Here is a 46,809-nt window from a genome sequence, read left to right as displayed (position 1 = left end):
CCACCGCGGGGGCGGGGGGTCCCCCAGATGTTTCTCCACCCCCCCCCCCGGGCCAAAAACCCGTTTTTATCTGGGGGGGCCCCCCCCGGGGGGGGGGGCCCCCCCCCCCCCCGGGGGGCCCGCCCCCACCAACCGGTCACGCGGCCGTGTAGGCCTTCGTGAGCTGGAAGGCGATCTTCCTGCCGTTGCCCTGCCCCTCCCACCAGAACCGGATGCCCTTGTGGGCGGACCAGTCATGGGCCGGCTGGTCGGCCGCGAAGTCGTGGGTGAAGCCGCCGTAGCCGCTGATGTCGTACGTACCGGAGAGGACCTTGGCGCCCTCGGGTGCGTCGGAGCGGTCGGCGAGTCGCAGGGTGGGCGGATCGTCGCTGTCGCCGCCCCAGGTGAAGATGCCCTCGGCGGGCTGTGCGGCGAAGGGCACCTCGCCCTCGAAGCGGTCGATGGACACGGGGGCGGGGACCGGGTCGTCGGCCGCGTGCGCCGACGCGAACGGGATCAGGGCGGCGAGCAGGCCGGCGGAGACGAGCAGGACGGTTCTTCGCATGGACGGGCCTTCCCCCGGCTCTGGGACTTCCCTGGACTCGTGATTCACTCACGACTTAGATCACGCCTTGAGTGAACTAGCGTCAACCCGCTGCCGTCAAGACTTCACGCCGGACCAGGGACGGTCCCAACTCACAGCCGAACGCGGGCAGTTGTTGCTTCGGCTCCTGAACGCGCATCCTCTTGACTCGGCCCCGAAGCCGTCATTTACTCACCGCTCGCACGCCCCTGTCCCCCACCTCACGAAGGGCGGCACCCGATGCACCCCTTTCCCGACAGACGCGGTTTTCCCGGCAGGCGCGGTCGCGCGCTGCGGCTGCTGCTCGCCGGACTACTGTCCACGGCGGGCCTGACGGCCCTGGGCGCCCCGGCCGCGCAGGCGGCGGGCGAGCCCGTCACCGCCTGGCTGACCACGACCGACGACTCCGGCGGGCGCCACGTGGTGCGCGGCCTCGAAGCGCAGACGCCGTTCGCCTTCCAGTCCGGCACCGGAGGCGGCGGTGAGAACATCACCGTCGACGAGAACACCCGCTACCAGACCTTCACCGGCGGCGGCGCCTCCTTCACCGACACCGCGGCCTGGCTGATGAACAGCAGCGGCGCGCTGTCGCAGGCGACCCGGGACGCGACCATGCGGAAGCTGTTCTCGCCCACGGACGGGATCGGGCTCTCCTTCCTGCGCAACCCGATGGGCGCCTCCGACCTGGCGCGCAACGGCTACACCTACGACGACGTGCCGGCCGGGCAGAGCGACCCGTCGCTCGCGAAGTTCTCCATCGCCCACGATCTGGCCGACGTGGTGCCGCTGACCCGGCAGGCGCTCCAGCTCAACCCGGCGCTCACGGTCATGGCCTCGCCCTGGACCGCGCCCGCCTGGATGAAGGACAGCGGGCAGCTCAACGGCGGCTGGCTGAAGGCGGAGGACTACGGGGCGTACGCCGCGTACTTCGTGAAGTACCTCCAGGCCTACCGGGACCAGGGCGTCCCGGTCGCCTACGTGACCGCGCAGAACGAGCCCACCTGCTGCTCCGGCTACCCCTCGATGAGCTGGAACGCCAGCGGCCTGGCCTACTTCACCAAGAGCGAGCTGCTGCCCAAGCTCCAGTCCGCGGGCCTGTCCACCAAGGTGCTGGCGCACGACTGGAACTGGGACACCTACGACTCCTACGCCGCCCGGACTGTGGACGACGCGGCCGTCCGCGCGCACCCGAACTTCGGCGGTATCGCCTGGCACGGCTACGGCGGCAACGTCGCCCAGCAGACCACCGTGCACAACCGGTATCCGCAGCTGGACGCCTTCGGCACCGAGCACTCGGGCGGTACCTGGATCGGCCACCAGCAGCGCGAGGACATGCTCAACGTCGTGGACTACACCCGGAACTGGGCGAAGTCGGTGACCAAGTGGTCGCTGGCGGTGGACCAGAACATGGGGCCGCACAACGGCGGTTGCGGTACCTGCACCGGGCTGGTCACGGTGCACAACGGCGACGGCCGGTCGGGGCAGGTCGACTACACGGTCGAGTACTACGACATGGGGCACCTGACGAAGTTCGTACGGCCGGGCGCGCAGCGGATCGCGTCCACCGCCTCCTCGGCGGTGCCCAACGTGGCCTGGCGCAACCCGGACGGCGGCAAAGCCCTGATCGCCTACAACGACGCCACCACAGCGAAGACCGTCACGATCAACTGGGGTTCGCAGCACGCCACATACTCGCTGCCGGGCCGGACGTCGGCGACCTTCACCTGGTCCGGGAAGCAGTCGGGCGGCGGGAGCCGGTCCGGCGCGTTCGTCGGGCTCGCGGGCAAGTGCCTGGACGTGGCGGGTGGTTCGACGGCGAACGGCACGGCGGTACAGCTCTACGACTGCAACTCCAGCGCGGCCCAGCAGTGGACGGTCCAGCCGGACGGGTCGGTGCGGGCGCTGGGCAAGTGCCTGGACGTGGCGTCGGCGTCGACCGCCAACGGGGCGAAGGTGCAGCTCTACGACTGCAACGGCACCGAGGCACAGCAGTGGTCGTACAACGCCTCGACCGGTGACGTGGTGAACCTCGCCGCCGACAAGTGCCTGGACGTGACCGACAACTCCTCGGCCAACGGGGCTCGGGCGCAGATCTGGTCGTGCACGGGTGCGGCCAACCAGAAGTGGCGGTTGCAGTAGGACCGCCCGGCCGGCCGGACACCGGTCGCGGCACCGGGCCGACGGCTCCCCGCGGACGTATCGTCGGGGGTTGTGAACTGCTGGCGGTTGATGCTGGTTGGGCGTGTTCTGGTGTGCATGAGTGAGCGTCGCGGCGGCGGTGTACGGCGTGGGACAGCAGTAGACGTAAGGCGACGGGAGTTCTGGTTTCGAATGCGTGACCTTTGGCCGGGGGTGGTCGTTGGGTGCGGTGAGGGGTTCTTCGGCATAGGGCGGGGTGGGCATTGGGCGGGCTGCGTGAGGTCGTGGCGTCGTTCGTGGTGCCCGGCCCGTCCGGGGTGGCGATCCGCTCGGGTCTCAAGGGCCTGACCGGGCAGGACGAGGTAGTCCTGCGCCAGGTCGGCGATCTGCTCGGCTCGCTGGCCTCCCGCGACCTGCAGGCCCGCTGCGCGGCGGGGTCGGCTCACGACAGCGCGGCGGAAGCGGGCGTTGACCGGGACCTCGTCCTCGCGGTGGGCGGGCAGTATCACCAAGGCCACGCACGATCAGTGGGCGTTGGCCCGGCGCGGGCAGCTCGCTCACCTCCAGAATCTCCGGGCAGGCGTCGAGACGATCACGCACCGGCTCGCACAGCCCGTCGGGGCCAAGGGCGCCAAGGGGGCGCCGGGCGGTTACCGCTCCGAGCGGGAGTGGTTTGCCAAGTCCCGGCGGCTGCACGTGCTTGAGGACCGGCTGGAGCAGGTACGGGCTGACTGGGAGACCGGGCGGGTGCGGGTGGTGCGCGGCGGCAAGAAGCTGCTCCGGACCCGGCACCACCTGAAGGCCGCCGGACTTTCGGAGGAGCAGTGGCGGCTGCGGTGGGAGGCCGAGAGGTGGTTCCTGCAGGCCGATGGCGAGTCCGGCAAGCGGTACGGCAACGAGACGATCCGCATCACCCCCGGCGGTGAGGTGAGCATCAAGCTTCCGGCGCCACTGGCCGGGCTGGCCAACGCGCCCCATGGCCGGTATGTGCTCGCCTGCCGGGTCGTATTCCGGCACCGCGGTGAGCGGTGGGCCGACCGCGTCGCCGTGAACCGGGCGGTGGCCTACCGCATGCACTACGACACCGGCCGAAGCCGCTGGTACGTGACCGCCTCCTGGCAGAACCCTCCGGTCAGGGCCGTGCCGCTGCGGGCGGCTCGTGCGGGTGGGCTGGTCGGGGTGGACATGAACGCCGGCCACCTGGCCGCCTGGCGCCTGGACGGGCACGGCAACCCCGTCGGCGAGCCCCGCCACTTCGACTACACCCTCACCGGCGGCGCACAGCACCGCGACGCACAGGTCCGGCACGCTCTGATCCGCCCCCTGCACTGGACCGCCCGGCACGGCCTGGCCCTCGCGATCGAGGGCCTGGACTTCGCCGCGGAGAAGACCCGGGAGAAACACGGACGCCGCAAACGGTTCCGCAAGCTGATCTCCGGGATGCCCACCGCCCACCTGCGGGCGCGGCTGGTGTCGATGGCGGCCGAGCTGTGCGTCACGGTCGTCGCCGTCGACCCGGCCTACACCAGCCGCTGCGGCGCCCAGCACTGGCAAAAGCCCCTGACCACCAAGGCGCGCAAGACCACGCGGCACGACGCTGCCGCCGTGGCGATCGGAAGGCGCGCCCTGGGACACCCGATCCGGCGACGGACGGCACCGCCCCCACACGACCGGAGCGATCGTATGGGGCATCGGACCGTCCAGGCCCGACCGGGCGTCCTGGGGCGTGAGGGACCCCGCCCCCGCATTCCCGGACCACGGACACGATCCGCCGGCGCCGGACGCGGAGCGAAAGCGGGCGACCAGTGTGCCCACAACCGTTCGGGGCACACGGCTGAGCACGAGCCCTGGCACCAGGACTCACTCCCGCTCAGTCTTTAGGAACGGTGTCCCCGTGCCCGACATGACCCCGACCAGGAGCGCCGGCATGACCACACCTCGGGACCTGTTGATCGTCAGCATGGACGTCCCGTCCGAGCGCCCCGTCGAGCAGGGCGATCTGTCGCTCGCGCTGGCGGGCGCCGAACTGGCCGACCTTCTCGCCGCCGGGGCCGCCGGCCTGGACGGCGACCGCGTCGTGCCGCTCCCCCGGCGGGACACCGGTGACCGCCTCCTGGACCAGGCGGCGGCGTCGCTCGACGACCGGCCGCCGTACGAGTCCGTCGCGGACTGGCTGTGGCGCCGCGGCGAGGGCCTGGCCGCGGCCTACATCGACGCCCTGGACGCGGAGGGGCAGCTCACCGGGCGGCGGCACCGCTGGATGCCGGCGCGCGGCGACCGGAAGGCGTCCGCCGACACACCGGCGCGGCGCGCGGCGGCCGAGCGCTGGTCCTCCCACGACCCGGTCATCGCCGGGCTCGCGGCCGCCGTGGGCATCGAGACCGAGCCGGGCGCCCCCCTCACCGCCCCGGACGACGACGCCCTGGTCACCGTGCTGGCCACCGTCAACGACGCGGTGACGGAGCTGGAGGCCGTACGGCAGCGGCGGCGCATCGAGCACGCGGCCTTCGACAACATCTGGCGCGCTCCCTGATACCCGCGCTCCCTGATACCGGGGGCAGGCCGGTCACCGCGTCGGCCGGCCGATGCCCAGCAGGTTCCCCTCGCTGTCCCGGAACCAGGCTCCGCGGTCCCCGCGCGCGCCCTTGCTCGGGTAGTTCCCCTCGACCTCGGCGATGCCGTCCCGGGTGCGGAACCCGGGCCTGTCGACCTCCTCGAAGACGACGCCGCGCCGCCGCAGCTCCGACACGGCCGCCTCGATGTTGTCGACCTCCCACGCCATCCGGGTGAACGTGCCGGGCGAGGCCCCGGTGGAGAGGAAGAGCACGAAGTACTTCTCCCCGCACCGGTACAGCCGTTCCTCGACGGGCCGCAGCCCCAGCTTGTCGGCGTAGAAGCACCGGGCCCGGTCCAGGTCCCGGGCCGGGAGCCGGGTCGTCGCACGTCCCCCCGCCAGAGAGCCGCCGTCCGGAGAGCCGATGCCGTCCGCGTCCATGTCTCCACTGTGCCGCAGCGGGCGGCGGGACGGGGTCCGTTCGGCTACTTCGCCGGTTCCACGCCCGCGCGCAGCAGGCCGTAGGTGTACGCGTCCTCCAGGGCCTGCCAGGAGGCCGCGATCACGTTGTCGGCCACGCCCACCGTGGACCACTCGCCCTGGCCGTCCGAGGTGGAGATCAGCACGCGGGTGGTGGAGGAGGTGCCGTGCTTGCCCTCCAGGATGCGGACCTTGTAGTCGACCAGGCCGAGGGAGGCGAGCTCGGGGTAGATCTTCTCCAGGGCCACGCGCAGGGCACGGTCGAGGGCGTTGACCGGGCCGTTGCCCTCGGCGGTGGCGACGATGCGCTCGCTCTTGGCCCACAGCTTCACCGTGGCCTCGTTGGCGTGGGTGCCGTCGGGGCGGTCCTCGACGATGGCCCGCCAGGACTCGACGTCGAAGTACGTCAGCGGCCTGCCCTCGGCCTCGGCGCGCAGCAGCAGTTCGAAGCTCGCGTCGGCCGCCTCGTAGGTGTAGCCCTTGAGCTCGCGCTCCTTGACCCGCTCGACCACGCGGCCGACCAGCTCGCGGTCGTCGCCGAGGTCGATGCCGAGTTCCTTGCCCTTGAGCTCGATGGAGGCGCGGCCGGCCATGTCGGAGACCAGCATGCGCATGGTGTTGCCGACCTGCTCGGGGTCGATGTGCTGGTAGAGGTCCGGGTCGATCTTGATGGCTGAGGCGTGCAGGCCGGCCTTGTGGGCGAAGGCGGAAACACCCACATAGGGCTGGTGGGTGGAGGGCGTGAGGTTGACGACCTCGGCGATGGCGTGCGAGATGCGGGTCATCTCGCGCAGCCGGCCCTCGGGCAGCACCCGCTTGCCGTACTTCAGCTCCAGGGCCGCGACCACCGGGAAGAGGTTGGCGTTGCCGACCCGCTCGCCGTAGCCGTTGGCCGTGCACTGCACGTGGGTGGCGCCGGCGTCGACGGCCGCGAGGGTGTTGGCGACCGCGCAGCCGGTGTCGTCCTGGGCGTGGATGCCGAGGCGGGCGCCGGTGTCCGCGAGGACGGTCGAGACGACCGCCTGGACCTGGGCGGGCAGCATGCCGCCGTTGGTGTCGCAGAGGATCACCACGTCCGCGCCGGCCTCCGCGGCGGTGCGGACGACGGCCTTGGCGTACTGAGGGTTGGCGCGGTAGCCGTCGAAGAAGTGCTCGCAGTCGACGAAGAGCCTGCGGCCCTCGGCACGCAGGTGGGAGACGGTGTCGCGGACCATCTCCAGGTTCTCCTCCAAGGTGGTGCGCAGCGCCAGCTCCACATGCCGGTCGTGCGACTTGGCGACCAGGGTGATCACCTCGGCGCCGGACTCCAGCAGCGCCCTGACCTGGGGGTCGTCCGCCGCCTTGGCGCCGGCCCGGCGGGTCGCCCCGAAGGCGACGAGCTTGGCGTGCCGGAAGTCGACCTCCTGCTTGGCGCGGGCGAAGAACTCGGTGTCCCGCGGGTTCGCGCCGGGCCAGCCACCCTCGATGAAGCCCACGCCGAAGTCGTCCAGGTGCCGAGCGATGGCCAGCTTGTCGGCGACCGTGAGGTTGATCCCCTCACGCTGGGCACCATCGCGCAGGGTGGTGTCGAAGACGTGGAACGAATCGTCGAGCTGGCTGGATGCGGTCATGGTCTCAAGGCTCCTGTTTGCAATCTCGGTCTTGCCGTCAATGACCGGCTCCACCGTCCCCCCAATAGTCCCTCGCGCAGCGGTCCCGGCTGTGGGTGGGCCAGGAAAACGAAAGACCCCTCGCGGGTGCGAGAGGTCTGCGCGCGGGTCGAGGACGACGATGGCCGCCCGTACCTGGTCGTACGTGGCGGTCACTGCGGACCGGCGCGCCTGCTGCCAATAATCATGGCGTACGAGAGCACGGACGCAGTTTGGCACAGTCCCGCGCCCTTCGGACATCGCGTCTCAGGATGCGGGCGTCAGCCTGGACGCCTCCGCGGCCTCCACCCGCGTCAGATCCAGGTCCCTGGTCTCCCGCATGGCGATGTAGACCACGAGCGAGACGGCCGCGCAGGCCGCCACGTACCAGAAGAATCCGGACTCCGCGCCAGCGCTCTTGAACCACAGGGCGACGTATTCCGCGGTGCCGCCGAAGAGGGCGTTGGCGAGGGCGTAGGGCAGGGCCACGCCGAGCGCGCGCACGCCCGTGGGGAACAGTTCCGCCTTCACGCACGCGTTGATCGAGGTGTAGCCGGTGACCACGACCAGGGCGAGCAGGGACAGTCCGAGCGCCGGCCAGAAGCCGTCCGCGCGCCGCAGCAGGGTCATGATCGGCACGGTCAGGACCGTCGAGCCGACCGCGAAGGTGATCAGCAGCGGTCGGCGGCCGATCCGGTCGGACAGTCGCCCGGCGAGGGGCTGGAGGCAGGCGAAGACGATCAGCGCGGTGAAGGAGACGAGGGTCGCGGTCTGCTTGGGCAGGCCCGCGGAGTTGGCCAGGTACTTCGTCAGGTACGTGGTGTACGTGTAGTACGCCACGGTGCCGCCCATCGTCAGGGCGATCACCAGGAACGCCTCCCGCTTGTGCCGCCACAGCGCGCGCAGCGTGCCGCGCTCCTCGCCGCCGGTGGCGTCGGCCTCGTACACCTCGGTCTCCAGCATGCTGCGGCGCAGGTAGAAGACCACGGCCGCGCCGAGCGCGCCGACCACGAACGGGATGCGCCACCCGTAGCTGTGCAGGGCCTCGTCGGACATGGTGCGCTGGAGCAGGATCTGCAGGCCCAGGCCGAGGATCTGGCCGGCGGTCATGGACACGTACTGGAAGCTGGAGGCGAAGCCGCGGTGGCGCGGGGCGGAGGCCTCGGTGAGGTAGGTGGCGCTGGCCGCGTACTCACCGCCCACGGACAGTCCTTGGAGCAGGCGTGCGGCGAGCAGGACCACGGCGCCGCCGTAGCCGGCGACGGCGTAGGTCGGTGCCACGGCGATGAGGACGGCGGACGCCGACATGAGGGTGACGGTCAGGGTCAGGGCCGCCTTGCGGCCCCTGCGGTCGCCGACCCTGCCGAGCAGCCAGCCGCCGACCGGGCGCATGAAGAAGCCGACGGCGAAGATGCCCGCGGTGTTCATGAGCTGGGCGGTCGGGTTCCCGTCCGGGAAGAAGGCCCCGGCGAAGTAGGTGGCGAAGCTGGCGTAGACGAACCAGTCGTACCACTCCACCATGTTTCCGGCCGAGCCGATCCAGATCTTCTTCCAGTGCTGTCGTCCCATGAGCCGTCACTGCCCCGGCCGGGCGGTGGGAACGCGCCGGAATCGGCCAAACGGAGCGGTCAGTTCAGGCGTCGTACGAAGACGTCCGGGACGCCGTTGGTGTCGTGCGGCACCAGGTCGGCGGCCGGGGAGGAGTAGACGACGGCGTGGCCGTTGCGGTCGACCGCGCGGGGAAGGGCGGTGGCGCCCGCCGGGGCCACCGGGTGCCGCCTGCCGGACGGCAGGGCGAGCAGGTCGAGTCCGCCGTCGCCGGACAGCAGCACGTGCCGCAGCGAGCCGTCGGCGGCGACCGCCGCGGTGCCGGCCACCTGCCGGACGCGTCCGGTGCGCAGGTCCTGGAGGTACGCGGTGGTCGTCCCCTCGGCCGCCGCGGCGTTGAACAGGGCGCGGCGGCCGTCGTCGGAGAGCCGGACGAGCGTGGCCGAGAAGCCGCTGCCGATGTCGGACGCGTGTCCGTCGCGGACGACGTGGATCCGTCCCTCGGTGCCCTGGCCCGTGCGGGCCGCCACGCTGTAGGCGACCGTGCGGCCGTCGGCGCTGAGCCAGGCGTCGCGGATCAGGCCCTCGGGCGGCAGGGGCGAGATCTGCCGGTCGGTTCCGGTGTCCAGGTCGCGGACGTGGAGCACGCGTGCGTAGTCGTCGCCGTGACGGTTGCCGAGGGTGTACGCCACGTGGCGGCCGTCGGCGCTGATCGCGACGGCGGTGCCCAGCTCGTAGGAGGTGTCCTGCGGCGGCTCCTCGGGCCACAGCAGCTCCGTACGTCCCGTGACCCGGTCGTACACGTACGGCTTGGGGTAACGGTTGCCGTTGGAGTAGGCGACGTAGCGGCCGTCACCGCTGAGCATCGGTCCCGTGGTGTGGACGAGGTCCTCCGGGACCTGGGTAAGCGCGCCGGTGCGCAGGTCCTTGAGGTACAGGCGGGTGTCGATGCCGCCCTCGGGGTCCGCCGAGGAGAAGACGGCGTACCGGCCGTCGCCGCTGATGACGCCGCCGCCCGACGCCGCGGTCAGCTCGCTCCCGTCGGTGGCGGTGCTGATCCGCTCGACGCGCGGCGCGGGGGGCGCGGCGACGGCGGCCGGGCCGAGCGCGAGCAGCAGGGCCGCCGCCGATACGGTGCCGGAGACTCTGCGGACGTGTGCGGCCATCGCCATGGTTCCCCCCGAACCCGGTCCCCCGGTCCCGCACCGAGGACTCCCCCGGAGTCAAACGCACCGGCCGGTCCGCGGCAATGCGCCGGTTTACGTACAACCCCTGCGGTTGGTCAGGCGTCCGCGAGCCCCGGCCGGTTCAGCGCGTCGTCGAGGAAGTCCCTTACATGGCACATGACTTGGGACCGGTCGGTGCCGCGCAGCCCGATCGCCACGTGGATGGAGAAGCCGTCGAGGAGGGCCCGCAGCCGGGCCGCGAAGCGGTCCGCGTCGACCGGCTGGAACTCGCCGCGCGAGACGCCCTCGGCGACCAGCGCGGCCAGGTCCCGGTGCCAGGCGCCCTCGATGGCGGCCTGCCGGTCGCGGGCGTCCTCGCCGGCGTTCAGCGAGCGGTTCCAGACCTCCAGCCACAGCGTCCAGTGCGGGTCGCGGTGACCGTCCGGCACGTACAGGTCGACGTAGGCGTCGAGGCGTTCGCGGACCGGGGCGGCACGGGTGAGCAGCCGGCCTCGCTCGGCCCCGAGCCGGCTCTCGCTCCACTCCAGCGTCTGCAGCAGCAGTTCGTCCTTGGAGCGGAAGTAGTACAGCAGATGGCCGCTGCTCATCCCGACCTCGCGGCCGAGCGCCGCCATGGTGAGCTGCTCCAGACCGCGGTCGGCGATCATCTCCATGGCGGCGGCGAGGACCTCCTCGCGCGGCGGCGCGGGGGTACGCCTGCGGGGCGCCGGGGCGGTGCTCATGCCGGGACCGTCCGTACGGCGCCGGGCAGGAAGTGGGTCTCGTAGGGGCCGTAGCACTCGCCGAACAGCGTCGCCACCACCACTCCGCACCCGCCGCACATCTGGTTCGGGCCCTCCTGGCCGGTGGCCCCGCAGCACCCGTGCTCCTGGCGGGCGGGGTTGTACGACAGGAAACCGGCCGTGTCCTCGGGGCCGACCACCAGGGTGTCGCGCGGCCCGGCCGACATCAAGCGCCCCGGGCCGTCGGGGTCCCCCACGCACACGCCGGGGACGGCGGCTCCCGCCCACTCCGGGTCCGGGTGCGGCACGAACGGCGCCCCGCACGGCTCGGGATCCACGGCGTACGTGCCCGGCGGCACGGTCGGCGGGGCGTGCCGCGAGCCGTCCGGGTTCTTCCGGCCGTCGTACTCCGGGCGGGGCGGCAGTTCGGGCAGCGGACGCAGCGGTTGGGTGAGGTGTCGGGCGCAGGCCGCGCAGACCAGTACGTTCACTCGTACGTTCTACCTGACTGCCCGCCGACTGACGACCGACTTCGGCTGCTGCTGGGTGATGCAGTGGATGCCACCGCCGCCGGCGAAGATGGCGCGGGCGTCGACCGGGGTCACCGTGCGGTCGGGGAAGAGCCGGCGGAAGATGCCGGCCGCCTGCTCGTCGCGCGGGTCGTCGAAGGCGCACAGGACGACGCCGCCGTTGCAGAGGTAGTGGTTGATGTAGGAGTAGTCGGCCCAGTGCCCGTCCGCCTCCAGGACGGTGGGGGCGGGGACTTCGACGACCTCCAGGGGGCGGCCGTCGGCGTCGGTGGCCGACTTCAGGATGCCGATGACCTCCTTGGTGACCTCGTGGTCGGGGTGGGCCGGGTCCGGCTGGTGGTGGGCGACGACGACGCCGGGGCGGGCGAAGGCGGCCACGATGTCGACGTGGCCGAGGGTGCCGTAGCCGTAGGGAGGGTAGTCGCCGGTCAGGCCGCGCGGCAGCCAGATCGCCTTGCGGGTGCCGAGGTGGGCGTGGATCTCCGCCTCGACCTGCTCCTTCGTCCAGTGCGGGTTGCGCTCGGGGCCGAGCTGCACGGTCTCGGTCAGCAGGACCGTGCCCTCGCCGTCGACGTGGATCCCGCCGCCCTCGTTGACGAGCGGGGAGGCGTACGTCTTCGCGCCCGCGAGGTCCGAGACATACGCGGCGATCTTCGCGTCGTGCTCCCAGCGTGCCCAGTCCTGGGCCCCCCAGCCGTTGAACGTCCAGTCGACGGCGGCGAGTCGACCCGTGCCGTCGGTCAGGAAGGTGGGGCCGATGTCGCGCATCCAGGCGTCGTCCAGATCGCGTTCGACGGTGTCGACGCCGTCGCCCAGGAGGGTGCGGGCCGCGGCCGACTGGCCGGGGCCGCAGACCACCGTCACCGGCTCGAAGCGGCGCACGGCACGGGCCACCGAGGCCCAGGCGGCGCGGGAGGCGGCGACGTCGTCGGGGGTGTCGAAGGTCGGGTTGGGACCCGGCCACGCCATCCAGGTGCGCTCGTGCGGCGCCCACTCGGCGGGCATGCGGAAGCCGTCGACGGCGGGGGTGTTCATGTCGGGGGTCCTCGCAGAGGTCACGGAGGTCACAGGAAGTACAGGCGGTTGAGGGAGACCGAGTCGGCGGGCTCGGAGCGGATCGGCTCGCCGTCCAGGGTGACCACGCCGGTGCGCTGGTCGACGTCGACGGATCCGGTACGGGAGTTCAGGCGCAGGTCGGCGGGGCCGATACCGCGGGTGCCGCGCACGGCGACCCGGCGCCGCCGGGTGGGCATCGTGTCGTGGCCCTGGTCCACGGCGGCCTGGGCGACGAACGCGACCGAGATCTCGGCCGGGGTGGCGCCGTGCGCACCGAACTGCGGGCCCAGTACGAGGGGTTCGCAGGTGTCGGTGGCGGCGTTGGGATCGCCCACCACGCCGTACGCGGGAAAGCCAGACTTCAGGACGAGTTGCGGCTTGGCGCCGAAGAACTCGGGGCGCCACAGCACGATGTCGGCCAGCTTCCCGGTCTCGATCGAGCCGACCTCGTGGGAGAGGCCGTGCGCGATGGACGGGTTGATCGTCAGCTTGGCGATGTAGCGCAGGACGCGCGCGTTGTCGTCGTCCGGGCCGTCCCCGTCGACCGGGCCCAGTTCGGCCTTCATCTTCCCGGCCATGGCGAAGGTGCGGCGCACGGTCTCGCCGGCCCGGCCCATGCCCTGGGCGTCGGAGGAGGTGATGCCGATCGCGCCCAGGTCGTGCAGCACGTCCTCGGCGCCCATGGTCCCGGCGCGGATGCGGTCGCGGGCCATGGCGGCGTCGCCGGGCAGGTCGGTCTTGAGGTCGTGGACGGAGACGATCATCCCGTAGTGCTCGGCTACCGCGTCCCGGCCGAAGGGCAGGGTGGGGTTGGTGGAGGAGCCGATGACGTTCGGGACCCCGGCCATCTTCAGCACGTTGGGGACGTGTCCGCCGCCGCAGCCCTCGATGTGGAAGGCGTGGATCGTGCGGCCCTCCAGGACGCTCAGCGTGTCCTCGACCGACAGGCACTCGTTCAGTCCGTCGCTGTGCAGGGCGACTTGTACGTCGTGCTCCTCGGCGACCCGCAGGGCGGTGTCGAGGGCGCGGGTGTGGGCGCCCATGTCCTCGTGCACCTTGAAGCCCAGGGCGCCGCCCTCGGCCAGCGCCTCGACCAGCGGGGGCGGGTGCGAGGACGAACCGCGGCCCAGGAAGCCGATGTTGACCGGCCAGGCGTCGAAGGCGCCGAACGCGTGCCGCAGCGCCCACGGCGAGTTGACGCCGACGCCCCACACCGGCCCGAACTCCTGGCCGATGATGGTGGTCACGCCGGAGGCGAGCGAGGCCTCCATGATGCGCGGCGACAGCAGGTGCACATGGGTGTCGACGGCGCCGGCGGTGGCGATCAGCCCCTCGCCGGACACGATCGTGGTGCCGGTGCCGACGACCACGTCGACGCCGTCGAGGGTGTCGGGGTTCCCGGCCCGCCCGATGGAGTGGATGCGGCCCTCGCGGATTCCTATGGAGACCTTGCGGATGCCCTGCACGGCGTCGATGACGACGACGTTGCTGATCACCACGTCGCAGGTCTCGCGGACCGCCGCCGCCTTGAGGTGCAGTCCGTCCCGTGCGGTCTTGCCGAAGCCGGCGAGGAACTCGTCGCCGTACTCCTGCGCGTCGGACTCGACCCGGACCACAAGGCCGGAGTCGCCGAGGCGGACGCGGTCGCCGGCCCGCGGGCCGTGGGTGGCCGCGTACGCGTACGGGTCGATGCTCATCGGTCGGCTCCCAGGTATCCGCAGGCGGCGGCCCGGCGCAGGGCCTCTTCCTTTGCCCCGGGCGCGTCCAGGGGCCCGTCGACGAGGCCGGCGAAGCCGATCGCGATCCGCTCGCCGCCGATCGGCACGAGGCCGACCTCGGCACTCTCGCCCGGCCCGAACCGCACGGACGATCCGGCGGGCACCGCGAGCCGCATGCCGTAGGCCCGCTCGCGCGGGAAGTCGAGGCGTGGGTTGGCCTCGAAGAAGTGGAAGTGCGAGGTGACGGAGACCGGCACGGCCGCGGTGTTGGTGACCGTGAGCCGTACGGCCGCCTCCGGCTCGGCGTGCTCCGGTCCCGGCAGCAGCGCCCCCGGACCCAGCTCGCCCAGCCCGCCCCCGGCGATCGGGTCGGAGACCACCGCGAGCCGTGAGCCGTCGTCGAAGACGGCCTCGACGTGGACCTCGGTGACCACGTCCGCCACGCCGGGCAGGACGTCGTCCGGGCCGAGCACCGTGCGGGCGCGCTCGATCGCCTCGGCGAGCCGGGCGCCGTCGCGGGCTGCCTCGCACACCGTGTCGGCGATCAGGGCGGTGGCCTCCGGCACGTTGAGCCTCAGGCCGCGGGCCCTGCGGGCGCGGGCCAGTTCGGCGGCGGTGAACAGCAGCAGCCGGTCGCGCTCGGTGGGGGTCAGTCTCACGCCGCGGCACCTCCTTGATCGCCAAATTGGAACAACACTCTAAACGCGAAATTCAAAGAAAGGAACCGTTGACGGGTGAGCGATTCAACCGTCACATTGAACGTCGCTCTAACTCTCAGGCGGCCGTCGAAGGAGACCTTGCATGCCGATAGAACAGCGCGGAGTCGACACCATCCCCGAGGAGGAACGGACCAGTGGTCCGCGCGATCTGGTGTCGATCCTGCTGGGGTCCAATCTGTGTCTCGGCGTGATCATCTTCGGCTGGCTGCCGCCGTCGTTCGGGCTCGGCTGGTGGGCCTCGGTCAGCTCGATCGTGGTGGGCACGGTGGTCGGCACGCTGTTCACGGCCCCGCTCGCGCTGGTCTCCCTGCGCACCGGCACCAACCTGTCGACCTCCTCCGGCGCCCAGTTCGGCGTGCGCGGCCGGCTGGTCGGCTCGGTGGTCGGGCTGCTGCTCGCCCTCGGCTACACCGCCCTGACCGTGTGGATCGGCGGCGACGTGATGGTCTCCGTCCTGCACCGGCTGTTCGGACTGACGCCGAGCGCGGCCTCGTACGGCGTCGTCTACACCCTGCTCGCCGCGGCGACCGTCACGGGCGCGGTGTACGGCTACCGGGTGCTGCTCGCCATGTCCCGCGTGCTCGCGATCGGCATGACCGCCCTGCTGATCCTCGGCGTGATCGCCTACGCCCCGCACTTCACCACCGCCGCGCTGCCCGAGGCCGGCGGCTACTTGCTGGGCGGCTTCTGGCCGACGTGGTTCCTCGCGACGGTGGCCGCGGGACTGTCCGGTCCGATCGCCTTCATCACCCTCCTCGGCGACTACACCCGCTACATCTCCCCCACCCGGTACTCCTCCCGCCGGGTGCTGCACGCCACCTGGCTCGGCCTGATCCTCGGCCTGCTGGTCCCGCAGCTGTTCGGCACCTTCACGGCCTACGGCGCCCGCGCCGCCCTCGACTACGCCGGGCCGCTGGTGGACGCCTCCCCCACCTGGTACCTGATCCCGCTGCTGCTGTCCGCCTCCGCGGGCTCGGTCGGCAACGCGGGTCTGATGCTGTACTCGATGGGCCTCGACCTGGACGCCATCCTGCCGCGCGCCTCCCGAGCCCGCGCCACCTACACGGTCGCCGTCGTCGCCACGGCCTGCGTCTTCGCCGGCCACTTCGCCTGGGACGCGCAGTCGGCGATGACCTCCTTCGTCCTCCTGCTCACCGCGATCGGCACCCCGTGGGCGGTCATCACCCTCATCGGCTTCGCCCGCTGCCGCGGGGTGTACGACGCCGACGCCCTGCAGGTCTTCAACCGGCGCTCCCGGGGCGGTGTCTACTGGTACCGGTCCGGCTGGAACATCCAGGCGACCGTCTCCTGGGCGGTGGGCGCCGGCGCGGGCCTGCTGGCGGTGTCCCTGCCGTCGTACGAGGGACCGCTGCTGTCCCTGACCGGCGGCGTGGACTGCAGCTTCCTGCTGTCGGGAGCCGTCGGCGGCCTGGTCTACCTGCTGCTCGCCCCGCGGCCCGAGCCGACGGTCCACATCGAGGCCGCGAAGGAACCGGCCCACGCCGACATCGGGGTCTAGGCCCTGTCGGAAGAGACCGGGAAGCACGCCGCCAACGGCCGTTCCCCGCTCGCCGGTTCGCGAAGCCGGCGAACGGCGGACGGGGAACGGGGAGGCGGGAAACGGCCGGTGAGGCGAAGGGCCGGGCGGGCGCCTACGCCAGCGCGTGCATCCAGCCGTGCTTGTCCTCGGTGACGCCGCGCTGGATGTCCAACAGGGCCCGGCGCAGTTTCATCGTGACCTCGCCGGGCTCGCCGCCCGACTGCTTCCACTCGGCGCCCGTGCGCTTGACGGTGCCGACCGGGGTGATGACGGCGGCCGTGCCGCAGGCGAAGACCTCCGTCAGCGTGCCGTTCTCGGAGTCGCGCTGCCACTGGTCGATGGAGACGCGGGCCTCCTCGGACTCGTAGCCGAGGTCGCGGGCGACCGTCAGCAGCGAGTCACGGGTGACGCCCTCCAGGATCGAACCGCTCAGGGACGGCGTGACGATCTTGTCGCCGTACACGAAGTACAGGTTCATACCGCCGAGTTCCTCGACCCACTTGTGCTCCACGGCGTCGAGGTAGCAGACCTGGTCGCAGCCCTCGGCGGCGGCCTCGGCCTGGGCGAGCAGGGAGGCCGCGTAGTTGCCGCCCGTCTTGGCGTCGCCCATGCCACCGGGGACGGCGCGGACGCGGTCCTCGGAGGCCCAGATGGAGACGGGCTTCACCCCGCCCGGGAAGTACGCGCCGGCCGGGGAGGCGATCACGAGGAACAGGTACTCGTTGGCGGGCTTGACACCCAGCCCGACCTCGGTGGCGATCATGAACGGGCGCAGGTACAGGGACTCCTCGCCGCCGTGCGCCGGGACCCACGCCTTGTCCTGCCGGACCAGGACGTCGCAGGCCTCGATGAACGTCTCGACGGGCAGCTCGGGCATGGCCAGGCGGCGGGAGGACGCCTGGAAGCGCCTGGCGTTCTTCTCCGGGCGGAACGTGGCGACCGAGCCGTCGGGCCGGCGGTAGGCCTTCAGGCCTTCGAAGATCTCCTGCGCGTAGTGCAGGACGTGCGTGGCGGGGTCGAGCGAGATCGGCGCGTACGGAACGAGCTGGCCGTCGTGCCAGCCCCGGCCCTCCGTCCACCTGATCGTCACCATGTGGTCGGTGAAGTGGCGGCCGAATCCGGGGTTGGCCAGGATCGCCTCCCGCTCCGCGTCGGAGAGCGGGTTGGCCGAAGGCTTGAGCTCGATCGTGGGCGTCGTCATGAGTGAGTGTCCTTCACCGAGTTTGTTGTGACAGGCCGCGCTCACGCCCGTACGGCCGGATGGCCTGAGCCAGGACGTTCGAGCATTCCCTCATACCGCGGCTCCGCGTTCGATTATCGCGCGGAGCCGACGGCGGAAGAAAACGGGGTGAATGCGGCCCAGGGACTGATGGTGGCACCCGACGGCGGACAGGGGGAAGCCGCCGGGCGCGGATGCGACCCGACGGCTTCGAAGTTTCGAGAGGCGGCCGGGTCAGCCCGCTACTCGTACGCGGAGCGCGTCGCCGATCTCGGCGGTGGTGCGCGCGGGCAGCGCGCCGCGCTCCGCGAGGTCGGCGGAGACGGCGTCCTCGATCCGGGCCGCCTCGGACTCGTAGCCGAGGTGGCGCAGCAGCAGGGCGACGGACAGGACCGTGGCGGTGGGGTCGGCCTTGCCCTGACCTGCGATGTCCGGGGCCGAGCCGTGGACGGGCTCGAACATGGACGGGAAGTCGCCGCTCGGGTTGATGTTGCCGGAGGCGGCGACGCCGATGCCACCGGAGACGGCTGCGGCGAGGTCGGTGATGATGTCACCGAAGAGGTTGTCGGTGACGATGACGTCGAACCGCTCGGGCTGGGTCACCAGGTAGATGGTGGCCGCGTCGACGTGGATGTACTCGGTGGCGACCTCGGGGTACTCCTCGGCCACCTTGTTGAAGATGTTCGTCCACAGGTGGCCCGCGAAGGTCAGCACGTTGTTCTTGTGGACCAGCGTGAGCTTCTTGCGCGGACGGGCCTGGGCGCGGGCGAAGGCGTCGCGGACCACGCGCTCGACACCGAAGGCCGTGTTGACGGAGACCTCGGTGGCGACCTCGTGCTCGGTGCCCTTGCGGATGGTGCCGCCGTTGCCCGTGTACGGGCCCTCGGTGCCCTCGCGGACGACGACGAAGTCGATCCGCGGGTCGCCCGCCAGCGGGGTGGCCACTCCCGGCAGGAGCTTGCTGGGGCGCAGGTTGACGTGGTGGTCGAAGGCGAAGCGGAGCTTGAGCAGGAAGCCGCGCTCCAGGACGCCGGAGGGCACCGACGGGTCGCCGATGGCGCCGAGCAGGATGGCGTCGTGCCGCCCCAGCTGCTCCAGGTCGGCGTCGGTGAGGGTCTCCCCGGTGGCGTGGTAGCGCCGGGCGCCGAAGTCGTACTCCTTGGTCTCCAGCTTCACATCCTGCGGTAGGGCGGCGGACAGGACCTTCAGGCCCTCGGCCACGACTTCCTGGCCGATTCCGTCACCGGGGATCACTGCGAGATCGATGCTGCGAGACATGCCGGCACCCTACTCCTCGTCCCATGAGATGACACGGAGCGTCCGCGATCCGGACACCCCGGGGAGACTCCGGGACCTCAGTGACCCGTCTGGCCGCCGTTGTCGCGGCGGTCGAGGGCGCGCTGGAGGGCGGCGGCGGCGTTCTTGCGGTCGGATTCGCTGGTGCGCGGGATGTGGCGGACGCGGCGGCGGACGGTCGTCTCGGGCATGGGAACGACTCCTTCGAGCAGCACGGAGTACGGAAAAGAAGACTGACGAGACTCCCCCACTGCCTAATGGGCGTGGGCGGCACCCCCCGGAAGGGGCGGAAAGCCTGCCGCAGGGGTGACCTGCACGGGCCCGGCTCACGACCGCCATTCGCTGGATCAAGCGAGACGCTCGGTTCCTACAAAACTAAGTGAGGACCGGGCGCCTGTCTCCACAATTACTCGGACTTCCTACTATCTGAGACAGTGGATTGGGTCCCACCCCCCTGACCTGGGCTTTTTCCTCTACCCGAATGGCTCCGCCCCCGGTCCGGAGGGGTGCTTCCGGAGCGGGGGCGGGGTTCAGGGGTGCCGCGCGGGCGTCAGCCCATGTGCGGGTAGGAGTAGTCGGTCGGCGCGACCAGGGTCTCCTTGATGGCGCGGGTCAGGGTCCAGCGCATCAGGTTCTGCGGGGCGCCGGCCTTGTCGTTGGTGCCGGAGGCGCGGCCGCCGCCGAAGGGCTGCTGGCCGACCACGGCGCCGGTCGACTTGTCGTTGATGTAGAAGTTGCCGGCCGCGTAGCGCAGCTTCTCCATCGTGTACGCCGCGGCGGCGCGGTCGCCGGCGATGACCGAGCCGGTCAGGGCGTAGTCCGACACCGACTCCATCTGGGTCAGCATCTCGTCGTACTTCTCGGCCGAGCTGTCGTCGTAGACGTACACCGCGAGGATCGGGCCGAAGTACTCGGTCGTGAAGACCTCGTTCTCCGGGTCGGTGCACTCGATGACGGTCGGGCGGACGAAGTAGCCGACCGAGTCGTCGTAGGTGCCGCCCGCGACGATCGTGCAGGACGGGTCCTCCTGGGCCCGGTCGATCGCCGCCTTGTTCTTCGCGAAGGAGCGGTCGTCGATGACCGCGCCGATGAAGTGCGACAGGTCGGTGACGTCACCCATGGTCAGGGAGTCGACCTCGGCGGCGAACTCCTCCTTGAAGCCGGAGTTCCAGATCGACGCCGGGATGTAGGCGCGGGAGGTGGCGCTGCACTTCTGGCCCTGGTACTCGAAGGCACCGCGGGTCAGCGCGGTCTTCAGCACCGCGCGGTCGGCCGACGGGTGGGCCACCACGAAGTCCTTGCCGCCGGTCTCGCCGACCAGGCGCGGGTAGGCGCGGTACTTCTCGATGTTGTTGCCGACCGTCTTCCACAGGTACTGGAAGGTCTTGGTCGAACCGGTGAAGTGGATGCCGGCCAGTTCGCGGTGGTTCAGGGCGACCTCGGAGACCTCGATGCCGTCACCGGTGACGAGGTTGATGACGCCCTTGGGCAGGCCCGCCTCCTCCAGCAGCTGCATGAGCAGCACGGCGGCGTGCGTCTGGGTCGGGGACGGCTTCCAGATGACCACGTTGCCCATGAGGGCCGGCGCGGTGGGCAGGTTGGCCGCGATCGCCGAGAAGTTGAACGGCGTGATCGCGTAGACGAAGCCCTCCAGCGGACGGTGGTCCATGCGGTTCCACACGCCCGGGGAGTTGGCCGGGGGCTGCTCGGCGAGGATCTGGCGGGCGTAGTGGACGTTGAAGCGCCAGAAGTCCACCAGCTCACAGGGGCTGTCGATCTCGGCCTGCTGCGCGGTCTTGGACTGGCCGAGCATCGTGGAGGCGGCGATCGTCTCGCGCCAGGGGCCGGACAGCAGCTCGGCGGCGCGCAGGATGATCGCGGCACGGTCGTCGAAGGACATCGCGCGCCAGGCCGGGGCCGCGGCCAGGGCGGCGTCGATCGCGTCCTGGGCGTCGGCCTTCGTGGCGTTGCGGTAGGTGCCGATGACGGCCTTGTGGTTGTGCGGCTGGACGACCTCGAAGGAGTCGCCGCCGCCCATGCGCTTCTCACCGTCGATGGTGCAGGGCAGGTCGATCGGGTTCTCGGCCAGCTCCTTGAGCTTGGCCTCCAGGCGGGCGCGCTCGGGCGAGCCGGGGGCGTAGCCGTGCACCGGCTCGTTGACGGGCGTGGGGACCTGGGTCACAGCGTCCATGGGTTCCGAACTCCTTGACTTGAGCGGTGTTGCGAGCGGGGTGCGGAGGCTCAGCCCTTGCTGACCATCGAACGGAGGAAGAAGCGCAGGTTGGCCGGCTTCTCCGCGAGGCGGCGCATGAAGTAGCCGTACCAGTCGGTGCCGAAGGCGGTGTAGACGCGCATGCGGTGACCCTCGGCGGCCAGGCGCAGGTGCTCGTCGCTGCGGATGCCGTACAGCATCTGGAACTCGTACTCGTCGAGCTTACGGCCGGCGGTGCGGGCCAGTTCCTGCCCGATCGAGATCAGGCGCGGGTCGTGGGAGCCGATCATCGGGTAGCCGTCGCCCTCCATCAGAACGCGCAGGATGCGGACGTACGCCTTGTCGATCTCGTGCTTGTTCTGGTAGGCGACCTCGGCGGGCTCCTTGTAGGCGCCCTTCACCAGGCGGACCCGGCTGCCGTTCGCGGCGAGGCGGCGGGCGTCGGCCTCGGTGCGGAAGAGGTAGGCCTGGATGACACAGCCGGTCTGCGGGAAGTCCTTCCGCAGTTCCTCGTGGATGGCGAACATCGAGTCGAGGGTGGTGTGGTCCTCGGCGTCCAGGGTGACCGTCGTGCCGATGGCGGCGGCGGCCTCGACGACCGGGCGGACGTTCTTCAGCGCCAGCTCGTGGCCGTGCTCCAGGGCCTGGCCGAACATGGACAGCTTCACGGACATCTCGACCTTCGGGCCGAGCTCCAGGTCCTTGATCCGGTCGATCAGCTCCAGGTACGCGTCCCGTGCGGCGGCGGCCTGTTCGGGGGTGGTGATGTCCTCACCGACCACGTCCATGGTCAGTTCCAGGCCCCTGCCGGTGAGGTCCTCGATGATCGGGACGATGTCGCCCACGGTCTCGCCCGGGATGAAGCGGTCGACGACCTGCTTCGTCCCCGGGGCCGCCGAGATCAGGCGTCGCATCCGGTCGCTGCGCGACGCGGCGAGAATCACGGGACCCAGCACGGGGCACCTCCACACAAACAAGCAACAAGGCCGCAGCCCGACGGTTCGGGGGCGGCACGGAGAACCACCGTGAAAGTAAAGGTTTCCTCAGATCGTCGGCCATCGACAGCTGTCACGCATCCGCGCACCTGATCTCAGACAGATGTATGAAGGCCCTGCGGAAATGCGGGAGAATGCCCGAGTGACATCCAGTTACAAGGGTGACTACCAGGAGCTCGTCGACGAGATCTCGGAGCTGCTCGGCGCGCCGGCCACCCTGGAGAACCGGAACTTCGAGCTGATCGCCTTCGGCGCCTACGACAGTGAGGGCGACCTGGATCCGTCCGCCCTGGACCCGGTGCGCACCCGCTCGATCCTCACCCGCCGCTCCACGGCGGCCGTCCGCCACTGGTTCGAAAGCTTCGGCATTACCCGGGCGACCGGTCCGGTGCGGATCCCGCGGACCCCGGAGGCGGGCGTGTACCGGGGACGGATCTGCCTTCCGGTCCGCCATCGGGGCGTCGTCCTCGGTTACGTCTGGCTGCTTGACTACGAACCCGGTCCCACCGAGCAGCAGCTGGCCGCGGCCATGCTGGTGACCGGGCGGATCGGCGCGCTGCTGGCGGACGAGGCCCAGCACGGCGCGGACCTGACCCGGGAGCTGCGGGCGGTGCTGACCGCCGAGCCGGGCTGGCCGCAGGACATGGCGGTGGCGGAGCTGCGGACGGCCCTGGGCGTCCGCGCGGACGGACCGCACACGGTGGTGTGCGTGGCCCCCTGGCCGTCGGCGGACCCGGACGACGCCCCCTCGGTGCGCACCCTGCCCGGCGCCAGGGCCCTGTGCGCGATTCCCTGGGGGACGACCGGCCAGAGCCTGGTGCTGCTGGTCAGCCTGCGCGCCACGGACACCCTGACACCAGCGGTGTCGGCGGCGACCCGCCTGCTGGAGCGGGCGGCCGCGTCGGGGCCGTCCGGCGGAGGTGGCGGCGGGGTGGCCGCGGGGATCGCCGCGGCGCGGACGGGGCTCGCCGAACTGGGTACGGCGTGGGCGGAGGCCTCGGCGGCGGCGCGGGCCGCGCTGGCGGAGCCGCGGCTGGGGCCGGTCGCGCGGTGGGCGGCCATCGGGCCGTACCGCCTGCTCACCGGGCTTCCGCCGGAGGCCGCGCACGATCCCGCCCTGCACGGGCTGCTCTCCCCCGCCCACCGGGAGCTGGCCCGCACCGCCGAGGTCTACCTCGACTGTGCGGGGCAGGCCGGGCGCACCGCCGCCGAGCTGGGCATCCACCGCCAGACCCTGTACTACCGCCTGTCCCGGGTGGAGCAGCTGACGGGCCTCGACCTGGATGACGGCGAGGACCGGCTGCTGCTGCACATGGCACTGAAGGCGGCGCGACTCTAGGAGGCGGCCGCGGTCCCCGCGATCACCCGGCGCAGTCCTTCGGTGAGCTGCTCGGCGTGGGTCGCCGAGTCGGGGTCGAAGAGCCACTGCACCATCAGCCCGTTGAGGAGGGTCATGTAGAACCGGCCCTCCGTCTCGACGGTCTCCTTGTCGAGTTCGCTCTCCGGGATGCCGGTGAACAGGGAGGCCAAACCCGAACGCCCGTCCCGCTGAGCCTCGCCCAGCATCCGGCGCACCTCCGGAATCCGGTCGCCCTGGAGAACGAGCTCGAAGCTCAGCAGCCAGATCGCCCGCGACTCGGGAAGCGAACCGATGACGTTCGCCCACACGCCCCGGAAGCGCTCCAGCGACCCCAGGGGCGCCGTCTCCGCGCCACCGGCGCCCCAGCCCTGGCCCTGACTCTGGCCTTGGCCCTCCTGGGCCTCCCCCACGCCTTCGATCAACGAGACGTAGGCCTGGACCAGCAGCGCGTCCTTCGAGCCGTAGTGATAGCCGATCGAGGCGAGGTTGGTCCCCGACTCCTTGACGATGTCGCGCGCGGTCGTGCGCACGAACCCCTTCTGCAGCAGGCAGCGCTTGGCGCCCTCGAGCAGGTCCTCACGGTGTCCCATGCCGACCAGCCTACCCGCGATCCATACAGCCGTCCTAGACGCATGACTTATACAAATGTCCTAGACAAGCGTTTAAGACACTCGTACATTACTGAGCATGACGAACTCGACGAGCACCACCACGACCCCGTCCGCGAACCCGCCGCGCGCCGGGCGCCGCGAATGGACCGCTCTCGGCGTGCTGATGCTGCCGCTGCTGCTGGTCTCGATGGACGTCTCGGTCCTGTACTTCGCCATCCCGGCGATCAGCGCGGACCTGGAGCCGAGCGGTACCCAGCAGCTGTGGATCTTCGACATCTACGCCTTCGTCCTGGCCGGCCTGCTGATGACGATGGGCTCGCTCGGCGACCGCATCGGCCGCCGCAGACTGCTGCTGATCGGCGCCGCCGCCTTCGGAGCCGCCTCGCTGGTGGCGGCGTACGCGGGCAGCGCCGAAACCCTGATCGCCGCCCGCGCGGTCCTCGGCATCGGCGGGGCGACCCTGATGCCGTCCACGATGGCGCTGGTCCGCACGATGTTCACCGACCCCGCCCAGCGCGCGAAGGCCATCGGCATCTGGTCCGGTGTGATGACCGCCGGGATCGCGCTCGGATCCGTGCTGAGTGGCGTGCTGGTCCAGTTCTTCTGGTGGGGCTCGGTGTTCCTGGTCAACCTGCCCGCGATGGTGCTGCTGCTGGCGCTCGGCCCGTTCCTGCTCCCCGAGTCGAAGAGTTCCGAGCCGGGCCGCTTCGACCTGCTGGGCGTGCCGCTGTCCATGGCGGCGGTGCTCCCCGTGATCTACGGCCTGAAGAAGATCCCGTCCGAGGGCGCGCATCTGCTGTACGTCGTCTCCGTCGCCGTCGGACTGCTCTTCGCCGCCCTCTTCGTCCGCCGCCAGCGCACGGCGGCCTCGCCGATGATCTCGCCGGCCCTGTTCCGCGGCCGGGGCTTCGCGCCCGCGGTGGTCCTCAACCTCGTCTCGTCCTTCGCGATGTTGGGCTCGGCGTTCTTCACCACGCAGTACCTCCAGTCGGTGCTCGGCAAGAGCGCGATGGAGGCGGCCCTGTGGGCGCTGCTGCCGTCCGTGCCGATCGGGATGGCCGCGCCGACGGCCGCCGCGCTGGTCCAGAAGGGCGTGAACCGGGCCTACGTCGTGACGGCGGGCTTCGCGATCGCCGCGGTGGGCTACGGCCTGCTGGCCCTGGCCGGCACGGACTCGCTCTGGCTGGTGCTGGTCGCGGCCGGGGTCCTCGCCTCGGGCATCGTGACGGTGCTGTCCCAGATGACCGACCTGGCGCTGAGCGCGGCCCCGGTGGAGAAGGCAGGCGCGGCTTCCTCGCTGCTGGAGACCGGCGCGGAGTTCGGCGGCGCCCTGGGTATGGCGGTCCTCGGCTCGATCGGCACGGCGATCTACCGCCATGGGGTTCCGTCCTCCGCCCCGGCGGCGGCGCACGAGACCCTGGGTGGCGCGCTGGCCGTCGCCCGGCAGGTGCCGGGGCGCGCGGGAGACGCCCTGGCCACCGCCGCCCGGGAAGCCTTCACCAGCGGGATGCACGGCGCGGCGCTCACCGGGGCGGCGGTCCTGCTCCTCGCGGCGGCCGGTGCGGCGACGACACTGCGCCGCATCCACGTCAGGGAGGCGGCAGCGGCGGCCGCGGAAGTCGAGGTGGCGGAGGCTGCGGCCTGAGAGCCGTCCACAGCACAGGAAAACGCCGGACGGGCTCGAGCAGCCCGTCCGGCGTTTGAGGACGATCCCGTTCAGGGCGAACGGGGGTCCGGGGGCAGCGCCCCCGGGGCCGGCGACCTCAACCGGGGGTCGCCTGAAACGAACAGCGGCTTCAGACCAGGTTGACCGAGCGGGCGGACGTGGCTCCGATCTCCTCCGCAACCTCCGCAAGCACCCCGGAGGGCACCGTGTCGTCGACCGTCAGCACTGCCAGCGCCTCCCCGCCCGCGACCGCGCGGGCGACCTGCATACCGGCGATGTTGATGCCGGCCTCGCCGATGACACGGCCGACGGTGCCGACGACACCGGGACGGTCCTCGTAGCGCAGCACGACCATGTGGTCGGCGAGCGCGAGGTCGACGTCGTACTCACCGACCGCGACGATCTTCTGGAGGTGCTTGGGGCCGGCCAGCGTGCCGGAGACGGAGACCTCATCGCCGTCCGCGAGCGTGCCGCGCACGGTGACGACGTTGCGGTGGTCGGCCGACTCCGAGCTGGTGGTCAGGCGCACCTCCACACCCCGCTCCTGGGCGAACAGCGGCGCGTTGACGTAGGACACCGTCTCGTCGACGACGTCCTCGAAGACGCCCTTGAGCGCGGAGAGTTCCAGCACCTTCACGTCGTGCTGGGTGATCTCGCCGTACACCTCGACGTCGAGGCGGACCGCGACCTCGCCCGCGAGCGCGGTGAAGATACGGCCGAGGCGCTCGGCGAGCGGCAGGCCCGGCTTGACGTCCTGGGCGATGACGCCGCCCTGGACGTTCACCGCGTCCGGGACGAGCTCGCCGGCGAGGGCGAGGCGGACGGACTTGGCGACGGCGATGCCGGCCTTCTCCTGGGCCTCGTCGGTGGAGGCGCCCAGGTGCGGGGTGGACACGACCTGGTCGAACTCGAACAGCGGCGAGTCCGTGCACGGCTCCTTGGCGTACACGTCCAGACCGGCGCCCGCCACGCGGCCTTCCTTGAGGGCCGAGTACAGCGCCTCCTCGTCGACGATCCCGCCGCGCGCGGCGTTGACGATGCGCACGCTCGGCTTGACCTTGTGCAGCGCCTCCTCGCCGATCAGGCCGAGGGTCTCGGGCGTCTTGGGCAGGTGCACGGTGATGAAGTCGGAGACCTCGAGCAGCTCGTCCAGCGTCAGCACCTTGACGCCCATCTGCGCGGCCCGCGCGGGCTGCACGTACGGGTCGTAGGCGACGACCTTCATGCCGAAGGCCGACATGCGCTGGGCGACCAGGGCGCCGATGCGGCCGAGGCCGACGACGCCGAGGGTCTTCTCGGCGAGTTCCACGCCGGTGTACTTGCTGCGCTTCCACTCGCCGTTCTTCAACGCGGCGTTGGCCTGCGGGATGTTGCGGGCGGTGGCGAGGAGCAGACCGCAGGCCAGCTCGGCGGCGGTCACGATGTTGGAGGTCGGGGCGTTCACGACCATCACGCCGGCCTTGGTGGCGGCGGAGACGTCGACGTTGTCCAGGCCGACGCCGGCTCGTGCGACAACCTTGAGCTTGGTCGCCGCGGCGACGGCCTCGGCGTCGACCTTGGTCGCCGAGCGGATCAGGATCGCGTCCACGTCGGCGATAGCGGGGAGCAATTCGGCCCGGTCGGCGCCGTTGCAGTGCCGGATCTCGAAGTCCGGGCCGAGCGCGTCGACGGTCGCGGGCGACAGCTCTTCAGCAATGAGTACGACGGGTTTCGAGCTCACGTGAGTCCTCACAGATCTGGGGGCACCTCCCATGCCTTGAAAAGCTAGGGGGGAGCATGCGGACGGCCGTGTCCCGACGGCCGCAGGCTGAGGAGGGGGCTAGCCGCGTGGAAGACGCACGACGCTGTGGGCCTGACGCGTTGTAGTTCAGAAGTGTAGTGGCGCCGTATGCATCGTATTGCGCCACTGCGGAAGGATCACCCGTCCGTGGCTGGACGGGCGGGACAACACCGCGAACCGGCCACGGACCGGCGGCGTCGCCCGGGTGCGCCGAAGGGGCCGGAGCGGTATCGCCCCGGCCCCTTCGGCACGAGGCTCACGCCTCCTCGTTCACCCAGCTCATCAGCTTGCGCAGCTCCTTGCCGGTGGTCTCCAGCAGGTGCTCGGAGTCCTGCTTCTTGTACTCGTTGTACTTCTTCAGACCGCCGTGGTACTCGTCCATCCAGGTGCGCGCGAAGGAGCCGTCCTGGATCTCGGCGAGGACCTTCTTCATCTCGGCCTTGGTGGCGTCGGTGATGATGCGCGGGCCGGTGACGTAGTCGCCCCACTCGGCGGTCTCGGAGATCGACCAGCGCATCTTCTCCAGGCCGCCCTCGTACATGAGGTCGACGATCAGCTTCAGCTCGTGCAGGCACTCGAAGTAGGCGATCTCCGGCTGGTAGCCCGCCTCGACCAGGGTCTCGAAGCCGGCCTTCACCAGCGCCGCGGTGCCACCGCACAGGACGGCCTGCTCACCGAACAGGTCGGTCTCGGTCTCCTCGGTGAAGGTCGTCTTGATGACGCCGGCGCGGGTGCCGCCGATGCCCTTGGCGTACGACAGGGCCAGCGCGAAGCCGTTGCCCGAGGCGTCCTGCTCGACGGCGACGATGCAGGGAACGCCGCGGCCTTCCTCGTACTGGCGGCGCACCAGGTGGCCCGGGCCCTTGGGGGCGACCATGCAGACGTCCACGCCGGCCGGGGGCTTGATGAAGCCGAAGCGGATGTTGAGGCCGTGGCCGAAGAACAGCGCGTCGCCGTCCTTCAGGTTCGGGGCGATGGACTCCTCGTAGACCTGGGCCTGGATCGGGTCCGGCACCAGGATCATGATGACGTCGGCCTCCGCGGTGGCCTCCGCCGGGGTGACCACGCGCAGGCCCTGCTCCTCGGCCTTGGCCTTGGACTTGGAGCCCTCGTGCAGACCGACCCGGACGTCGACACCGGAGTCGCGCAGCGACAGGGCGTGGGCGTGGCCCTGGCTGCCGTAGCCGATGACCGCGACCTTGCGGCCCTGGATGATGGACAGGTCGGCGTCAGCGTCGTAGAACAGCTCGGCCACTTTGGGTTCTCTCCTTGGTGTGCAGTTTGTGCTTCCCACCGTATGCCGGTGGGGGGACGGAAGGTCTCGGAGTCTCGGTATCCGGGCGGCCGGTGTCACCCGGCCGCCCGGACCCGGATCATGCGGAACGGTCCAGGGCGCGCAGCGACCGGTCGGTGATCGAGCGGGCACCGCGTCCGATCGCGATCGTTCCGGACTGGACCAGCTCCTTGATGCCGAACGGCTCCAGCATCCTGAGCATGGCCGAAAGCTTGTCGCTGGAACCGGTGGCCTCGATGGTCACCGCCTCCGGGGAGACGTCGACGGTCTTGGCGCGGAACAGCTGGACGATCTCGACGATCTGGGAGCGCGTCTCGTTGTCGGCGCGCACCTTCACCAGGACGAGTTCGCGCTGCACGGCATGCGACGGCTCCAGCTCGACGATCTTCAGCACGTTGACCAGCTTGTTGAGCTGCTTGGTCACCTGCTCCAGCGGGAAGTCCTCGACGCTGACCACGATGGTGATGCGGGAGATGTCGGGGTGCTCGGTGACGCCGACCGCGAGGGAGTCGATGTTGAAGCCGCGGCGGGAGAACAGGGCGGCGATCCGGGCGAGGATGCCGGGCGTGTTCTCGACGAGGACCGAGAGGGTGTGCTTGGACATGGTTCTCACTCAGCTCTCTGTCAGTCGTCTTCGTTGTCGCCGAAGTCGGGGCGGACGTCGCGGGCGGCCATGATCTCGTCGTTGGAGGTGCCGGCGGCGACCATCGGCCAGACCATCGCGTCCTCGTGGACGATGAAGTCGACGACGACCGGGCGGTCGTTGATGGAGTTCGCCTCCTCGATGACCTTGTCGAGGTCCTCCGGGGACTCGCAGCGGATGGCGTGGCAGCCCATGGCCTCCGACAGCTTCACGAAGTCGGGGACGCGGGTGCCCCTGGCCTCCGGGTTGACGTCGTCGGGGCCGGAGTGCAGCACCGTGTTGGAGTACCGCTGGTTGTAGAACAGGGTCTGCCACTGGCGGACCATCCCGAGGGCGCCGTTGTTGATGACGGCGACCTTGATCGGGATGTTGTTCAGCGCGCAGGTGGTGAGTTCCTGGTTGGTCATCTGGAAGCAGCCGTCGCCGTCGATCGCCCAGACGGTCCTGCCGGGCTGTCCGGCCTTGGCGCCCATGGCGGCCGGGACTGCGTAGCCCATGGTTCCGGCGCCGCCGGAGTTCAGCCAGGTGGCGGGCTTGTCGTACTGGATGAAGTGCGCGGCCCACATCTGGTGCTGGCCGACGCCCGCGGCGAAGATCGTGCCCTCGGGGGCGAGCTGCCCGATGCGCTCGATGACCTGCTGCGGGGAGAGCGAGCCGTCCGCGGGCTGCTCGTAGCCGAGCGGGTAGGTCTCGCGCCAGCGGGCGAGGTCGTTCCACCAGGCGGTGTAGTCGCCGCGGTGGCCCTCGCTGTGCTCCTTCTGGACGGCCTGGATCAGGTCGGCCAGGACCTCGCGGGCGTCCCCGACGATCGGCACGTCGGCGGCGCGGTTCTTGCCGATCTCGGCCGGGTCGACGTCGGCGTGGACGATCTTGGCGTACGGGGCGAAGCTGTCCAGCTTGCCGGTGACGCGGTCGTCGAAGCGGGCTCCGAGGGCGACGATCAGGTCGGCCTTCTGCAGCGCGGTGACGGCGGTGACCGCACCGTGCATGCCCGGCATTCCCACGTGCAGCGGGTGGCTGTCGGGGAATGCGCCGAGCGCCATCAGGGTGGTGGTGACGGGCGCTCCGGTGAGTTCCGCGAGGACCTTCAGCTCGGCCGTGGCGCCGGCCTTGATGACGCCGCCGCCGACGTAGAGCACGGGCCGTCGCGCGGAGGTGATGAGCTTGGCCGCCTCGCGGATCTGCTTGGCGTGCGGCTTGGTGACCGGGCGGTAGCCGGGCAGGTCCATGACCGGCGGCCAGGAGAAGGTCGTCTGCGTCTGCAGCACGTCCTTCGGAATGTCGACGAGGACGGGACCGGGGCGACCGGTCGAGGCGATGTGGAACGCCTCTGCGATCGTCTTCGGGATGTCCTCGGCTTTGGTGACCAGGAAGCTGTGCTTGGTGATCGGCATCGTGATGCCGACGATGTCCGCCTCCTGGAAGGCGTCCGTGCCGATCGCCTTGGAGACGACCTGGCCGGTGATCGCGACCAGCGGCACCGAGTCCATGTTCGCGTCGGCGATCGGCGTCACCAGGTTGGTGGCACCGGGGCCAGAAGTGGCCATGCAGACGCCGACCTTGCCGGTCGCCTGTGCGTAACCGGTGGCCGCGTGGCCCGCACCCTGCTCGTGACGGACGAGCACGTGGCGCACCCGGCTGGAGTCCATCATCGGGTCGTACGCGGGAAGGATCGTGCCGCCGGGAATGCCGAATACGGTGTCGACCCCGACCTCCTCAAGCGAGCGGATGAGGGACTTCGCACCCGTGACGTGCTCGGGCGCGGACGGGTGTCCTCCGGATCGGGGCCGCGGCTGCGGATGAGGGGCCCCGGTGGCCTGCTCGGTCATCGGCATTCTCTTCTCGATGCTGAGGGTTTTTGCGAGGTTTGGGCGGAGTTCGGACGCTGCACGCCAGGTGCTCGTGCAACAAAAAACCCCTCGTGCCGCAAGGCAAGCGAGGGGAAGCGCGCCGGTGTGGTCGCTGGGTTCCGGATCGTCGTCCGGTGGGTCCCAGCTCAGCCGACGCGCTGTCCAAGTACGAGAATTCGGGTGCGCATGGAAATGACCCTCCCTCCGGCACGCACCCGGTGTCAAGTGGGTGGGACGGGAGTCTCATCATGTGAGCGGAGGACCGTCCCGCCTCCGAAGACGACAGGCACCTGCGCGGTGTAGGCCCCGGCGCTCCCCCCGGCGAACACAGGTTCGGCCGGACCGTGCGGCACCGGGTAGCGGCCGGAGGTGAGCGCCCGGCGCAGCCGGTACTCGTCCAGCGGGCCGGAGAACGCCATGCCCTGCCCGTGGGTGCAGCCCATCGCGCGCAGGGCCACGACCTGCTCCGGCAGGTCCACGCCGTCGGCCACGGACCGGAGCCCGAGGTCGGCTGCGATCCGGAGCAGACCGCTGGTGATCTTGTGCAGCCGGGCGGACTCGACGACGCCCTCGACCAGGCTGCGGTCGAGCCTCAGCGCGTCGACAGGAAGCCTTCTGAGGGCCGTGACGGCCCCGTGGCCGCTGCCGAAGCCGTCCAGCGCGATGCGCACACCGAGCCGCCGCAGCGCGGCCAGGCGCCGCTCCAGCTCGTCCAGCGGCACCCGCGGGTCGGTGTCGGACAGCTCGATCTCCAGGGCACCGGACGGCAGCCCGTGCCGGGTCAGCATGGCCTCCACGGAGCCGGGCGGCAGCGAGCGGTCCACCAGACGGCGGGCGCCCATCCGGACCACCACGGACACGTTCGGGCCGGCCGTGGCGCGCTCGGCTGCCTGCGCGACGGCCTCCTCCAGCAGCCAGCGGCCCAGTTCGGCCGTCCTGTCGCTGTCCTCGGCCACCCGCAGGAACTCGGCGGGCGTGAAGAGCACGCCCTGCGAGGACCGCCAGCGCGCCTGGGCGGCGACCGAGGTGATCCGGCCGTCGTCCAGACGGACCACCGGCTGGTGCAGCAGGGTGAACTCGCCCTCGTGCAGGGCGTTTCTGAGCCGGGTGGCCAGCTCCGCCTTGCGGACGACGTCCTGCTGCATCTGCGGCTTGTACAGCTCGACCCGGCCCTTTCCGGCCGCCTTGGCACGGTACATGGCGAGGTCGGCGTTGCGCAGCAACTCCCCCGCGCCGAGGCCCTGTTCGGCGAAGGCCACGCCGATGGAGGCGGCCACGCGGACATCGTTGCCGTCGATGAGGTACGGCTGCGACAGCGTCACCCTGAGGCGGTCGGCGAGTTCCAGGATGTGCCGTTCACGGGCGGTGCGATCGCGGGTGCCGTCCCCGACGATCAGGGCCGCGAACTCGTCGCCGCCCAGTCTGGACGCGGTGTCCCCGTGCCGTACCGCCTCCTGGAGTCTGCGGGCGGCCTGGACGAGCAGCTCGTCCCCGGCCTGGTGCCCGATCGTGTCGTTGACGGCCTTGAAGCCGTCGAGGTCGATGAAGAGCACGGCGGTGCCGTGGTCGGTCGAGCGGCGGCCGGACAGGGCCTGCTGGACGCGCTTGGTGAACAGCGCCCGGTTGGGCAGGTCGGTGAGCGGGTCGTGCTCGGCGTTGTGCTGGAGCTGCGCCTGGAGGCGCACCCTCTCGGTCACGTCCCTGCTGTTGAAGATGAGGCCGCCGTGGTGGCGGTTGATGGTCGACTCCACGTTGAGCCAGCCGCCGTCGCCGGAGCGGAAGCGGCACTCGATGCGCGCGGTGGGCTCTCGGCGCGGGCTGGCGACCAGGAAGCGGCGCACCTCGTGCACCACGCAGCCCAGGTCCTCCGGGTGGATGAGCCCGGCCAGTTCCGTACCGACCAGTTCCTCCGCCGGCCGCCCGTACACCCCGGCGGCGGCCGGGGAGACGTACCGCAGGATCCCGTTGGGCGCGGCGATCATGATGACGTCGCTGGAGCTCTGCACCAGGGAGCGGAAGTGGTTCTCCTTCTGGGCCAGTTCCTGGGTGAGCGCGATGTTGTCGCGCAGCACGATGCCCTGGCGCACGACGAGCACCAGCACGACGGCGCCGGCGGTGATCAGCACCACGCGGTCGACACTGTGGCCGTTGAGCGCGTTGTACAGGACCCCCAGCGTGCACACGGCCGCGGCGAGGTACGGAGTGAGGGCGGCGAGGGAGCCCGCGAGGGGCCGGCCGGACGGGTACCGGCCGTGATCCGTGCCCTGCGCGGGCGGCCCGCCGTGCGCGGGGCGCACGGCGGGCGGCCGCCCGGGCACGTGGTCGGCCGGCACGTCGCCGTGGTCCTCGGGGATGTGCCCGTAGGCGTCGGCCACGCGCGCGTGCCCGTCGGCGGAGCGCGGGTCCGGCTCACGCCCGTCCAACTGGTGTCCCTCCGCCTGATACGGCGCTGTCTGGTACGGGTCCGTGTCGTAGTGCTCGGCGGCCGGCTGTCCCGGGCGGGGCGCCGCCCACGGGGCATACGCCAGGAGCAGGGAGCCGGCGAACCAGCCGGCGTCGAGCAGTTGCCCCGAGCGGTAGTTGTTGTGCAGAAGCGGCGAGGTGAACAGGGCGTCGCACAGCACGGTCAGGGCGAGCGCGCCGATCGCCGTGTTCACCGCGGTGCGGTTGATCGAGGAACACCGGAAGTGCAGCACGAGCACCATGGAGACCAGGGCGATGTCCAGCAGCGGGTACGCCAGCGAGAGCGCGGTGTGCGCGACGCTCGACCCGTCGAACTTGGCCGCCTGGGCGAGTGCGAGGCTCCAGGACAACGTGAGCAGCGAGCCCCCGATCAGCCACGAGTCCAGTGCCAGGCACACCCACCCGGCCCTGTTCACCGGCCGCTTGGCGAGCACGAGCAGGCCGACGATCGCCGGTGGCGCGAAGCACAGGAAGAACAGGTCGGCGTAACTGGGACTGGGCACGGACGAGCCGAGGACGACCTCGTACCAGCCCCAGACCGAGTTGCCCAGGGCCGCCATCGCCGAGGAGAGGGCGAACAGCAGCCAGGCGGTTCGAAAGCGGACGTGGCGGCCGCGGGCGTACAGCGCGCACGAGACGGCGGCGGTGCCGGCCGCGGCGCTCAGCCCGAAGTCGCCCATGAACAGCGCGACCTCGCTGGAACCCCAGCCGCACGCGGCACCGATGGCGTACCCCGCGCACACCAGGGCCAGCAGGAGCTGCGGCGCCAGTCTCGAACGGCCGTCGGCGGCCGGCTGCCGGGGCAGCAGCGCCCCCGGCGCGGACGGCGTCCGCAGGGCGCCGTCGAACGCGGTCATGACGGGCGGTGGCGGGCTCACCGGGGCCTCCCGGTCCGTGCGACCGGGTCCCCCGGCTTCCGGTGCGCCGGATGGGCGTGCCTCCGGCGACCGCCGGGCCTGTGGTGGTACCGGCTGTGATGGCTGTGGTGGCCGCGTCTGCGCACGGCCGTGCGCCAGGACCGCCGGTGGCGGCCCCGCCGCGTCGGATCGTTCGTCCATAGGCCGTGCATCGCCCGTCGCCCCCCTCGCAGTTTGAAATGTCCATCCCCGGCGCCGAACGGTGCGCGGCGCAGCCCCTGCCGGGACGATACACCAGTCTCGTCACTCAGGGACATAGCTTCTCTACGCTCCGTGACCACCAGCGCAGATACGGGTACGGAACGCGTTCGCAGAGTCGCGGACCGTGCCCGAAGCGGACTAGACGCTTGCCGTGCCCGTCGTGAGGACCACGTTGGCGAGCGGCTCCTGGTTCACGAAACGGCGCAACTGATCCGTCAGAAGCCGCTTGGCACGCGGCATGAAGGCGGATGTGGGGCCGCCGACGTGGGGGCTTATCAGCACGCCCGGCGCGTGCCACAGGGGATGGCCCGGGGGCAGCGGCTCGGGGTCGGTGACGTCGAGGGCGGCGGTCAGACGGCCGCTGTCCAGCTCGGCGAGCAGTGCCTTGGTGTCGACCACGCCGCCGCGCGCGACGTTCACCAGCAGCGCGCCGTCCTTCATCCGCGCCAGGAAGTCCGCGTCCACCAGCCCGCGCGTGGCCTCCGTCAAGGGCGTGGACAGGACGACGACATCGGCCTGCGGGAGCAGGGAGTGAAGATCGGTGAGCGGATGCACCGGGCCGCGCTCCGTGGTGCGCGCGGAGCGCGCCACGCGCGCCACCCGCGCGACCTCGAAAGGCACGAGCCGGTCCTCGATGGCGGCCCCGATCGAGCCGTAGCCGACGATGAGGACGTTCTTGTCGGCGAGGGCGGGACGGAAGCCTCCGCCCCACTCGCCCCGGTCCTGGGCCCGGACGAAGTCGGGGATGCCGCGCAGCGAGGCCAGGACGAGGGTCAGGGCGAGCTCGCTGGTACTCGCCTCGTGCACCCCGCGCGCGTTGCACAGCCGTACGCCCGGCGGCAGGTGCCGCAGGCCCGGCTCCACGTGGTCGGTGCCGGCGGACAGCGTCTGCACGACCCGTACGGAACTCATCCGGGGCATCGGACGCAGACCGACGCCACCGGGCTTCATGTACGGCACGACGTAGAAGGCGCAGTCGGCGGGGTCCGCGGGGAACTCCTCGGCGCCGTCCCAGAAACGGTAGGTGGGCCCCTGCGGAAGCCCCGCGATCTCGTCCGGCGGAATGGGCAGCCATACGTCAGCAGTCATGCTCAGGAGGCTATGCCAGGGGCACGCGCGGCCAGAGGTTAGGTTGGTGGGCCCTGAGAGAGGGAGGGTTACGGCCAAGTGGAGCGCAGGACGATCGGCGCGGCGGCACTCGCGGTGGGGGCCGTAGGGCTGGGGTGCATGCCGATGAGCTGGGCGTACAGCGCGTCGCGGCAGCGGGGGACGGAGTCGCTCAGGGCTGTGCACCGGGCGCTGGACCTGGGCTCGACGCTGCTGGACACGGCCGACATGTACGGCCCGTTCACCAACGAGCTGCTGCTGGGGCGGGTGCTGAAGGAGCGGCGGTCCGACGCCTTCGTCTCGACGAAGGTCGGTCTGCTGGTGGGCGAGCAGCACATCGTGGCCAACGGGCGTCCCGGCTATGTGCGGCGGGCGTGCGACGCCTCGCTCAGGCGTCTCCAGACGGACGTGATCGACCTCTACCAGTTGCACCGCGCCGATCCCGAGGTCCCGGTCGAGGAGACCTGGGGGGCGATGGCGGAACTCGTGCGGGCCGGGAAGGTGCGGGCGCTCGGCCTGTGCGCGGTGGGCGCGCGCGGCCGGCGCCGGTCCGGTGCGCGACTGCACGACGGAACGATCCGCCAGCTGGAGCGGGTGCAGCAGGTCTTCCCGGTCAGCGCGGTGCAGGCGGAGCTGTCGGTGTGGTCGCCGGAGGCGCTGGAGTCGTTGCTGCCGTGGTGCGCGGAGCGCGGGGTCGGCTTCCTGGCTGCGATGCCGCTGGGCAACGGCTTCCTGACCGGCACCCTCACCCCCGGCCAGGGGTTCGAGCCGGAAGACGTGCGGGCCCGGCATCCCCGTTTCACCGCCGAGATGATGGCCGCGAACCAGCCGATCGTGGCCGGCCTGCGGCGGACGGCCGCCCGGCACGGCGAGAACGTCACACCCGCCCAGGTGGCGCTGGCCTGGGTACTGGCCCAGGGCCGCCATGTGATCCCGGTACCCGGCACCAAGCAGGAGCACTGGGTGACGGAGAACGCGGACGCGGCGGGGTTGCGCCTGACGGCCGACGACCTGGCGGAACTGGGCCACCTGCCCACGGCCCAGGGCTCGTGGGACTGAGCCACGCAACGCCATGAACGCGGCCGACCTGGCCCGGAGGCCTGGCCCGGAAGTCCGGAGGCCTGGCCCAAAGGCCCAACCCGGACGCCGGGCGCGGAAGCTCGCCCCGGAGGCCTGACCCACGCTGGAGCGAGCCCACGTACGCGCCGCCGCACACCCGCGGCATCGGTCTCCCAGAGCCCGGAAACCTGCCCCAGGGCCCGGCCCGGAGGCCCGGCCTGGAGACCTGACCCGGACGCCCGGATGCCTGACCCAAAGGCCCAACCCGGACGCCCGGCGCGGAAGCTCGCTCCGGAGGCCTGGCCCAGAACCCCGGCTCAGGGGGCCTTGGCCGGAGGCCTGGCCCGGACGCCCGGCCCCGAGGCCTGGCCCACGCCCGTCGCCACGCCGGGCACCCACGCGCGCCCCCACCTCTGCGGCACCGCACACCCAGCGCCACCGGCCTCGAAACCCCGGCCCGCACCCGCCACCACGCCCGACACCAACACGCGCCCCGCGTGTGCGCGGCACGCCCCACGTCGCCGACCGCGTCCTAGCGCGGCAGCCGCTGTCAGGGCGGGACGTCAGGTGTCCGGAACCCGTTCTCGCGTGGGGCGTGCGCGGTGGTTCGTGGAGGGACGGCGACCAGTGGGGCCCCACCTCGCGGCTCGGCGCGGTGCCGTGGCGCGGGCGGCGGCCCGCAGCCGCATCTCCTTCCCCTCGCCGGCCAGAGCGGGGGGCGGTTTCGCGGCGGCGGATTCGGGGTCGGCGTGGGATTCGGGTGATCGGGAACCTTGGAGGTGCGGGCGGTGTAAGACAGATAGAACCCGCCGCGTCGAAGGGACGAAGATCGTGCAACGTCGAGCTGTGACGGGCGTGCTGGCCGCCGCCCTGCTGCTGACGGCCGGCTGCTCCTCCGGGGGCGCGTCGGCCGGTGGGGACGGCATGGCGCCCGGCCGTACGGCGGCGGTGGCCTCGCCCTCCGGGCAGGCACCCACGGAGACCGCGCCGCCGGCCAAGGGTGCGGTGAAGGTCGTGCGCACGGTCGCGGAGGGCCTGAACAGCCCCTGGGGACTGGCCCCGATCCCCGGCGGTGGTCTCCTCGTCTCCTCCCGTGACAAGGCGACGATCACGCGGGTCGACGAGAAGACCGGGCAGAAGACCGAACTGGGCAGGGTGTCGGGAGTCTCCCCGGAGGGCGAGGGCGGCCTGCTGGGCATAGCGCTGTCCCCCGACTACGCCTCCGCCCACATGATCTACGCCTACTTCACCTCGGCCTCGGACAACCGCATCGTCCGGATGCTGTACGACGACAAGAAGCCCGCCGGTATGCAACTGGGCGCACCCGATACGATCTTCAAGGGCATCCCCAAGGGAGTCATCCACAACGGTGGCCGGATCGCCTTCGGCCCCGACAGGATGCTGTACGCGGGTACGGGCGAGACCGGTGACCGAGGCCTGGCCCAGGACAGGAAGTCCCTGGGCGGCAAGATCCTGCGGCTGACCCCGGACGGCCTGCCCGCCCCGGGCAACCCGTACCCCGACTCCCCCGTGTACTCGTACGGCCACCGCAATGTGCAGGGCCTGGCCTGGGACGACAAGCAGCGTCTGTTCGCCTCCGAGTTCGGCCAGAACACCTGGGACGAGCTGAACGCGATCAAGCCGGGCGGCAACTACGGCTGGCCGGACGCGGAGGGCAGGACGAACGACCCGAAGTTCCAGAACCCGATCACCCAGTGGCACACGGACGTGGCCTCCCCCAGCGGCATCGCCTACGCCGAGGGCTCCATCTGGATGGCGGGCCTGCGGGGTCAGCGCCTGTGGCGGATCCCTTTGAGCGGCACCAAGCTCTCGGCGGCCCCCGAGGCGTTCCTCACCGGCACCTACGGCCGCCTGCGCACGGTGGTCTCGGCGGGCGGCGACAAGCTCTGGCTGATCACCAGCAACACCGACGGCCGTGGCACTCCGAAGAAGGGCGACGACCGGATCCTGGAACTGGAGGTGAAGTAGCCCCCGGCGCTCACCCCCGCCCGGTTCCGGCTTCCTCCGCGGGAAGCTCGGGCGGCCGTACGACGACCTTCCCGGAGGCGAGATCGATCGGCCCGCGCCCGGGATCGTTGTCCCCGACGTCCTCCCGGGTCAGTTCCAGCCGGTTCTGCTCGTCCCGGGTGTGCTTGCGGCCGGGCGCGAACAGTTCCTCGAACACGTTGAACACGGCTTCCCTCCCGGTCGGCGTCTTCCGGTCATCCCGCTACCAGTCGGTCTTCGGTCCCCGGTGGGAACAGGCCCAGCCGGTGGGCCAGTGCCGCCGCCTCTCCGCGACCCGAGACACCCATTTTGGCCAGGATGTTCGAGACATGGACGCTGGCCGTCTTCGGCGAGATGAAGAGTTCCTCGGCTATCTGGCGGTTGGTGCGGCCGGCCGAGACCAGCCGCAGGACATCGCGTTCCCGGCTGGTCAGGCCCAGGGACTCGACCGGGTCGGCGGAAGCGGAGGGTTGCTGCGGGGCGGCGGTCAGGGCGAGGCGGGCGCGGCGGGCCAGCAGGGCGACGGAGTCGGCGAGCGGGCGGGCACGCAGGTGCTCGGCGACGGCGTGCGCCAGGCGCAGCAGCTCGGTGGCCCGGTCCCGCTGGTCCTCGTCGGTGCCGAGCAGGGCCTCGGCCAGGCGGCAGCGGACGCGGGCGAGGTCGTAGGGGCGCTCCAGCGTCTCGAAGGCGGCGACGATCCCGGCCCACTCCTCCGGGCAGCTACGGCCCTCGGCGCGCTGCAGTTCGGCGCGCACCCAGCGTTCGTACGCCTGCCAGACGGGCACGTTGGTGGCCAGCGACTTGGTGGCGTGCCGGATGCGCCGCAAGGTCTCGGCGCATCCGGGGCCGGCGGCGGGCAGCCCGGCCGCGTGGGTCTCCACCGTGGCGGCGGTGAGCAGCAGCGGCCAGCCGTAGCGCTGCGTGCCGGGTGGGAAGCCGTCGTCCAGGACGCGTTCGAGTTCGGCGCGGGCGTCCAGCAGGCGGCCCTCGCCCGCGGCGACCGCGATGGCGATGCGGGCGAGCGGCAGGGCGTGCTGGGGCGCGTTGTCGTGGGTGCCGAAGTTTTCGAGAGCGTCGGCCAGTTGGCCGGAGGCTTCGGTCAGGTCGCCTCGCTCGAGGGCGAGTTCGGCGCGGACGCGGGCGTGGAAGCCGCGTGGTTTGGCGCTCTGGCCGACGCGCCGGGACCGGGAGGCCGCGTCGGCGGCTTCTTCCCAACGCCCCAGGTTGAACAGCGATTCGGCGAGGTTGCCCCACACCCAGGCCTCGCTCTCCAGCAGGCCGAAGCGCTGGGTGAAGGCGATCCCCTGCTCCATGAGCGGCACGGCCTCGCGGGAGCGGCCGACGGACTCCAGCTCGGAGGGCAGGTTGACGAAGGAGCGGCCGGCGACGGCGGCGATGCCGTCGCCGACCGTGCGCTTGTTGACCTCGTACATCTCGGCGAGGCCCGCCTCGACGTCGCCGGCCTGGACCATGAGGCCGCCCAGGGTGAGCCGCGCGGTCATCTCGATTTCGCAGGCGTCGACCATGCGCGCGTACTCCACGGCCCGTTCGGCGGCCAAGAGGGAGTCGGGGCCCGGCATGTGCACCATGGACCACTGAGCGACGTTCGCCAGCACCTCAGCGTGCACCTCGGACGGCGGCAGCCCGCGCACCAGTTCCTGCGCGGTGCTCAGTTCCCGCCAGCCGTCGCCGTGGGCCTTCGCCTGGACCAGCTTGGAGCGCTGGATCCAGAACCAGGCCGCCCGGAGGGGGTCGTTGTCGTCCTCCAGGAGGCGCAGCGCCCGCTTGGTGATCTTCAAGGCGCGGTCCCGCTCCCCGCAGAAGCGGCCCGCGACGGCGGCCTCGGCCATCAGGTCGAGGAAGGTCAGCGGGGTGGTCGCCGGATCGCAGCCGCAGGGCGGGTAGATCTCGGTGTAGTCGACGGGCCGCAGCTGGGCCCGCACCTCTTCCGGCGCGGCGTCCCACAGCTCCATCGCCCGTTCCAGCAGCCGCAGTTGCTCGCTGTAGGCGTGCCGGGCGCGGGCCACGACGGAGGCGTCCAGGACGGCGGGCAGGGCCTTGGCCGGATCGTGGGCGTGGTACCAGTAGCTGGCCAGCCGCATGACGCGCTGGTCGGCGGGGACGAGGGTCGGGTCGGCCTCCAGGGCCTCTGCGTAGCGGCGGTTGAGGCGGGAGCGCTCGCCGGGCAGCAGGTCGTCGCTGACGGCCTCACGCACCAGGGAGTGCCGGAAGCGGTAGCCGTCGCCGGTGGGGGCGGCGATGAGGATGTTGGCGTTCACGGCGCCCCGCAGCGCCTCGATGAGGTCGTCCTCGGTGAGCCGGGCCACGGCCGCGAGCAGCCGGTGCTCGACGGTGGACCCGCCCTCGGCGGCGATCCTGGCGATCCGCTGGGCGGGCTCGGGCAACTTCTCGACCCGCACGAGCAGCAGATCGCGCAGGGAGTCGCTGAGGCTGGTGCGGCAGCCCTCGTGGGCGGCGACGGCGAGTTCCTCGACGAAGAAGGCGTTGCCGTCGGAGCGTTCGAAGATCTCGTCGACCTGGACCGGGTCCGGTTCGGCGGCGAGGATGCCGGCGATCTGGCGGCCCGCCTCCTGCCGGGTGAAGCGGGCGAGTTCGAGGCGGCGGACCGTGCGCAGCCGGTCGAGTTCGGCGAGCAGCGGCCGTAGCGGGTGGCGGCGGTGGATGTCGTCGGAGCGGTAGGTGGCCAGGACGACGAGGCGGCCGGTGCGCAGGGTGCGCAGGAGGTAGGCGAGCAGGTGCCGGGTGGAGGCGTCGGCCCAGTGCAGGTCCTCCAGGGCGACGACGACGGTGTGGTCGGCGGCGACGCGCTCCAGCAGGCGGGCGGTGAGTTCGAAGAGGCGGGCCATGCCCTCCTCGTCGTGCCGGCCGGTGCCTCGCGAGGGGGCCGGCTCGCCGAGTTCGGGCAGCAGCCGGGCGAGTTCCTCCTCCTGTCCGGCGGCCGCGGCGGCGAGTTCGCCGGGCAGTTCGCGGCGCAGGGCTCGCAAGGCGGCGGAGAAGGGGGCGAACGGCAGTCCGTCGGCGCCGATCTCCACGCAGCCGCCGAGCGCGACGACGGCGCCGGCGCGAACGGCGGCGGCGGTGAACTCCTCGACCAGGCGGGTCTTGCCGACGCCCGCCTCACCGCCGAGCAGCAGGGCCTGCGGCTCTCCCCGGGCCGCGCGGGCGAGCGCGTCGTGCAGAGTGCTCAACTCGTCGGCGCGGCCGACGAACACCGGACTGACGGACCTGGTCTCCACATGCCCGAGCATCGCACGAGGGTCCGACCGGGCGGCACTTGTTTTGCCCACGGCAGACGGACGGACATGCGGGAGGCCCCGGCCCACCCCCGTGGAGCCGGGGCCGTCCTGGCCGCCGGGGTCGCGCCGGCCCGTGTTCACGCCGCGCGGGTGAACCGCCGCCGGTGGGGGCCGTGGGTATGCGGCTCCGCCTCGGCGGTTCGCCCGCCGGCCGAGCGGCGGGCGGCACGGCGGGCGCGCAGGGCCTCGCGGACCAGGCGGTCCTGCTCGGCACGGCGGCCGAGTTCGGCGGAGCGAAGCTGGTGCAGTTCGTAGTGGAACATGGTCTCTCCCCGGTGAGCGGTGGTTCGGCGTCGCTTTCCGCGATGCCTCCACTGTCGTCTCCCAGGGGGTGCGGCCACATCGGGAGAGTTCCGCATCTTCCCCGTGCGGGGTGCCTTAGGCGCGTGGTGCGGGGCCGCGGGGCGGTCGTAAGGCACCGGGGGACGCGGGTAAGGCGGCCAGTGCTCGCCCGGGGACCTCGCCCCATACGGAGACGGCGGCGATCCCGCCCGGCCGTCTCAACGACCGCCGCGCGCCCGTACCTCACGCCACTCGGGAGCGAGCACCGCCCACACCTCCATGTCCTGGCGCACGCCCCGGTAGGGGAAGCTCTCGCGCAGGACGCCCTCGCGGGTCAGCCCCAGCCGTCGCGCCACGTGGATGCTCGCCTCGTTGGCGGAGGAGGCGCGCCACTCCACGCGGTGCATGCCCCGCTCGTCGAACGCCCAGTCGATGAGCACCCGCGCCCCGCGTGTGACGAGTCCGCGCCCGGTGCCGGCCGGCTCCAGCCAGCAGCCGATCTCGCAGGTGCCGGTGGCCGTGTCGAAGACGCGGAACAGCAGTCCGCCGACCAGCTTGCCCTTCAGCCACAGCCCGTGCAGGAAGCCGCTGTCGGCGGCGTACTTGTCGGCGTACGACTGGAGGACGGCCCGCGCGGAGTCCACGTCCGTGGCGTTCGCGCCGAACGGGATGTGCCGCGTGACGAACTCCCGGCCCCGCTCCAGGTGCGCGAGGAACTCCTCGGCGTGCCACGGCTCCAGGGGCCGCAGTTCGGCTCCCTCGTCACCCAGAGGTATCGCGTACATCCTGCTGCGTCTCCTTCGCCAGAGCGTCCACGACGTCCGTGAGCCGCTCATGCGCAGCGCGGCACTCGGGCGGCTCGATGCTGATCCGGGGCAGCACACGGTCGAGCCGGCGCGGCAGCCACCAGTTGGCACGGCCGAGCATGTGCATCAGGGCGGGCACGAGCAGCGTGCGCAGCACGAAGGCGTCGAGGGCGACGGCGGAGGCGAGCGCGATGCCGAACATGGCGATCACCCGGTCGCCGCTGAGGACGAAGGCGAGGAAGACCGAGATCATGATGACCGCGGCGGAGTTGATCACCCGGCTGGTCTCGGCGAGCCCGACGCGGACGGCGCGCCGGTTGTCACCCGTCTCCAGCCACTCCTCGTACATCCGGCTGACCAGGAAGACCTGGTAGTCCATGGAGAGCCCGAAGAGCACCGAGACCATGATCACGGGCAGGAAGGGCTCGATCGGTCCCTCCCGGCCGAGGCCGAGGAACTCGCTGCCCCAGCCCCACTGGAAGATCGTGACGACGACGCCGAACGCGGCGGCGACGGCGGCGATGTTCATCGCAGCGGCCTTCAGGGGGATGCCGAGGGACCGGAAGGCGAGCAGCAGCAGCACGCAGCCGAGGCCGACCACCACGCCGACGAACAGCGGCAGTCTGCCGATGATCACGCCGGCGAAGTCGTCGTATCCGGCGGTCACCCCGCCGACGTGCACGTCCAGCGTGGTGCCGGTCTGGGCGCGCGGCAGCACGTCGGTGCGCAGCCGGTGGACGAGGTCGCTGGTGCGCTGGGACTGCGGCGCGGAGTCGGGGACCACGTTCAGGTAGGCCGTGGTGCCGCCGGAGTTGTAGGTCACCGGGGTCACCGCGACGACGCCCTCGGTGGCGCGCAGGGTGGTACCGAGGTTGTCCAGGGCGAGCCTGCCCTCGGCCCCGTCCACCCGGGTCACCAGGGTGAGCGGTCCGTTGACGCCCGGCCCGAAGCCCTCGGCGACGAGGTCGTACGCCTTCCGGGTGGTCGCCGTACTGGGGTCGTTGCCCTGGTCGGAGGTGCCGAGGCGGAGCGAGAGCGTGGGCAGGGCCAGCACGGTGACGACGGCGAGGGCGACGAGGCCGAGCACCTTCGGGTGGCGTTCGACGAAGGCCGACCAGCGGGCGGCGAACCCGGTGGGCACCTCGGGCTCGGGCCCGTGCTCGGCCAGGCGGCGCCGTTCGCGGCGGCTCAGCGCGCGCGGGCCGATGAAGGACAGCAGCGCGGGCAGCAGGGTCACCGAGGCGGCGACGGTGAGGACGACGGTCAGCGAGGCGGCGACCGCCACGCCGTTGAGGAAGCCCAGCCGCAGGATGAGCATGCCGAGCAGGGCGATGCACACGGTGGCACCCGCGAAGGCGACGGCGCGTCCGGTGGTGGCGACGGCGCTCGTGACGGCCTCGGTGGGGCTGAGTCCGCGTTTCAGTCCGCGCCGGTGCCGGGTGACGATGAACAGCGCGTAGTCGATGCCGACGCCGAGTCCGATCAGCATGCCCAGCATGGGCGCGAAGTCGGCGACCGTCATGGCGTGGCCGAGGAGTCCGATGGCGGCGTGCGCGGTGCCCACGCTCAGGAGCGCGGTGGCGATGGGCAGCGCGGCGGCGGCGAGCGAGCCGAAGGCGACGAGCAGCACCCCGGCGGCGACGAGCACGCCGACGATCTCGGCGGTGTGGTCGCCGGAGGCCGCGGTGAGGCTGATCGCGCTGCCGCCGAGTTCCACCTGGAGCCCGCCGGTCTCGGCCGCCTTGGCCGCTTCGACCACGGCCGCGGCCTGGGGCTTGGTGATGTCCTGGGAGGGGCGGGTGAAGGTGACCGTGGCGTACGCGGTGTGCCCGTCGGGGCTGATCTGGTCGGAGCCCTGGGCGTCCGGGTCCTTGTAGGGGCTGGTCACGGACGCCACCTGGGGCAGGGCGGCGATCTTGTCCAGGGTGCGGGTCATCGTCTGCTCGACGTCCGGGGCGCGCACCGTGTCGGACGTGGTGTGCCAGACGACGGTGTCGCTGTCGCCGCCGAGTCCCGGGAAGCCCTCCTTGAGCAGCTGGGTGGCGCGTGCCGAGTCGGTGCCGGGGACCTCGTAGTCGTTGGAGTAGGCCGAACCGGTGACCGAGGCGGCAGCGGTGACCCCGCCGAAGGCAAGGAGCCAGAGCAGTACGACGACGAGGCGGTGCCGGACACACCAGCGCGCTAGGGCTGCCACGAACGTGCTCCCAGGGGGGATTTGTGGATCTTTGACCGGGAACAGTCGTCCGTGATCGGAACAGCCCGCAAAGAACGCATGAGCAATCTGAAGACACTCTTGCAGGCGAATCTGATCGTTTAGCCGGTTCGTGGGCTGATTCACATCAGTGCGACCCAATTCACAGGGCAATCAGAAGAAGTCTGTCGCCCCGCCGGATGTCCACCGCGCGATCAGTCGGGCTGGTCGCCGAGCGCCATCACCATCACCCCGGCGATCAGCAGCCACAGGGCCCGCCGGGTGCGTCCCCGGGAGCCGATGAAGGCCGCCACGGCGCAGACGGCGGCGCCGGCGGCGTAGGCGGCCGGGACGAGCGCGGAGGCCGAGCGGGACAGCCGCAGCAGCGAGGCGGCGAGTCCGGCGAGCGTCAGCAGGATTCCGGCCCCGGCCGCCGTCCACCGGGCGCGGCGTGCGACCTCCGCGGGGTCCTCCGTCCCGGCCGCCTCGACGTCGTCGGCCCCGGACATCTCGGGGTGCGTTTCGGAATCGGCGCGTCCACTCATCTTGATTTTTATCCCCGCTGCTGTTTCAGGCGGACGTGTTCGGTGAGGGTTTCGGCTCGTTTCACGGTCTTCCCGGGTTCGTGCCGCGGTGCTGGCCTGCGGTTTTTCGAGCCGGGTGGGCGTCCGGGACCGGGCCGGGTGGGTTTGGGCACGCCGGCGGGGCGGGCGGTCTTCGCGCGGAGGTGGCGGAACCCCCGGCGGACCCGGGCGGGGGTGAGCCGACGGGGCTCGGCGGGCCGTTCCCAGGGGCGGCGGAGGTCCTCGGCAAGGGGGCGGGCGAGGCGGAGTTGGGTGTGGGCGGCGATGATCAGCCAGGTCCACAGGTCGGCGGTCGCGGGGTCGCGGACCTTGGGGACGGTCCAGCCCAGGGTCTGCTTGAACAGCCGGAAGGTATGTTCAAGATCGAACCTGCGGAGGAACGCCTGCCAGCGCAGGTTGACGTCCTCGCCTGTCATGCCGGTGCGTGAGGACCACAGCCAGACTGGTTTCGGGTCGCGGTCGCCGGGCAGGTGGTCGACCTTCAGCCGGATCAACGTGCCGTGGATCAGGGGGAGTTCTCCGCAGTGGTCGAGCCAGGGGCCGCGGGCCTGCAGACGGGGGTGCAT

At 71.5% G+C, this 46,809-nt stretch carries 34 protein-coding genes and 3 pseudogenes; 8 read left to right on the top strand and 29 right to left on the bottom strand.

Annotation, left to right across the window (positions count from 1 at the left end):
* Positions 1-160: 160 nt before the first annotated feature.
* Positions 161-544: pseudogene (locus ABZ818_RS20620) on the bottom strand (carbohydrate binding domain-containing protein); the annotation flags it as partial.
* Between the two features lie 258 nt (positions 545-802).
* On the opposite strand from ABZ818_RS20620, the gene ABZ818_RS20615 reads away from it, so the two are divergent.
* The 3 genes and pseudogenes from ABZ818_RS20615 to ABZ818_RS20605 all read left to right on the top strand — a co-directional run bounded on the left by ABZ818_RS20615 (position 803) and on the right by ABZ818_RS20605 (position 5,234).
* Complete coding sequence (locus ABZ818_RS20615; protein ID WP_361416304.1) at positions 803-2,701, top strand: ricin-type beta-trefoil lectin domain protein; 1,899 nt, start codon at positions 803-805, stop codon at positions 2,699-2,701.
* Positions 2,702-2,964: 263 nt separating this feature from the next.
* Positions 2,965-4,582, top strand: a pseudogene (locus ABZ818_RS20610) (IS200/IS605 family accessory protein TnpB-related protein).
* Between the two features lie 46 nt (positions 4,583-4,628).
* The gene (locus ABZ818_RS20605) at positions 4,629-5,234 is read left to right on the top strand and encodes a GPP34 family phosphoprotein (RefSeq protein WP_361416302.1); all 606 of its coding nucleotides are present in this window, start codon (positions 4,629-4,631) and stop codon (positions 5,232-5,234) included.
* Positions 5,235-5,267: 33 nt separating this feature from the next.
* On the opposite strand, the gene ABZ818_RS20600 is transcribed toward ABZ818_RS20605, so the two are convergent.
* From ABZ818_RS20600 to ureA, 9 genes are all read right to left on the bottom strand, one after another.
* A complete protein-coding gene (locus ABZ818_RS20600; RefSeq protein WP_361416300.1) occupies positions 5,268-5,696 on the bottom strand; it encodes a VOC family protein in 429 nt (142 codons plus the stop codon).
* A gap of 44 nt (positions 5,697-5,740) precedes the next feature.
* Positions 5,741-7,345, bottom strand: a complete 1,605-nt coding sequence (cimA, locus tag ABZ818_RS20595) for a citramalate synthase (protein WP_361416298.1) — start codon at positions 7,343-7,345, stop codon at positions 5,741-5,743.
* Positions 7,346-7,630: 285 nt separating this feature from the next.
* Positions 7,631-8,932, bottom strand: coding sequence for an MFS transporter (locus tag ABZ818_RS20590; RefSeq protein WP_361416296.1), 1,302 nt, complete (start codon positions 8,930-8,932; stop codon positions 7,631-7,633).
* Between the two features lie 59 nt (positions 8,933-8,991).
* Positions 8,992-10,077, bottom strand: coding sequence for a hypothetical protein (locus ABZ818_RS20585; protein WP_361416294.1), 1,086 nt, complete (start codon positions 10,075-10,077; stop codon positions 8,992-8,994).
* 116 nt (positions 10,078-10,193) lie between these two features.
* Positions 10,194-10,820 (bottom strand): TetR/AcrR family transcriptional regulator, encoded by a 627-nt coding sequence (locus ABZ818_RS20580; RefSeq protein ID WP_361416292.1) that lies wholly within the window; start codon positions 10,818-10,820, stop codon positions 10,194-10,196.
* Complete coding sequence (locus tag ABZ818_RS20575; protein ID WP_361416290.1) at positions 10,817-11,311, bottom strand: hypothetical protein; 495 nt, start codon at positions 11,309-11,311, stop codon at positions 10,817-10,819. Before ABZ818_RS20575 ends, ABZ818_RS20580 begins: the two co-directional genes overlap by 4 nt.
* Before the next feature lie 9 nt (positions 11,312-11,320).
* Entirely contained in the window at positions 11,321-12,385 is a 1,065-nt protein-coding gene (locus ABZ818_RS20570) for an agmatine deiminase family protein (protein WP_361416288.1), read from the bottom strand.
* Positions 12,386-12,414: 29 nt separating this feature from the next.
* Positions 12,415-14,103 (bottom strand): urease subunit alpha, encoded by a 1,689-nt coding sequence (locus ABZ818_RS20565; RefSeq protein WP_361416286.1) that lies wholly within the window; start codon positions 14,101-14,103, stop codon positions 12,415-12,417.
* Entirely contained in the window at positions 14,100-14,783 is a 684-nt protein-coding gene (ureA, locus tag ABZ818_RS20560; protein ID WP_361416284.1) for an urease subunit gamma, read from the bottom strand. Before ureA ends, ABZ818_RS20565 begins: the two co-directional genes overlap by 4 nt.
* A 142-nt stretch (positions 14,784-14,925) precedes the next feature.
* Between ureA and ABZ818_RS20555 the strand changes: the two genes are divergently transcribed.
* Entirely contained in the window at positions 14,926-16,362 is a 1,437-nt protein-coding gene (locus tag ABZ818_RS20555; RefSeq protein WP_361416282.1) for a cytosine permease, read from the top strand.
* Positions 16,363-16,495: 133 nt separating this feature from the next.
* On the opposite strand, the gene ABZ818_RS20550 is transcribed toward ABZ818_RS20555, so the two are convergent.
* The 5 genes from ABZ818_RS20550 to ABZ818_RS20530 form a co-directional block, all read right to left on the bottom strand.
* On the bottom strand, positions 16,496-17,584 hold the full coding sequence (locus ABZ818_RS20550) for a branched-chain amino acid aminotransferase (RefSeq protein ID WP_361416280.1): 1,089 nt from the start codon (positions 17,582-17,584) through the stop codon (positions 16,496-16,498).
* A 252-nt stretch (positions 17,585-17,836) separates the two neighbouring features.
* Positions 17,837-18,880, bottom strand: coding sequence for a 3-isopropylmalate dehydrogenase (locus ABZ818_RS20545; protein WP_361416278.1), 1,044 nt, complete (start codon positions 18,878-18,880; stop codon positions 17,837-17,839).
* A 77-nt stretch (positions 18,881-18,957) separates the two neighbouring features.
* Entirely contained in the window at positions 18,958-19,089 is a 132-nt protein-coding gene (locus ABZ818_RS20540; RefSeq protein WP_141358068.1) for a hypothetical protein, read from the bottom strand.
* A gap of 359 nt (positions 19,090-19,448) precedes the next feature.
* Positions 19,449-21,089, bottom strand: coding sequence for an L-glutamate gamma-semialdehyde dehydrogenase (pruA, locus tag ABZ818_RS20535; RefSeq protein WP_361416276.1), 1,641 nt, complete (start codon positions 21,087-21,089; stop codon positions 19,449-19,451).
* A 50-nt stretch (positions 21,090-21,139) separates the two neighbouring features.
* Positions 21,140-22,066 carry a proline dehydrogenase family protein gene (locus tag ABZ818_RS20530; RefSeq protein ID WP_361416274.1) on the bottom strand — a complete coding sequence of 309 codons (927 nt, stop codon included), beginning with the start codon at positions 22,064-22,066 and terminating at the stop codon, positions 21,140-21,142.
* A gap of 163 nt (positions 22,067-22,229) precedes the next feature.
* On the opposite strand from ABZ818_RS20530, the gene ABZ818_RS20525 reads away from it, so the two are divergent.
* The gene (locus ABZ818_RS20525) at positions 22,230-23,444 is read left to right on the top strand and encodes a helix-turn-helix domain-containing protein (protein ID WP_361416272.1); all 1,215 of its coding nucleotides are present in this window, start codon (positions 22,230-22,232) and stop codon (positions 23,442-23,444) included.
* Here the strand turns inward: ABZ818_RS20525 and ABZ818_RS20520 are convergent.
* Positions 23,441-24,055 (bottom strand): TetR/AcrR family transcriptional regulator, encoded by a 615-nt coding sequence (locus ABZ818_RS20520; RefSeq protein WP_361416270.1) that lies wholly within the window; start codon positions 24,053-24,055, stop codon positions 23,441-23,443. The genes ABZ818_RS20525 and ABZ818_RS20520 overlap by 4 nt on opposite strands.
* A gap of 97 nt (positions 24,056-24,152) precedes the next feature.
* Between ABZ818_RS20520 and ABZ818_RS20515 the strand changes: the two genes are divergently transcribed.
* Positions 24,153-25,721 (top strand): MFS transporter, encoded by a 1,569-nt coding sequence (locus ABZ818_RS20515; RefSeq protein WP_361416268.1) that lies wholly within the window; start codon positions 24,153-24,155, stop codon positions 25,719-25,721.
* 151 nt (positions 25,722-25,872) lie between these two features.
* On the opposite strand, the gene serA is transcribed toward ABZ818_RS20515, so the two are convergent.
* From serA to ABZ818_RS20485, 6 genes are all read right to left on the bottom strand, one after another.
* On the bottom strand, positions 25,873-27,462 hold the full coding sequence (gene serA / locus ABZ818_RS20510) for a phosphoglycerate dehydrogenase (RefSeq protein ID WP_361416266.1): 1,590 nt from the start codon (positions 27,460-27,462) through the stop codon (positions 25,873-25,875).
* Between the two features lie 316 nt (positions 27,463-27,778).
* Complete coding sequence (ilvC, locus tag ABZ818_RS20505) at positions 27,779-28,777, bottom strand: ketol-acid reductoisomerase (protein WP_361416264.1); 999 nt, start codon at positions 28,775-28,777, stop codon at positions 27,779-27,781.
* Positions 28,778-28,895: 118 nt separating this feature from the next.
* Entirely contained in the window at positions 28,896-29,420 is a 525-nt protein-coding gene (gene ilvN, locus ABZ818_RS20500; protein WP_361416262.1) for an acetolactate synthase small subunit, read from the bottom strand.
* A 20-nt stretch (positions 29,421-29,440) separates the two neighbouring features.
* Positions 29,441-31,288, bottom strand: coding sequence for an acetolactate synthase large subunit (locus tag ABZ818_RS20495; RefSeq protein ID WP_361416260.1), 1,848 nt, complete (start codon positions 31,286-31,288; stop codon positions 29,441-29,443).
* Between the two features lie 242 nt (positions 31,289-31,530).
* A complete protein-coding gene (locus ABZ818_RS20490) occupies positions 31,531-34,629 on the bottom strand; it encodes an EAL domain-containing protein (protein WP_361416411.1) in 3,099 nt (1,032 codons plus the stop codon).
* Positions 34,630-35,028: 399 nt separating this feature from the next.
* Positions 35,029-35,979: a 2-hydroxyacid dehydrogenase gene (locus ABZ818_RS20485; protein WP_361416258.1), complete on the bottom strand. Its 951-nt coding sequence runs from the start codon at positions 35,977-35,979 to the stop codon at positions 35,029-35,031.
* Positions 35,980-36,057: 78 nt separating this feature from the next.
* Between ABZ818_RS20485 and ABZ818_RS20480 the strand changes: the two genes are divergently transcribed.
* Together ABZ818_RS20480 and ABZ818_RS20475 are read left to right on the top strand one after the other, a co-directional pair.
* A complete protein-coding gene (locus ABZ818_RS20480) occupies positions 36,058-37,056 on the top strand; it encodes an aldo/keto reductase (protein ID WP_361416256.1) in 999 nt (332 codons plus the stop codon).
* Positions 37,057-37,887: 831 nt separating this feature from the next.
* Positions 37,888-39,045 carry a PQQ-dependent sugar dehydrogenase gene (locus ABZ818_RS20475; protein ID WP_361416254.1) on the top strand — a complete coding sequence of 386 codons (1,158 nt, stop codon included), beginning with the start codon at positions 37,888-37,890 and terminating at the stop codon, positions 39,043-39,045.
* A gap of 10 nt (positions 39,046-39,055) precedes the next feature.
* Here the strand turns inward: ABZ818_RS20475 and ABZ818_RS20470 are convergent, their stop codons facing one another.
* The 7 genes and pseudogenes from ABZ818_RS20470 to ABZ818_RS20440 form a co-directional block, all read right to left on the bottom strand.
* Complete coding sequence (locus ABZ818_RS20470) at positions 39,056-39,250, bottom strand: DUF6191 domain-containing protein (protein WP_361416252.1); 195 nt, start codon at positions 39,248-39,250, stop codon at positions 39,056-39,058.
* Positions 39,251-39,278: 28 nt separating this feature from the next.
* Positions 39,279-42,332, bottom strand: coding sequence for an AAA family ATPase (locus tag ABZ818_RS20465; protein ID WP_361416250.1), 3,054 nt, complete (start codon positions 42,330-42,332; stop codon positions 39,279-39,281).
* Between the two features lie 125 nt (positions 42,333-42,457).
* Entirely contained in the window at positions 42,458-42,643 is a 186-nt protein-coding gene (locus ABZ818_RS20460) for a hypothetical protein (RefSeq protein WP_361416248.1), read from the bottom strand.
* 237 nt (positions 42,644-42,880) lie between these two features.
* On the bottom strand, positions 42,881-43,447 hold the full coding sequence (locus ABZ818_RS20455) for a GNAT family protein (protein ID WP_361416246.1): 567 nt from the start codon (positions 43,445-43,447) through the stop codon (positions 42,881-42,883).
* Positions 43,425-45,662: an MMPL family transporter gene (locus tag ABZ818_RS20450; RefSeq protein WP_361416244.1), complete on the bottom strand. Its 2,238-nt coding sequence runs from the start codon at positions 45,660-45,662 to the stop codon at positions 43,425-43,427. Before ABZ818_RS20450 ends, ABZ818_RS20455 begins: the two co-directional genes overlap by 23 nt.
* A 212-nt stretch (positions 45,663-45,874) precedes the next feature.
* Entirely contained in the window at positions 45,875-46,204 is a 330-nt protein-coding gene (locus ABZ818_RS20445) for a hypothetical protein (RefSeq protein WP_361416242.1), read from the bottom strand.
* 8 nt (positions 46,205-46,212) lie between these two features.
* Positions 46,213-46,809, bottom strand: a pseudogene (locus ABZ818_RS20440) (transposase); the annotation flags it as partial.

The organism is Streptomyces sp. NPDC047453, assembly GCF_040643155.1.
Lineage (GTDB): Bacteria > Actinomycetota > Actinomycetes > Streptomycetales > Streptomycetaceae > Streptomyces.
The sequence above is the reverse complement of the archived record's forward strand: the minus strand, read 5'-3'. Positions and strand labels throughout refer to the sequence as shown.

Coding starts and splice junctions, on each gene's coding strand:
- ABZ818_RS20615 (WP_361416304.1), top strand. CDS start 803: ATGCACCCCTTTCCCGACAGACGCGGTTTTCCCGGCAGGCGCGGTCGC.
- ABZ818_RS20605 (WP_361416302.1), top strand. CDS start 4,629: ATGACCACACCTCGGGACCTGTTGATCGTCAGCATGGACGTCCCGTCC.
- ABZ818_RS20600 (WP_361416300.1), bottom strand. CDS start 5,696: ATGGACGCGGACGGCATCGGCTCTCCGGACGGCGGCTCTCTGGCGGGG.
- cimA (WP_361416298.1), bottom strand. CDS start 7,345: ATGACCGCATCCAGCCAGCTCGACGATTCGTTCCACGTCTTCGACACC.
- ABZ818_RS20590 (WP_361416296.1), bottom strand. CDS start 8,932: ATGGGACGACAGCACTGGAAGAAGATCTGGATCGGCTCGGCCGGAAAC.
- ABZ818_RS20585 (WP_361416294.1), bottom strand. CDS start 10,077: ATGGCCGCACACGTCCGCAGAGTCTCCGGCACCGTATCGGCGGCGGCC.
- ABZ818_RS20580 (WP_361416292.1), bottom strand. CDS start 10,820: ATGAGCACCGCCCCGGCGCCCCGCAGGCGTACCCCCGCGCCGCCGCGC.
- ABZ818_RS20570 (WP_361416288.1), bottom strand. CDS start 12,385: ATGAACACCCCCGCCGTCGACGGCTTCCGCATGCCCGCCGAGTGGGCG.
- ABZ818_RS20565 (WP_361416286.1), bottom strand. CDS start 14,103: ATGAGCATCGACCCGTACGCGTACGCGGCCACCCACGGCCCGCGGGCC.
- ABZ818_RS20555 (WP_361416282.1), top strand. CDS start 14,926: ATGCCGATAGAACAGCGCGGAGTCGACACCATCCCCGAGGAGGAACGG.
- ABZ818_RS20550 (WP_361416280.1), bottom strand. CDS start 17,584: ATGACGACGCCCACGATCGAGCTCAAGCCTTCGGCCAACCCGCTCTCC.
- ABZ818_RS20545 (WP_361416278.1), bottom strand. CDS start 18,880: ATGTCTCGCAGCATCGATCTCGCAGTGATCCCCGGTGACGGAATCGGC.
- ABZ818_RS20540 (WP_141358068.1), bottom strand. CDS start 19,089: ATGCCCGAGACGACCGTCCGCCGCCGCGTCCGCCACATCCCGCGCACC.
- pruA (WP_361416276.1), bottom strand. CDS start 21,089: ATGGACGCTGTGACCCAGGTCCCCACGCCCGTCAACGAGCCGGTGCAC.
- ABZ818_RS20525 (WP_361416272.1), top strand. CDS start 22,230: ATGCGGGAGAATGCCCGAGTGACATCCAGTTACAAGGGTGACTACCAG.
- ABZ818_RS20520 (WP_361416270.1), bottom strand. CDS start 24,055: ATGGGACACCGTGAGGACCTGCTCGAGGGCGCCAAGCGCTGCCTGCTG.
- ABZ818_RS20515 (WP_361416268.1), top strand. CDS start 24,153: ATGACGAACTCGACGAGCACCACCACGACCCCGTCCGCGAACCCGCCG.
- ilvN (WP_361416262.1), bottom strand. CDS start 29,420: ATGTCCAAGCACACCCTCTCGGTCCTCGTCGAGAACACGCCCGGCATC.
- ABZ818_RS20495 (WP_361416260.1), bottom strand. CDS start 31,288: ATGACCGAGCAGGCCACCGGGGCCCCTCATCCGCAGCCGCGGCCCCGA.
- ABZ818_RS20490 (WP_361416411.1), bottom strand. CDS start 34,629: ATGACCGCGTTCGACGGCGCCCTGCGGACGCCGTCCGCGCCGGGGGCG.
- ABZ818_RS20485 (WP_361416258.1), bottom strand. CDS start 35,979: ATGACTGCTGACGTATGGCTGCCCATTCCGCCGGACGAGATCGCGGGG.
- ABZ818_RS20465 (WP_361416250.1), bottom strand. CDS start 42,332: ATGCTCGGGCATGTGGAGACCAGGTCCGTCAGTCCGGTGTTCGTCGGC.
- ABZ818_RS20460 (WP_361416248.1), bottom strand. CDS start 42,643: ATGTTCCACTACGAACTGCACCAGCTTCGCTCCGCCGAACTCGGCCGC.
- ABZ818_RS20455 (WP_361416246.1), bottom strand. CDS start 43,447: ATGTACGCGATACCTCTGGGTGACGAGGGAGCCGAACTGCGGCCCCTG.
- ABZ818_RS20445 (WP_361416242.1), bottom strand. CDS start 46,204: ATGAGTGGACGCGCCGATTCCGAAACGCACCCCGAGATGTCCGGGGCC.